The sequence below is a fragment of the Actinoplanes nipponensis genome (genome assembly GCF_016862275.1).
GTDB lineage: Bacteria > Actinomycetota > Actinomycetes > Mycobacteriales > Micromonosporaceae > Actinoplanes > Actinoplanes nipponensis.
Genome location: NZ_BOMQ01000015.1, coordinates 1 through 57,211, shown reverse-complemented (window position 1 = coordinate 57,211; position 57,211 = coordinate 1). Strand labels below are relative to the sequence as shown.

General features: G+C 73.3%; 49 protein-coding genes and 1 pseudogene (1 of these 50 cut by a window edge). 24 read left to right on the top strand and 26 right to left on the bottom strand.

Going from position 1 to position 57,211, the window contains the following annotated elements:
- Positions 1-671, top strand: the 3' portion of a protein-coding gene (locus tag Ani05nite_RS05815; RefSeq protein WP_203765802.1) for a CDP-alcohol phosphatidyltransferase family protein. Its footprint begins 208 nt before the window's first position; only the last 671 of its 879 coding nucleotides appear in the window; its start codon lies beyond the left edge, outside the window; it ends in the stop codon at positions 669-671.
- 147 nt (positions 672-818) lie between these two features.
- On the opposite strand, the gene Ani05nite_RS05810 is transcribed toward Ani05nite_RS05815, so the two are convergent.
- Positions 819-1,463 carry a response regulator transcription factor gene (locus Ani05nite_RS05810; RefSeq protein ID WP_203765801.1) on the bottom strand — a complete coding sequence of 215 codons (645 nt, stop codon included), beginning with the start codon at positions 1,461-1,463 and terminating at the stop codon, positions 819-821.
- Positions 1,454-2,689, bottom strand: a complete 1,236-nt coding sequence (locus tag Ani05nite_RS05805) for a sensor histidine kinase (RefSeq protein ID WP_239129354.1) — start codon at positions 2,687-2,689, stop codon at positions 1,454-1,456. Before Ani05nite_RS05805 ends, Ani05nite_RS05810 begins: the two co-directional genes overlap by 10 nt.
- Positions 2,690-2,702: 13 nt before the next feature.
- Between Ani05nite_RS05805 and Ani05nite_RS05800 the strand changes: the two are divergent.
- The 4 genes and pseudogenes from Ani05nite_RS05800 to Ani05nite_RS05785 form a co-directional block, all read left to right on the top strand.
- Positions 2,703-3,326 (top strand): annotated as a pseudogene (locus Ani05nite_RS05800) (ABC transporter ATP-binding protein); the annotation flags it as partial.
- A 116-nt stretch (positions 3,327-3,442) separates the two neighbouring features.
- On the top strand, positions 3,443-4,195 hold the full coding sequence (locus tag Ani05nite_RS05795; RefSeq protein WP_203765798.1) for a hypothetical protein: 753 nt from the start codon (positions 3,443-3,445) through the stop codon (positions 4,193-4,195).
- A 77-nt stretch (positions 4,196-4,272) separates the two neighbouring features.
- Positions 4,273-5,778: an alpha/beta fold hydrolase gene (locus Ani05nite_RS05790; RefSeq protein ID WP_203765796.1), complete on the top strand. Its 1,506-nt coding sequence runs from the start codon at positions 4,273-4,275 to the stop codon at positions 5,776-5,778.
- A gap of 84 nt (positions 5,779-5,862) precedes the next feature.
- Positions 5,863-7,551 (top strand): AMP-binding protein, encoded by a 1,689-nt coding sequence (locus tag Ani05nite_RS05785; protein ID WP_203765794.1) that lies wholly within the window; start codon positions 5,863-5,865, stop codon positions 7,549-7,551.
- Positions 7,552-7,785: 234 nt separating this feature from the next.
- On the opposite strand, the gene Ani05nite_RS05780 is transcribed toward Ani05nite_RS05785, so the two are convergent.
- The gene (locus Ani05nite_RS05780; protein WP_203765793.1) at positions 7,786-9,402 is read right to left on the bottom strand and encodes an AMP-binding protein; all 1,617 of its coding nucleotides are present in this window, start codon (positions 9,400-9,402) and stop codon (positions 7,786-7,788) included.
- 84 nt (positions 9,403-9,486) lie between these two features.
- Between Ani05nite_RS05780 and Ani05nite_RS05775 the strand changes: the two genes are divergently transcribed.
- Both Ani05nite_RS05775 and Ani05nite_RS05770 read left to right on the top strand, forming a co-directional pair.
- Positions 9,487-10,320, top strand: a complete 834-nt coding sequence (locus Ani05nite_RS05775) for a LuxR C-terminal-related transcriptional regulator (RefSeq protein WP_239129353.1) — start codon at positions 9,487-9,489, stop codon at positions 10,318-10,320.
- A gap of 10 nt (positions 10,321-10,330) precedes the next feature.
- Positions 10,331-11,356 carry a LacI family DNA-binding transcriptional regulator gene (locus Ani05nite_RS05770; protein WP_203765791.1) on the top strand — a complete coding sequence of 342 codons (1,026 nt, stop codon included), beginning with the start codon at positions 10,331-10,333 and terminating at the stop codon, positions 11,354-11,356.
- 10 nt (positions 11,357-11,366) lie between these two features.
- Here the strand turns inward: Ani05nite_RS05770 and Ani05nite_RS05765 are convergent, their stop codons facing one another.
- Both Ani05nite_RS05765 and Ani05nite_RS05760 read right to left on the bottom strand, forming a co-directional pair.
- Positions 11,367-12,767 (bottom strand): glycosyl hydrolase, encoded by a 1,401-nt coding sequence (locus Ani05nite_RS05765; protein ID WP_203765790.1) that lies wholly within the window; start codon positions 12,765-12,767, stop codon positions 11,367-11,369.
- A 73-nt stretch (positions 12,768-12,840) separates the two neighbouring features.
- Positions 12,841-13,845 carry a LacI family DNA-binding transcriptional regulator gene (locus Ani05nite_RS05760; RefSeq protein WP_239129351.1) on the bottom strand — a complete coding sequence of 335 codons (1,005 nt, stop codon included), beginning with the start codon at positions 13,843-13,845 and terminating at the stop codon, positions 12,841-12,843.
- 16 nt (positions 13,846-13,861) lie between these two features.
- Here Ani05nite_RS05760 and Ani05nite_RS05755 point away from each other — a divergent pair, with 16 nt between their 5' ends.
- Entirely contained in the window at positions 13,862-14,887 is a 1,026-nt protein-coding gene (locus Ani05nite_RS05755) for a zinc-dependent alcohol dehydrogenase (protein WP_203765789.1), read from the top strand.
- A gap of 20 nt (positions 14,888-14,907) precedes the next feature.
- Positions 14,908-16,605, top strand: a complete 1,698-nt coding sequence (locus tag Ani05nite_RS05750) for an FAD-dependent oxidoreductase (protein ID WP_275410503.1) — start codon at positions 14,908-14,910, stop codon at positions 16,603-16,605.
- A gap of 36 nt (positions 16,606-16,641) precedes the next feature.
- Here the strand turns inward: Ani05nite_RS05750 and Ani05nite_RS05745 are convergent, their stop codons facing one another.
- Complete coding sequence (locus tag Ani05nite_RS05745; RefSeq protein WP_203765788.1) at positions 16,642-17,766, bottom strand: glycoside hydrolase family 12 protein; 1,125 nt, start codon at positions 17,764-17,766, stop codon at positions 16,642-16,644.
- A 309-nt stretch (positions 17,767-18,075) separates the two neighbouring features.
- Here Ani05nite_RS05745 and Ani05nite_RS05740 point away from each other — a divergent pair, with 309 nt between their 5' ends.
- Positions 18,076-18,426, top strand: a complete 351-nt coding sequence (locus Ani05nite_RS05740) for a histone-like nucleoid-structuring protein Lsr2 (protein WP_203765787.1) — start codon at positions 18,076-18,078, stop codon at positions 18,424-18,426.
- A 72-nt stretch (positions 18,427-18,498) separates the two neighbouring features.
- On the opposite strand, the gene Ani05nite_RS05735 is transcribed toward Ani05nite_RS05740, so the two are convergent.
- Genes Ani05nite_RS05735 through Ani05nite_RS05725 form a run of 3 tightly spaced genes read right to left on the bottom strand, consistent with a single transcriptional unit; the run spans position 18,499 to position 22,042 of the window.
- Entirely contained in the window at positions 18,499-20,568 is a 2,070-nt protein-coding gene (locus Ani05nite_RS05735; protein WP_203765785.1) for a xanthine dehydrogenase family protein molybdopterin-binding subunit, read from the bottom strand.
- Entirely contained in the window at positions 20,565-21,554 is a 990-nt protein-coding gene (locus tag Ani05nite_RS05730; RefSeq protein ID WP_203765783.1) for an FAD binding domain-containing protein, read from the bottom strand. Before Ani05nite_RS05730 ends, Ani05nite_RS05735 begins: the two co-directional genes overlap by 4 nt.
- Positions 21,551-22,042 carry a 2Fe-2S iron-sulfur cluster-binding protein gene (locus Ani05nite_RS05725; protein WP_203765781.1) on the bottom strand — a complete coding sequence of 164 codons (492 nt, stop codon included), beginning with the start codon at positions 22,040-22,042 and terminating at the stop codon, positions 21,551-21,553. Before Ani05nite_RS05725 ends, Ani05nite_RS05730 begins: the two co-directional genes overlap by 4 nt.
- A 59-nt stretch (positions 22,043-22,101) precedes the next feature.
- On the opposite strand from Ani05nite_RS05725, the gene Ani05nite_RS05720 reads away from it, so the two are divergent.
- Complete coding sequence (locus tag Ani05nite_RS05720; protein WP_203765779.1) at positions 22,102-23,178, top strand: NAD-dependent epimerase/dehydratase family protein; 1,077 nt, start codon at positions 22,102-22,104, stop codon at positions 23,176-23,178.
- Between the two features lie 67 nt (positions 23,179-23,245).
- On the opposite strand, the gene Ani05nite_RS05715 is transcribed toward Ani05nite_RS05720, so the two are convergent.
- Entirely contained in the window at positions 23,246-23,554 is a 309-nt protein-coding gene (locus Ani05nite_RS05715; RefSeq protein ID WP_203765778.1) for a hypothetical protein, read from the bottom strand.
- Positions 23,555-23,671: 117 nt separating this feature from the next.
- Entirely contained in the window at positions 23,672-26,749 is a 3,078-nt protein-coding gene (locus Ani05nite_RS05710; protein WP_203765777.1) for a putative bifunctional diguanylate cyclase/phosphodiesterase, read from the bottom strand.
- Positions 26,750-26,824: 75 nt separating this feature from the next.
- On the opposite strand from Ani05nite_RS05710, the gene Ani05nite_RS05705 reads away from it, so the two are divergent.
- The 4 genes from Ani05nite_RS05705 to Ani05nite_RS05690 are packed head-to-tail and all read left to right on the top strand — an operon-like array spanning position 26,825 to position 29,743.
- Positions 26,825-27,469 carry a class I SAM-dependent methyltransferase gene (locus tag Ani05nite_RS05705; RefSeq protein WP_203765776.1) on the top strand — a complete coding sequence of 215 codons (645 nt, stop codon included), beginning with the start codon at positions 26,825-26,827 and terminating at the stop codon, positions 27,467-27,469.
- Between the two features lie 20 nt (positions 27,470-27,489).
- The gene (locus Ani05nite_RS05700) at positions 27,490-28,251 is read left to right on the top strand and encodes a LamB/YcsF family protein (RefSeq protein WP_203765775.1); all 762 of its coding nucleotides are present in this window, start codon (positions 27,490-27,492) and stop codon (positions 28,249-28,251) included.
- A complete protein-coding gene (locus Ani05nite_RS05695) occupies positions 28,248-28,874 on the top strand; it encodes a 5-oxoprolinase subunit B family protein (RefSeq protein WP_203765774.1) in 627 nt (208 codons plus the stop codon). Before Ani05nite_RS05700 ends, Ani05nite_RS05695 begins: the two co-directional genes overlap by 4 nt.
- A complete protein-coding gene (locus Ani05nite_RS05690) occupies positions 28,871-29,743 on the top strand; it encodes a 5-oxoprolinase subunit C family protein (protein ID WP_203765773.1) in 873 nt (290 codons plus the stop codon). The genes Ani05nite_RS05695 and Ani05nite_RS05690 overlap by 4 nt, the downstream gene beginning before the upstream one ends.
- Here Ani05nite_RS05690 and Ani05nite_RS05685 read toward each other — a convergent pair.
- The 13 genes from Ani05nite_RS05685 to Ani05nite_RS05625 form a co-directional block, all read right to left on the bottom strand.
- Positions 29,726-30,460, bottom strand: coding sequence for an HAD family hydrolase (locus Ani05nite_RS05685; protein WP_203765772.1), 735 nt, complete (start codon positions 30,458-30,460; stop codon positions 29,726-29,728). The two genes, Ani05nite_RS05690 and Ani05nite_RS05685, sit on opposite strands and share 18 nt — an antisense overlap.
- Before the next feature lie 24 nt (positions 30,461-30,484).
- Complete coding sequence (locus tag Ani05nite_RS05680; RefSeq protein ID WP_203765770.1) at positions 30,485-31,246, bottom strand: ROK family protein; 762 nt, start codon at positions 31,244-31,246, stop codon at positions 30,485-30,487.
- 35 nt (positions 31,247-31,281) lie between these two features.
- Entirely contained in the window at positions 31,282-32,184 is a 903-nt protein-coding gene (locus tag Ani05nite_RS05675) for a DNA-3-methyladenine glycosylase family protein (protein WP_203765769.1), read from the bottom strand.
- Positions 32,185-32,521: 337 nt separating this feature from the next.
- The gene (locus tag Ani05nite_RS05670; RefSeq protein ID WP_239129349.1) at positions 32,522-33,766 is read right to left on the bottom strand and encodes a Pecanex-like protein 1; all 1,245 of its coding nucleotides are present in this window, start codon (positions 33,764-33,766) and stop codon (positions 32,522-32,524) included.
- A 102-nt stretch (positions 33,767-33,868) separates the two neighbouring features.
- Entirely contained in the window at positions 33,869-34,657 is a 789-nt protein-coding gene (locus Ani05nite_RS05665; protein WP_203765768.1) for a DUF4142 domain-containing protein, read from the bottom strand.
- Between the two features lie 120 nt (positions 34,658-34,777).
- Entirely contained in the window at positions 34,778-35,464 is a 687-nt protein-coding gene (locus Ani05nite_RS05660) for a COG4315 family predicted lipoprotein (protein ID WP_239129346.1), read from the bottom strand.
- Between the two features lie 308 nt (positions 35,465-35,772).
- Entirely contained in the window at positions 35,773-36,549 is a 777-nt protein-coding gene (locus Ani05nite_RS05655) for an anti-sigma factor family protein (RefSeq protein WP_203765766.1), read from the bottom strand.
- Entirely contained in the window at positions 36,546-37,223 is a 678-nt protein-coding gene (locus Ani05nite_RS05650) for a sigma-70 family RNA polymerase sigma factor (protein ID WP_203765765.1), read from the bottom strand. The genes Ani05nite_RS05655 and Ani05nite_RS05650 overlap by 4 nt, the downstream gene beginning before the upstream one ends.
- Positions 37,224-38,758: 1,535 nt before the next feature.
- Positions 38,759-39,727 (bottom strand): hypothetical protein, encoded by a 969-nt coding sequence (locus Ani05nite_RS05645; protein ID WP_203765764.1) that lies wholly within the window; start codon positions 39,725-39,727, stop codon positions 38,759-38,761.
- Complete coding sequence (locus tag Ani05nite_RS05640) at positions 39,724-42,213, bottom strand: AAA family ATPase (RefSeq protein WP_203765762.1); 2,490 nt, start codon at positions 42,211-42,213, stop codon at positions 39,724-39,726. Before Ani05nite_RS05640 ends, Ani05nite_RS05645 begins: the two co-directional genes overlap by 4 nt.
- Positions 42,210-43,361, bottom strand: a complete 1,152-nt coding sequence (locus tag Ani05nite_RS05635) for an exonuclease SbcCD subunit D (RefSeq protein WP_203765760.1) — start codon at positions 43,359-43,361, stop codon at positions 42,210-42,212. The genes Ani05nite_RS05640 and Ani05nite_RS05635 overlap by 4 nt, the downstream gene beginning before the upstream one ends.
- A 53-nt stretch (positions 43,362-43,414) precedes the next feature.
- Positions 43,415-45,175 (bottom strand): ATP-binding protein, encoded by a 1,761-nt coding sequence (locus Ani05nite_RS05630; protein ID WP_377881965.1) that lies wholly within the window; start codon positions 45,173-45,175, stop codon positions 43,415-43,417.
- Between the two features lie 92 nt (positions 45,176-45,267).
- The gene (locus Ani05nite_RS05625) at positions 45,268-45,978 is read right to left on the bottom strand and encodes a pyrimidine reductase family protein (RefSeq protein ID WP_239129343.1); all 711 of its coding nucleotides are present in this window, start codon (positions 45,976-45,978) and stop codon (positions 45,268-45,270) included.
- Positions 45,979-46,191: 213 nt separating this feature from the next.
- Between Ani05nite_RS05625 and Ani05nite_RS05620 the strand changes: the two genes are divergently transcribed.
- From Ani05nite_RS05620 to Ani05nite_RS05610, 3 genes are all read left to right on the top strand, one after another.
- Positions 46,192-47,208, top strand: a complete 1,017-nt coding sequence (locus Ani05nite_RS05620) for a LacI family DNA-binding transcriptional regulator (protein ID WP_203765754.1) — start codon at positions 46,192-46,194, stop codon at positions 47,206-47,208.
- 146 nt (positions 47,209-47,354) lie between these two features.
- Positions 47,355-48,116 carry an ACT domain-containing protein gene (locus Ani05nite_RS05615; protein ID WP_203765752.1) on the top strand — a complete coding sequence of 254 codons (762 nt, stop codon included), beginning with the start codon at positions 47,355-47,357 and terminating at the stop codon, positions 48,114-48,116.
- 91 nt (positions 48,117-48,207) lie between these two features.
- Positions 48,208-49,275 (top strand): GNAT family N-acetyltransferase, encoded by a 1,068-nt coding sequence (locus Ani05nite_RS05610; protein WP_203765751.1) that lies wholly within the window; start codon positions 48,208-48,210, stop codon positions 49,273-49,275.
- 61 nt (positions 49,276-49,336) lie between these two features.
- Here Ani05nite_RS05610 and bsaP read toward each other — a convergent pair whose 3' ends face one another.
- Both bsaP and bioB read right to left on the bottom strand, forming a co-directional pair.
- Positions 49,337-49,513 carry a biotin synthase auxiliary protein BsaP gene (gene bsaP, locus Ani05nite_RS05605; RefSeq protein ID WP_438845193.1) on the bottom strand — a complete coding sequence of 59 codons (177 nt, stop codon included), beginning with the start codon at positions 49,511-49,513 and terminating at the stop codon, positions 49,337-49,339.
- Positions 49,514-49,521: 8 nt separating this feature from the next.
- Positions 49,522-50,517: a biotin synthase BioB gene (gene bioB / locus Ani05nite_RS05600; RefSeq protein WP_203765750.1), complete on the bottom strand. Its 996-nt coding sequence runs from the start codon at positions 50,515-50,517 to the stop codon at positions 49,522-49,524.
- Positions 50,518-50,616: 99 nt separating this feature from the next.
- Between bioB and Ani05nite_RS05595 the strand changes: the two genes are divergently transcribed.
- The 6 genes from Ani05nite_RS05595 to Ani05nite_RS05570 all read left to right on the top strand — a co-directional run bounded on the left by Ani05nite_RS05595 (position 50,617) and on the right by Ani05nite_RS05570 (position 56,234).
- The gene (locus Ani05nite_RS05595) at positions 50,617-51,753 is read left to right on the top strand and encodes an 8-amino-7-oxononanoate synthase (RefSeq protein WP_203765749.1); all 1,137 of its coding nucleotides are present in this window, start codon (positions 50,617-50,619) and stop codon (positions 51,751-51,753) included.
- 296 nt (positions 51,754-52,049) lie between these two features.
- A complete protein-coding gene (gene bioD / locus Ani05nite_RS05590) occupies positions 52,050-52,757 on the top strand; it encodes a dethiobiotin synthase (protein ID WP_239129358.1) in 708 nt (235 codons plus the stop codon).
- Positions 52,758-52,889: 132 nt separating this feature from the next.
- Positions 52,890-54,179, top strand: coding sequence for a hemolysin family protein (locus tag Ani05nite_RS05585; RefSeq protein ID WP_203765748.1), 1,290 nt, complete (start codon positions 52,890-52,892; stop codon positions 54,177-54,179).
- 139 nt (positions 54,180-54,318) lie between these two features.
- Positions 54,319-54,897 (top strand): GAF domain-containing protein, encoded by a 579-nt coding sequence (locus tag Ani05nite_RS05580; RefSeq protein WP_203765747.1) that lies wholly within the window; start codon positions 54,319-54,321, stop codon positions 54,895-54,897.
- A 48-nt stretch (positions 54,898-54,945) separates the two neighbouring features.
- On the top strand, positions 54,946-55,854 hold the full coding sequence (locus Ani05nite_RS05575) for a diacylglycerol/lipid kinase family protein (RefSeq protein ID WP_203765746.1): 909 nt from the start codon (positions 54,946-54,948) through the stop codon (positions 55,852-55,854).
- A gap of 167 nt (positions 55,855-56,021) precedes the next feature.
- Positions 56,022-56,234: a hypothetical protein gene (locus tag Ani05nite_RS05570; protein ID WP_203765745.1), complete on the top strand. Its 213-nt coding sequence runs from the start codon at positions 56,022-56,024 to the stop codon at positions 56,232-56,234.
- The last annotated feature ends 977 nt before the right edge of the window (positions 56,235-57,211 follow it).

Below are 57,211 nucleotides of genomic sequence, written 5' to 3'. Positions count from 1 at the left end.
GGTGGCTGATCGCGGGGGCGGCGCTGTTCCACCTGAGCTTCGTCGTGGACTGCATGGACGGCAAGGTGGCCCGGCTGAACGGGACCGGCTCCATGTTCGGGGCCTGGTTCGACTTCATGTTCGACCGGCTCCGCGTGTTCATGTGCGCGGCCGCCCTGTTCGGCGGCCAGTGGGCGCGCACCGGACACGTGGCATTCCTCTGGACGCTGGTCGTGGTGACGTTCCTGGATCTGTTCCGCTACCTGAACTCCCAGCAGATGGCGAAGACCCGGCAGAGCATGCGCGAGCTGCTGGAGGAGGCGCGCGGCACGGCATCGGAAGAACCGCTGACCGACATGCCGATGCCTCCGCACGGACTGCGCGCCCGCTTCCGCGCCGCGCTGCTGCAGCGCCGCATCCGGACGCATCTGTTCAGCGGCATCGAGTTCGAGATGACCGTCTTCATCATCGGCCCGCTGACCGGACAGGTCATCGCCACCTCGGTGGTCGCGGGCACGCTGCTCGTGGGCTTCGAGGCGCTGCTGATCGTCAAGCTGTGGCGGGCGACCCGCGGCTTCCCGGTGGCGCTGGCCAAGGCCGAGGCGACGGCGGCGTTGCGCAGGCAGCCGCCGGTGCGGCCGGAGAGCCGTGACGAGGAGTTCGAGCTCAGCGAGACCAGCCCGATCCGATAGCTCGGGCGGGGCTCGGCGCGGCGCGCGGCGAGCCCCCTGGCAGCGCCCGGGCACGCGATCCCGCTCGGCCGATCCGTGGTGGCGGCCCCGCCGGACGGCCTCACCGGCCCGTGGGGTCCTGCGTTGCTTGCTGGTCATCGGCTGCCCCTACCTGTCTCCGAGATACTTGAGGACCGCCAGGACGCGGCGGTGATCGGTGTCGGTCGGCGGCAGGTCCAGCTTCGCGAAGATGTTGCTCACGTACTTCTCCACCGCGCTGTGGCTGACGCCGAGCGTGTCGACTATCCCGTTGTTGGAGCGTCCCTCGGCCATCAGTCGCAGCACCTCCAGCTCGCGGGGGGTCAACCGGGCGCGGAAGTCGGGCCGCCGGCGCACCATGAGCTGACCGACCACCTCCGGGTCGAGCGCCGTGCCACCGTCAGCCACCCGGCGCAACGCATCGAGAAAGTCCCGAACCCGGGCCACCCGGTCCTTGAGCAGATAGCCGACCGAGCTCGTGGCCGCCGACAGCAGGTCGTGGGCGTACCGCTCCTCGACGTACTGCGACAGCACCAGGATCGCGATCTTGGGATAACGGCCGCGGATCGCCAGCGCGGCGCGGATGCCCTCGTCGGTGTGGGTCGGCGGCATCCGGACGTCGACGACGACCACGTCGGGCTCGTGCTCCGCGACCGAGCGCAGCAGCTCCTCGCCGTCGCCCACGGCGGCCAGCACATCGAAGCCGCCATCGGTGAGCAGCTTGGTCAGCCCCGCGCGCAGCAGCACCGAATCCTCCGCCAGGATCAGCCGCACGGCAGCACCACCTTGATGACCGTCGGGCCGCCGACCGGGCTGCTCAGCGTCAGTGTGCCGTCCACCGAGGCGGTCCGCTGGATCAGTCCGGCAATTCCGCCCCCGGGCTTGGCGGTGGCGCCACCGCGGCCCTCGTCGGCGACCTCGATATGCAATTTGCTCCCTCGGCGAGTAATGGTGACGGAGGCGATCAGCGCTCGCGAGTGCTTGGCCACGTTGGTCAGCGCCTCGGAAACGACGAAGTAGGCCACTGCTTCGATCGACGGCGGGCAGCGTGGCTGCACCGTGACGGAAACGTGGATCGGGATCTTCGCCCGCGCGGCGAGACCGGAGATGGCGGCGTCCAGACCGCGGTCGTTGAGCACCGCCGGATGCAGTCCCCTCACGAACTGACGGAGCTCGCTCAGCGCCGACAGCGCCTCGTCGTGCGCCGCCACGATCGCATCGGCCTCGGGCGACGGCTCGGTGATCGCCTCCCGGGCCATGCCGAGATTGAGAGCCAGGGACAACAGCCGCTGCTGCGCGCCGTCGTGCAGGTCACGTTCGATGCGCCGACGCTCCTCGTCGGTGGCCAGGACGATCTCGGCGCGGCTGCGCCGCAGCCAGTCCACCCGCTCTTTGAGGATCTCGACGTTGGTGGGCCCGAGCAGGCGTCTGGCCGTGTCCCGATCGTGGCGCACGAAGCGCCGGGCCGCCGGCGGCGCCAGGATCAGCGCCGTCGCGGGCACGGCGATCAACAACGCCCAGGTGTGGTAGGCGAGCTGGCGTCCGGTGCTGCGCAGGGTCCAGGCCGGCTCGGGGATGGTGACGTCGAGCAGGCGTTGGAACCGCAACCGGTGCAGCACGGCAACCTCGTGCACGAACCAGGCGAGGACGAGCGGCAGGGTCAGCCCGGCGAGGACGTAGAGGACGACCAGCAGCGCGCCGCCGGACGGGCCGCTCACCAGGCTGACGAGCGCCGCGCCCCACAGGATCACCAGCAAGGTGAACATGGCGGCGGCGAGCATCGACAGCGCGGCGCCGATCAGGAGGTGGCATATCGACCGCCCGGTCGTCATGCGGTCCATCGGGAAGAAGCAGATGTCCACGTCGTCGACCGTAAGCAGCCGGGGCGGGCGGGGCCATCCGGAAAACCGCGGGCGGAGGGTAGGGAAATCCCCACCCTCGGCAGCGCGCACACCCCACTGACGGCGGACCGCCGGGCCGGAAACCTGGGAGGCGGCCACGGAGGAGGGCGTCATGATCGAGGCAACAAACCTGACCAAGCGGTACGGCGACAGGTACGCGGTGGAGGACTTGACCTTCACCGTCCGGCCGGGCATGGTCACCGGCTTCCTGGGGCCCAACGGCGCCGGCAAGTCGACGACGATGCGGCTGATCCTGGGGCTGGACCGGCCGACCCGCGGCTCGGTGACGGTGAACGGCAGGGCGTACGCGGCTCATCGCACGCCGCTGCGGGAAGTCGGCGCGCTGCTGGAAGCTCGAGCCGTGCATCCGGGTCGCAGCCCGTACCACCATCTGCTGGCTCTCGCCCGGTCCAACGGCCTGCCCCGGTCCCGGGTCCTGGACGTCATCGACGCCGTCGGCCTGACCGAGCTGGCCAGGCGTCGCGCCGGCCGTTTCTCGCTCGGCATGCAGCAGCGGCTCGGCATCGCGACCGCACTGCTGGGCGACCCGCACACCCTGATCCTCGACGAGCCGCTCAACGGCCTCGACACGGAGGGCATCCGCTGGGTCCGGGGTCTCCTGCGGGATCTCGCCGGCCAGGGCCGCACGGTCTTCGTCTCCTCCCACCTCATGACCGAGATGGCGCTGACCGCGGAGCACGTGGTGGTGATCGGCAAGGGCCGCCTGGTCGCCGACACCGGCCTGGCGAGCCTGATCGCCGAATCCGGCCACAGCTCGCTGGAGGACGCGTTCGTCGACCTCACCGGCGCGGCCACCGAGTTCCGCTCCCCGGCCCGAGACGGGGCCGACCGATGAGCGTGCTGCGCGCCGAGCTGATCAAATTCCGCTCGGTCTACTCCACCGCCTGGTCGCTGCTCAGCGCCGTCACCCTGATCGTCGGCTTCGGCATCCTCTACGCGATGGTGCGGGTCTCCCGCCCACCGGCCGATCCGGCGGGCTTCGACGCGGTGGGCGTCAGTCTCGCCGGCGTCCAGGTCGCGCAGTTCGCCGTCGGGGTGCTCGGGGTCCTGGTGATCACGAACGAGTACGCCCACGGCCTGATCCGGACGACGTTCGCAGCCGTTCCCCAGCGTGTCCCGGTCCTCGCAGGCAAGGCCGCGGCGCTCGCCGGCGTGGTCTTCGCGGTGAGCCTGCCGGCGGTGGTCGGCGCCTTCATCGCCGGCCAGTCCGTGCTGGCGGCGGAGCACCTCGACGTCTCGTTCTCGGAGCCCGGGGCAGCGCGGGCGATCGTCGGCGCCGCGCTGTATCTGGCCGTGGTCGCGGTGATCGGGCTGGGCGTGGGCGCGACCCTGCGCCATACCGCCGGTGGCGTCACGGCGGTGTTCGGGGTCCTGGTCGGGCCACAACTGCTGACCGGCTTCCTTCCCACGGGCCTGGCCGAGGACGTGTACCGCTGGTCGCCCGCCCCCGCCGGCCTCGCGATCACCACGGTCCACCACGACTCGACGTCGCTCGCCGCGGGGCCGGGCTTCGCCGTCCTCCTGCTCTACGCCGCCGGGTTGCTGGCGTTGGGGGCATGGCGGCTGCACCACAGCGACGCCTGACGCCGTCCGGGTCTGCCGACAGTACCTGCCGCGCCGGCTCACTTCTGCCGATCATCCGCTCACACGAGGAGTGCAATGTGTTGACCGTCACCGCCAGCCTCGGCGTCATCGCCGCCATGACCCTGACCGCCGGGACGTTGGTCGCCGCTCCGCCCGGCGCGGCTCCACATCAGACAATATCCGCGATCTCCTGGCACCCGTGCGCCCTGGGGCCGGATGACGCCGAAGGTCGCGCCCTCGACGAGGCCGGCGTCGAGTGCGCCGACGTGACCGTGCCGCTCGACTACGCCAAGCCGGACGGCCGGACCATCGCCGTGGCCATCGCCCGCAGCCGAGGCGCCGACGGCGCGCACCACATCGGCTCCCTGATCATCAACCTCGGTGGTCCCGCGTCCCCGGTGCTCGACCGGGTTCCGCTCGCCCGGGCCGCGATGGGCGCGACGGGCGAACGCTTCGACCTGATCGGCATGGACCCCCGCTTTGCCGGGCGCAGCACACCGGTCGACTGCCGGTGGCCCGCGTACTGGCTGCCGCGGTCGGCGGGCGCCGACCGGGCCGGCTTCGACGCGATGGTGTCCCTTGACCGCAGCCTCGCCCGCGGCTGCTCACGGGCCGACCACGAGTTGCTGCGCCACGCGTCGACGGCAGCCATGGCCCGCGACATGGACCGGATCCGGGAGGCGCTGGGCGAGCCGAAGATCTCCTACCTGGGCTACTCGCAGGGCACCTACCTCGGCGCTGTCTACACCCAGCTGTTCCCCCGGCGGGCCGACCGGATGGTGCTGGACAGCGCGATCGATCCCGCCCTGTCCGGCACCCGCGTGCTGCGTAACACGGCGGCGGGACGCGAGGCTGGGCTGCGGGAGTGGGCGGTGTGGGCCGCCGAGCGCGACGCCGACTACCACCTGGGTACAACGGCCGGGGCCGTGCTCGACACCGTCCGGCGCGTCTATGCGGCTTCCGCCCGGCGCCCGCTCGCGGTGGGCCCGTACGCGGTGGACGACACGCTGGTGCCGGCTCTGCTGACCGCGCCGCTGACCGACGACACGGAGAACGAGGAGCTGGCCGAGGTCGTCGGCGTGCTGACCCGGGCCGCCGGCGGAGTGCCCGTGCAGCCCACCGAGGAGATGTCGGCGACGCTGGCCAGCCTCCTGCGGGGCGCGGGTTCGGCGACGCACACCGCCCAGACGGCGATTCTCTGCGGTGACGCCGCCGTCCCCCGCGACCCGGAGGTCTACTGGCGTGACATCCAGCGGCACCGGGCCGCCTCGCCGCTGTTCGAGCCGCTCGCTCGCACGATCACGCCCTGCGCCTTCTGGCCCCGACCGCCCGCCGTGCGGCCTGTGGCGGTGCACAACGGCGTACCCGCTCTGATCGTGCAGGCCGAGAAGGACGTCAATTCCCAGCTGCCCGGCGCGCAGGCGTTGCACCGGACGCTGACCGGCTCACGGATGATCGTCCTGGAGGGGGCGCGGACCCATGGTGTGTACCTCTTCCGGCAGGCGGGCTGTGTCGATGACGCCGTCAACGCGTACCTGGGAAGTGGCCGGTTGCCGGCGACCGACCTGACGTGTGCCGAGTGACGGCGAAGCCGCCACCCCCGCCCGGGGGTGGCGGCCGACCCCCACGGCGAGGCAGGCTGACGCGGACCGGCCCGAGGAGGAGACATGGCGGCGAATGACGGTACGGCGGCGTTCCGCGAGGCCCGGGACTTCCTGCTGGAGCATCGGGAGAACTACGCCGAGGCCTACGCGCGGTTCGGCTGGCCGCAGCTCGGCGAGTTCAACTGGGCGCTCGACTGGTTCGACGTGATCGCGGAGGGCAACGACGATCCGGCCCTGTGGATCGTCGAGGAGGACGGCTCGGAGCAGCGGTTCTCGTTCGCCGAGATGGCGCACCGGTCGAACCGGGTCGCCTCCTGGCTGCGGGAGCGCGGGGTCCGGCGCGGCGACCGGATCGTGATGATGCTCGGCAACCAGGTGGAGCTCTGGGACACGATCCTCGCGGCGATGAAGCTGGGTGCGGTCATCATCCCGGCGACGCCGCTGCTCGGGGCGGCCGACGCCAAGGACAGGGTGACCCGCGGCGGCGCGCAGCACGTCATCGCGCTCTCCTCCGCCACCGACCGGTTCGCCGAGGCCGGTACGGAGGTCACCCGCATCGCGGTCGGCGCACCCGTCGACGGCTGGCACGCCTTCGCCGACGCCTACACCGGCTCGGCCGCCTTCACGCCGGACGGCGTCACCCGGGCGACCGACACCATCCTGCTCTACTTCACGTCCGGGACGACCGCGCGTCCGAAGCTGGTCGAGCACACCCACGCGTCCTATCCCGTCGGGCACCTGTCCACCATGTACTGGATCGGCCTTGAGCCGGGCGACATCCACCTCAACATCTCGTCGCCGGGCTGGGCCAAGCACGCGTGGAGCAACGTCTTCGCCCCGTGGAACGCGCAGGCCTGCGTGTTCATCCACAACTACACCCGGTTCGATCCGCCCCGGCTGCTGCACGAGATGCAACGCTGCGGGGTGACCAGCTTCTGCGCGCCGCCGACCGTGTGGCGGATGCTCATCCAGTCCGACCTCTCCGTGCTGCGGAACCCGCCACGCCTGGTGGTCGGCGCCGGCGAACCGCTGAACCCCGAGGTCATCGAGCAGGTGCAGAAGGCCTGGGGTGTCACGATCCGCGACGGCTTCGGCCAGACCGAGACGACGGTCCAGATCGCGAACACCCCCGGGCAGCCGGTACGGCCGGGCTCGATGGGCCGACCCGTACCGGGTTACCGGGTGGCGCTCATCGATCCGATGACCGGCGAGCACCGGGACGAGGGCGAGATCTGCCTCGAGCTGGATCCCCGCCCGCTGGGGCTGATGGTCGGCTATCACGGCGACGCCGAGTTGACGGCCAAGACCATGGCGAACGGCTACTACCACACCGGCGACATCGGCTCCCGGGACGCGGACGGCTACATCACCTACGTCGGCCGTACCGATGACGTCTTCAAGGCCTCGGACTACCGCATCTCGCCGTTCGAGCTGGAGAGCGTGCTGATCGAGCACGAGGCCGTGGTCGAGGCCGCCATCGTGCCGTCACCGGACGCGCTGCGGCTCAACGTGCCGAAGGCCTACGTGGTGCTGGCGGAGGGCTGGCCGGCCAACGACGAGACCGCGCAGTCGATCTTCGCGCACTGCCGCGCGCACCTGTCCCCCTTCCAGCGGGTGCGGCGGATCGAGTTCGCCGACCTGCCGAAGACGATCTCCGGCAAGATCCGTCGGGTGCAGCTCCGCGAGGCGGAACAGACCAAGCGCCAGTCCACGGACGCGACGCCGCCCGGCGAATACCTCGACCGGGGATAGCCGGGATCGAGGACACCAGCGGCTGAGGACAACTGGGAGGAGCGTCAACCACGGTCACGACAACCGACACAAGAAACAACCGCGGTCGCGGACAAACCAGAACGAGCCCGGCGGCAGGGCCCGGGGCGGACGGCCAAGCGGCCGAGCGGCCGAGCCACCGAACCACCGAACCAACAGCCGCCGACCCGCCAAGCGGAGGCCGGCGACATCGAGCCGCCCACCTCCAAGGCGCCCCTAAGCGTTACGAACCCCCGCAGCATCATGCAGATCCAAGATCTCCACCGCCCGCTCCCGCATCTCCACCTTGCGCACCTTGCCCGTCACCGTCATCGGGAAGCCCTCCACCACATGCACATACCGCGGCACCTTGAAGTGGGCCAACTTCCCCCGGCAGAATTCCCGCACCGCCTCGGCCGTCAACGGCTCCGCGCCCGGGCGCATCACCACCCACGCCATCAGCTCCTCGCCGTACCGCTGGTCCGGGACGCCGATCACCTGGACGTCCGACACGTCCGGGTGGGAGTACAGGAACTCCTCCACTTCCCTCGGGTACACGTTCTCGCCACCACGGATGACCAGGTCCTTGATGCGGCCGACGATGTTCAGGTAGCCGTCGGCGTCCATCGTGGCCAGGTCGCCCGTGTGCATCCAGCGGGCCTCGTCGATCGCCTCCGCGGTTGCCTCCGGCTGGTCCCAGTAGCCGAGCATCACCGAGTACCCGCGGGTGCACAGTTCTCCCGCCTGTCCGCGGGGCACCGGCCGGCCGGTTGCCGCGTCGACCACCTTGGACTCCAGGTGCGGCATCACCCGGCCCACCGTCTCGGTGCGGCGGTCCAGGCCGTCGTCGCGACGGGTCATCGTCGAGACCGGGGACGTTTCGGTCATGCCGTAGCAGATCGCCACCTCGGTCATGTGCATCTCCGCGACCACCCGTTTCATCACCTCCACCGGGCACGGCGAGCCCGCCATGATCCCGGTGCGCAGGGACGACAGGTCGTACTCGGCGAAGTCGGGCAGGCCCAGCTCGGCGATGAACATCGTCGGGACGCCGTACAGGGACGTGCATTTCTCCTGGGCGACCGCCCGCAGCGAGGCCGCCGGGTCGAAGCCCTGGGCCGGCAGCACCATGCACGCGCCGTGGGAGGTGGCCGCCAGGTTGCCCATCACCATGCCGAAGCAGTGGTAGAGCGGCACCGGGATGCAGATCCGGTCCCGTTCGGTGTAGCCGACCAGTTCGCCGACGAAGAAGCCGTTGTTGAGGATGTTGTGGTGCGACAGGGTCGCGCCCTTGGGGAAGCCCGTCGTGCCCGAGGTGTACTGGATGTTGATCGGGTCGTCGAAGGCCAGCGTCGCGGCCCGTTCGTCCAGCGTCGCGCCCCGGCCCGCGGTGATCAGGTCGTCCCAGTCGGTGGTGCCGATGAAGACCGTCGCGGTGAAGCCGGTTTCGGCGATCATGCCGCGGTAGTCGCTCGTCTTGAACGCGACCGCGCTGACCAGCAGGCGCAGGCCCGACTGGCGGAGCACGTAGGCCAGCTCGTGGGTCCGGTAGGCCGGGTTGACGTTCACCAGGATCGCGCCGATCTTGGCCGTCGCGTACTGGGTGATGACCCATTCCGCGCAGTTCGGCGCCCAGATGCCGACCCGGTCGCCCTTCTCGATGCCCCGGGCCAGCAGGCCGCGGGCGACCTCGTTGACCGCCTCGTCGAGCTGCGCGTACGTCCAGCGGCGGCCGGTGGGCACGTCCACCAGCGCCTCGCGGTCGCCGTGCGTGGCGACCGTGCGTTCGAAGTTCGCGCCGATGGTCTCGCCGAGCAGCGGCACGTCGGAGGTTCCGGAGGCATAGGACAGCATTTCTGCAGCATGGGCCGGTCCGGCGGGCGGCGCCACCCCCGATCAGGGGTGGACCTCGCACCCGGTGCGCGACATGCTGGTGACGTGCTCGAAACAGCCGACCTGTCCGCCGCGCTCGGTCGCGTCCGGCGGGTCACCGGGCTGCCGGTCGCGTTCGGCGGCGCCGTGGCCGCGGATGCCCGGGCCATGCGGCTGACCGCGTTCGCCGGCACGATGACCGCCGCCCTGCACGGGCTGGTGGTCAGCGCCGGGCACGGTCTCGGCGGGCAGGTCGTCAGCACGGCGCGGCCGGCCCGGGTCGAGGACTACGCCGCCGACCCGCGGATCAGCCACGAGTACGACAAGCCGGTCACCGCCGAGGGGCTGCGGGCCATCGCCGCCGTGCCGGTCGTGGTGGGCGGTTCGGTCCTGGCGGTGCTCTACGCCGGCACGCGCGAGCCGCTCGCGGTGGACACCCGCGCCCTCGACGCGATGAGCCAGGTGGCGGCCCGGGTCGGCACCGAGCTGACCGTCCGCCGGGAGGTGCAGCGCCGGATCGCCGAGCTGGAGACGACGGCGGCCCTGACCCGCCCCCGCCCGGCCGCCCCCGAGTGGGAGGACGTCCGGCAGGCGCACGCCGACCTGCGCACCATCGCCCAGGAGGTGGCCGACCCCGCCCTGCGGTCCCGCCTGCAGGAGGTGTGCGCGCTGCTCGCCCAGTCCGGCGCGCCGGCCCGGTCGCCCAACCCGTTGTCGCCGCGGGAGCTGGACGTGCTGGCCATGGTCGCGGTGGGCTGCGGCAACGCCGAGGCCGCCCGCCGGCTCGGCCTGCTGCCGGAGACGGTCAAGAGCTATCTGCGCAACGCCATGCGCAAGCTGGGCACCCACGGCCGCGTCGAGACGGTCGTCACGGCTCGGCGGCTCGGCTATCTGCCCTAGGGTCACGGGGGTGAAGAGACCGACGATCGCCGATATCGCCCGTGAGGCCGGGGTCTCCAAGGGGGCCGTGTCGTACGCGCTGAACGACCGGCCCGGCGTCTCCGAGCAGACCCGCGCGCGGATCCTGGCGATCGCCGACCGGCTCGGCTTCCGGGCCAGTGCCGCCGCCCGGGCGCTGGCCGGCGCGCCCGCCAAGGTCGTCGGGCTGGCGTTGCGGCGGCCCGCCAGCACGCTCGGCGTGGAGCCGTTCTTCATGGAGCTGGTCAGCGGGCTGGAGGCCGAGCTGTCCACCCGCTCGTACGCGCTGCTGTTGCAGATGGTGCCCGACGACGACCCGGCGGCCGAGATCGAGGTGTACCGGCAGTGGTGGATCGAGGGCCGGGTCGACGGTGTGCTGCTGTGCGACGTCCGCGCGGAGGACCCGCGGGTGCCGGCCGTCGCACGGATCGGGCTGCCGGCCGTCGTGGTCGGCCCGCCGACCGAGGGCGAGCTGCTGCCCAGCCTCTGGTCCGACGACGCGGTGTCGGTCACCGAGGCGGTCGAGCACCTGGCCGGGCTGGGTCACCGCCGGATCGCCCGGGTGGCCGGCATCCCCGAGCTGGCGCACACCGGCGCCCGCAGCCGGGCCTTCGCCGCGAGCTGCGAGCGGCTGGGGATCACCGGGGCGACGACGGTCTGGACGGACTACACCGGGGAGGCCGGCGCGCGGGCGACCCGGGAGCTGGTGGCGGCCCGCCCCCGGCCCACCGCGATCGTGTACGACAACGACATCATGGCGATCGCCGGGCTGGCCACCGCGCAGGAGCTGGGTCTCGCCGTGCCGGCGGACCTGTCCATCGTGGCCTGGGACGACTCGCCGATCTGCGGGCTCGTGCATCCGCCGCTGACCGCGCTCACCCGCGACATCGTCGCGTACGGCGCGAACGCCGCCCGGCTGCTGCTGGCGGCCATCGCGGGCGAGCAGGTGCACAGCCGGCTCGACGAGCCCGCCCACCTGGTCGCCCGCGCCAGCACCGCGCCGCCACCGGCCGACTGAGCGGACGAGCTCAGGCCGGCACCGTCCACCGCTGGTTGCCCTTGCCGTTGCAGGTCCAGATCTGCAGCCGGGTCCCGTTGCCCGTGCCCTCGGCGACCGCGTCCAGGCATCGCCCGCTGGCCGGATTGACCAGGCTCTGCGCCTGCGCGTCGAACACCCAGCGCTGATTCGGGTTGCCGGCGACGCAGTCCCAGATCTGCACCCGGGTGCCGTCCGCCCGCCCTCCGCCGGTCACGTCGAGGCACTTGCCGAGCGCCCGGACCGTACCGTCGGTCCCCGCCGTCCAGGCCTGCGCGGTGCCGCCGGCGTCGCAGTCGTAGAGCTGCACCGGCGTGCCGTTGGCGGGGTCGGCGGCCTGGACGTCCACGCACCGGCCGCTCGCGACGCCGCGGATCTTGCCGGCCGCCGTCCCGCCCTGGCCGCCGATGGTGATCCCGCCGCGGTTGAGCACCCGCGGGCTCAGGTAGCTCGCCCGCACGCCGGCGTCGGTGTTGTACGCCGGGTCGGTGAGCCATTCGGCCCAGACCATCCACCAGGCCCAGCGCGGCTGCGCGTCCATCAGCGCCGGGCTCGGCACGCGGCCCACCTCGGCCAGCGCGATCGGCTTGCCGCCCGCGACGGCCAGCAGCGCCTGGTAGTCGGCCGCGCTCGGCTCCAGCTTGACCCAGACGTCGAGGCTGGCCACGTCGACGTAGGACGCGCCGGGCCAGTAGTCGGCGATCGCGCCCATCGACAGGTCCTTGACGTTCCAGACCCAGACCAGGTTGGTCAGGCCCTGCGCGGTCAGGTAGTCGTGCTCGATCTGGTAGAGCCGGCGGCTGCCGCCGGCCCCGGGGCGGCCGCCCCACCAGGACCAGCCGTCGTTCATCTCGTGGATCGGGCGCCACAGCACCGGTACGCCCGCATCCCGCAGCTGCCGCAGGTACGGCACCACCTCGTCGAGCCGCCGCCGGAAGGCGGTGTTCAGCGCGGACCCGTCGGTGAGCAGCTGGCTCCACTGGCTGTCGGACAGGTGGCTGAGCACCCCGCCGGCGTCCCAGTTGCACGTCGGGCCGGTCGTCGGCGGGCACAGGTGCCAGGTCAGCGCCACCACCGAGCCGTCCCGCCACTGCCGGATCGCCTCGCTCACCATGGTCTGGCGGGCGTTGACGTCCTCGGGCAGGAACAGGAAGTCGCCGCCCCACAGGCCCGGGGTCCGGCCGGTGATGGCCTGGGCGGTCCGGGTGTACTTCGTGGGGTCGGTGTTGGGTTCACGGTTGTGCTGGCCGGAGATGGTGTGGCGCCCGGAGATGCCGGACAGGTAGCTGATCAGCTGGTCCCGGCCGGTGGCCGGGAACGCCTCGGCGCGGTGCACCCCGAGAACGGTCGCGATCAGGACGGCGACGGCGACGAGCGCGGTTGCCTTGCGCATGCCTACCTCCTCTTAACCGAGTAAGTAAGCCGGAACGGTAAAGGAACCTTTCGATATCTGTCAATGCCGGAAGTCAGGCCGGCCCGGTGCTGCGGCGCACCTCGAGCCGCCCGCTCTCGGCCCGTACCGGCGGCCGCACGTCCCCGTCGAGCGCCGCGAACAGCTGCGCCGCAGCCAGCCCCCCGTACGCGGCGATGTCCCGGCGGATCACCGTCAACGGCGGCCCCACGACCTGACACAGCGGCGAGTCCTCACACGCCACGATGGACAGATCCGCCGGCACGGCCAGCCCCAGCTCCCCCGCGACCCCGAGCCCGGCGACGGCCATGACGTCGTTGTCGTACACGATCGCGGTCGGCCGGTCCGGCGCCCGCAGCAGCTCGCGGGTGCGCTCGGCGCCGGCGCCGCCGGTGTAGTCGGCCCGCACGATGGTCAGCGCCATCCCCCGCTCGGCGCAGGACCGGGCCATCGTCTCGTCCCGGATCGTGGTGTGCACCATCCCGGCCGGGCCGCTGACCCGGGCCACCCGGACGTGTCCCAGGCCGGCCAGGTACGCCACCAACTCCCGGGTCCAGCCGGTGTCGTCGCACCAGGCGCCGGGCAGGCCGTCGTCGGGCGTGCTGGCGATCAGGGCGGCCGGCAGCCCCAGCCGGCGCACCTCGGCCAGCCGCGGGTCGTCCTCCCGGGGGTCGCAGATCAGCACCCCGTCGACCCGGCGTTCGGCGCTCCACCGGCGGTGCACCTGTGCCTCCTCCTCGAGATCGGCGACGAGCTGGAGCGCCAGGCCGAACCCGCGCCCGGCCAGCTCGGCCTGGATGCCGGCGATGAGCTGACGCCGGAAGACCTCGACGGTCAGCGCGGCCGACGAGCGCAGCAGCACCAGACCGATCGCGTGGGCCGCGGCGCCGTGCAGGGCCAGCGCGGGCCCGTTGGCGCGGTAGCCGAGCTCGCGCGCGATGAGCAGGATGCGCTGGCGCAGGTCGGCGGAGACGCCGGGACGGTTGTTGAGGGCGTACGAGACGGCGATCCGGGACACGCCGGCACGCCGGGCGATGTCGGCCATCGTCGCTGCGCGCACGGCTTAGCGTAAACCCATGATGCTCAGGGTCGTCGTACAGCCGGACGGGGTACGGGTCATCGAGGCGGAGACGCCGCAGCCGGGGCCGGGCGAGGCGCAACTGCGGATGGTGGTGGCCGGCGTCTGCGGCTCGGACACCCACGCGCTGCGGGGCCGGCATCCGAACGTGCACCCGCCGTACGCGCCCGGGCACGAGGTCGTCGGGGTGGTCACCGCGGTGGGACCGGGCGTGACCACGGTCCGGGCCGGGCAGCGGGCCACCGTCGAGCCGGACCTGCCCTGCTGGGAGTGCAAGCAGTGCCGGGCCGGCCGGCAGAACCTGTGCGAGCGGCTCGGCTTCTTCGGCTGCGGCTCGGCGCAGGGCGCCATGGCCGAGACGTTCACCATCGACGCGCGCCGCCTGCACCTGGTGCCGGACGAGCTCGACGACGTGACCGCGGCGCTGATCGAGCCGCTGTCGACGCCGGTGCACGCGATCCGGCTGGCCGGCGGCGTCCGGGACCGGGCGGTGGCGATCCTCGGCGTGGGGACGATCGGGCTGTTGACGCTGAAGGTGGCGCGGGCGCAGGGCGCCCGGCGCATCGTCGCGACGGCCCGCTCGGCGCGGAGCCGGGAGCGGGCGCTGGCGTTCGGGGCGGACGCGGCGGTGGATGCCACGGCGGCGGACGCGGCGGATCGGGTACGCGCGGAGCTGGGCGAGAGCGCCGACGTGGTGTTCGACTGCGTGGCCGAGCAGTCCACGACGACGCAGGCGCTGGCCATCGCGGACAAGGGCGGGACCGTCGTCGTGGTGGGCGTGCCGGCCGGCGAGGTCACCGTGCCGCTGGCGCTGCTGCAGGACAGCCAGTTGCGGATCCAGGGCAGCGCGACGTACCTGCCGGAGGACTTCGCGGACGCGATGGCGCTGCTGCGTGACGGCGTGGTCACGGCCGCCGACTTCGTGACCGGGATCCGGCCGCTGCGCGAGGCGGCCGCGGCCTTCGCGGACGCCGAGAGCGGGGCCCACATCAAGGTGCTCGTCAAGTCTGGTTCCCCGGACTGAGACGTGGTGAGCTGTGCGGCATGACGGAACACGACATCGTCACTGACTACGACATAGTCGTCGTGGGCAGCGGGTTCGGCGGGAGTGTCACCGCGTTGCGGCTGACCGAGAAGGGTTACCGGGTCGGCGTGCTCGAGGCCGGCCGGCGCTTCACCCCCGAGACGCTGCCCAGGACGTCCTGGGATCTGCGGGCGTTCCTCTGGGCGCCCGCGCTCGGCCTGCGCGGCATGCAGCGGATCACCCTGCTGAAGGACATCGTCGTGCTCTCCGCGGCCGGGGTCGGCGGCGGCTCGCTGGTCTACGCGAACACGCTCTACCAGCCGCCGCCGGCGTTCTTCGCCGATCCGCGCTGGGCCGGGATCACCGACTGGGCCCGCGAGCTGGAGCCGCACTATGCGCAGGCCACGAAGATGCTCGGCGTCGCCGTGCAGCCCTCGATGACGCCGTCGGACGAGGTCATCCAGGCCGTCGCGCAGGACATGGGGGTCGGCGGCACGTTCCGGCGTACCCCGGTCGGGGTGTTCTTCGGCGAGCCCGGCAAGACCGTGCCGGATCCCTACTTCGGCGGGGCCGGGCCCGCGCGGACCGGGTGCATCGAGTGCGGCGACTGCATGATCGGTTGCCGGTACGGGGCGAAGAACCGGCTCGACCTCAACTACCTGTACCTAGCCGAGCGCGCCGGCGCCGTGGTGCACCCGGACACGACGGTCTCCGCCCTGCGCCCGGTCGACGGCGGCTGGGCGCTGACCACGTCGCAGGGCACGTTCACCGCCCGGGAGGTCGTACTGTCGGCCGGCGCCCTGGGCACGCAGCGGCTGCTGCACGCGATGAAGGACACCGGGGTGCTGCCGCGGCTCTCCGACCGGCTCGGCGCGCTGACCCGGACCAACTCCGAGGCGCTGCTCGGCGCGCAGACGGTGTCCGTACCGGAGAAGCCGTTCTCCCGGGGCGTGGCGATCACCTCGAGCTTCCACCCGGACGCCGAGACGCACATCGAGCCGGTCCGCTACGGGCCCGGCAGCAACGCGATGGGCCTGCTGACCACGCTGCTGGTGGACGGCGGGGGCCGGGTGCCGCGGCCGCTGCGCTTCCTCGGCCAGGCGCTGCGCCACCCGGTCATCCTGCTGCGGTCGATGTCGAAGCGGCGCTGGAGCGACCGGACGATCATCGCGCTGGTCATGCAGACCGTGGACAACTCGCTGACGGTACGGCGCACCAGGCGCGGCCGGCTCACCACCGGCCCCGGCCACGGCCCGGTCAACCCGACCTGGATCCCGGTCGGCCACGAGGCGGTACGCCGGATGGCCGCCAAGATCGGTGGTCATCCCGGCGGCTCGGTGGGCGACGTGTTCGACATCCCGATGACCGCGCACATCCTGGGCGGCGTGACCATCGGCGACTCCCCCGCCACCGGCGTGGTCGATCCCTACCAGCGGGTGTACGGCTACCCCGGCCTGCACGTGGTGGACGGCTCGGTGATCCCGGCGAACCTGGGCGTGAACCCCTCGCTGACCATCACCGCGCTGGCCGAGCGGGCCCTGTCGCTCTGGCCGAACAAGGGCGACGCCGACCCGCGGCCGGCGCTCGGCGCGCCCTACGAGAACGTCGGGCCCGTCGCGCCCCGGTCGCCCGCCGTGCCCGCCCACGCCCCGGCCGCCCTGCGGATCACCCCGGCGCCGGCGCGGGACCGGACGCCGGCCGCCCCGCCGCCGGGTTGATCGGCGACGGGGCGGGGCTGCTGGGGGACGGACGGGTCAGGCCCGGGTGCAGGCCGAACCGTTGAGAGTGAACGAGGACGGGGTGGCGAAGCTGCCGCTGTAGCTGCCCTGGAAGCCGAACGACGTGCTGCCGCCGGCCGGGATGCTGCCGTTGTGCGAGACGTTGCGGGCGGTCAGCGCGCCGCTGCTGCCCGACAGCGTGGCGTTCCACGAGCCGGTGATGCTCTGCCCGCTGGGGAGCGTGAAGCCGAGCGTCCAGCCGTTGAGCGCGCTGCTGCCGGTGTTGGCCACGGTCACGTTGGCCACGAAGCCGTTGCCCCACGAGTCCGCCGCGTAGGTCACCCGGCAGGCCGTGGTGCCGCCCGGCGGGGGCGTCGTGGTGGGCGGGGGCTGGGTGGACCCGCCGCCGTTGACCGCCGCCGAGAAGTTGGTGACGGCCAGGCCCGCGCCGCCGATCCACGGTTCGAAGCCGGCCTGGATGCTGGTCAGGTACCAGGAGCTGGTGATCGCGCCGCGGTTCTTCACGTCGTTGATGAAGTCCAGGACGCTGAAGCTCCAGCTGGCGATCGGGGACGGCGCGACGTACGAGATGACGTTGTTCGAGCCGTTGCTGCCCTGCCACACCTGCCAGGTGCGCCCGCCGATGGTGGTGTTGCCCACGACCGAGCCGATCGGCTGGATCGAGCCCTGCCGGTTGAACCAGATCATGATTTCCATGGCGTTGTTGCCGTCCCGGCGGGGGGACGGGTCCAGCCAGATGTCGTACGCGGCGTCGTAGGTGGCGCCGGAGACGTAGTTGTAGCTGATGCTGCTCGTCGCGCTGCTGATCTGGCTCACCTGCATCGGCAGGTTGGTGCCGGGCGAGCAGTTCGTGTAGTGACAGCCGACGAAGATGGCCGGGTAGGACACCGGCGCGCCACTGGTGCTGCCGACGCCCTGCTGACTGGTGATGGCGAATCCGGTGCCGGTGACATTGATGCACTGCTGGGCGGAGGTGCCCCAGCGGTTGTTCATCACCACGTAGCGGCCGCCGATGGTGGTGGAACCGTACTGATCGCAGATCTGGGTGTCCGCATTCGCGGGGCCGGCGGCGACGAACGCCGCGATCGTGCCGGCCGCCAGCAGGGTGGCCGCCGCGACGGCACGGATGACACGTCTCATGACTGCTCCTGGTGGTGGGGATGCCCCGGGGAAGGGGCGGCGTGGGAGCGCTCCCACGCAACGTACAACACATTGACGGGCGTGAGAAGTGTTGCGGCGAAGTTTCGGGAAGTTGTCCACGCCGGCCCGGCCACGCCGGCGCCCGGCCGGAGCCTTTCCCCCGGGCGGGCGCCGGCCGGCTACCCCGGAATGCGGAGATGATCTGCGCGACAGACAGCGCGGACAATTTGCACCCGTCGGCACGGACGGACAGAATGAATGCGCAGGAATTCTCAATGACAATGGCACCGTCCCGGGAGCAACCACATCATGGCCAAGCAGGTAATTACCCTTCTGACCGATGACCTCGACGGCGGCGAGGCCGACCGCACCGTCGAGTTCGGACTCGACGGTGTGAACTACACGATCGACCTGTCGGAGAAGAACGCCGGCAAGCTGCGCAAGGCGCTGGACCCCTATCTGTCCGTGGCCACGCGGGTCGGCCGGGCCGGCGCGGAGACCCGGTCCCCGCGCCGCGGCGCCGCCCCGGCGAGCACCGGCCGGGCCAGCCGCGACCAGAATCAGGCCATTCGCGAGTGGGCCGGCAAGAACGGCTACGAGGTTTCCGAGCGGGGCCGCATCCCGAGCTCCATCGTCGAGGCGTACCACAGCAAGCGATAGTGCCCCGATGACGGAAATCGGCGCCGCCCGATGGGCGGCGCCGATTTGTGCTTAAGGATGGTTAAGGCGTTCTCAGCCCAGGTGGGGCAGCAGCTTGTCGAGCCGCACCGGCAGGTCCCGCACGCGCACGCCGGTCGCGTGCCACACCGCGTTCACGATGGCCGCCGGCGAGCCGACGATGCCGATCTCGCCGATGCCCTTGCTGCCCATCGGGTTGACCGCCCGGTCCCGCTCGTCCAGCCAGTCCGCCTCGATGCTCTCGACGTCGGCGTGCGCCGGCACGTGGTACTCGGCCAGGTCGTGGTTCACCCAGTCGCCGGTGGCCGGGTCCAGCACGCCCTCCTCGTGCAGCGCCATGCCCAGGCCCATCGTCATGCCGCTGATGAACTGGCTGCGGGCGGTCCGGGGGTTCAGGACCCGGCCGACGGCGTACATGCCGAACAGCCGGGACACCCGCACCTCGCCGGTGTCGGCGTCCACCCGTACCTCCGCGAAGTGCGCGCCGTAGGCGTGCTTGCCCTCCTTCTCCTGCCGCTGCACCTCCTCGGTGCTGTCGTAGACCGCCTCCTCGGACCCGGACTCGCGCAGCGCCCGGCAGGCGCCGGTGACCGCCCAGCCCCACGACGCGCTGCCCGAGGAGCCGCCCGCCACCGAGGCCATCGGCAGCGTGCTGTCGCCGATCCGGACGTGCACCCGGCCGACGCCCACGCCGAGCTCGTCCGCGGCGATCTGGGTGAGGATGGTCCGGGCGCCGGTGCCGATGTCGGTGGCCGCCACCGCCACCTCGTAGCGGCCGTCCGGCAGCGCGCGCACCCGGGCGGTCGACGGCTGGGCCATCGTCGGATAGGTGGCCCCGGCCACGCCCGTGCCGACCCACCAGGCGCCCTCGCGCCGGCGGCGGGGCTGCGGGTCGCGGTCGGCCCAGCCGAACCGCTCCGCGCCCTCGCGCAGGCAGTCCAGGTAGTGCCGGCTGCTGAACGGGACGCCGGACTCCGGCTCGACCCGCGGCTCGTTGCGCACGCGCAGCTCGATCGGGTCCAGGCCGAGCCGCTCGGCCAGCTCGTCCATCGCGCACTCCAGGCCGAGCATGCCCGGGGCCTCGCCCGGCGCGCGCATCCAGCGCGGGGTCGGCACGTCCAGCCGCACCAGGCGATGGCCGGTACGCCGGTGCGGCGCGGCGTACATGTGCCGGGTGGCCACGGTGGTCTGCTCGGCGAACTCGTACAGCCGCGAGGTCTGCTCGACCGCCTCGTGGTCGATGGCGGTCAGCGTGCCGTCGCGCTCGGCGGCCAGCCGGATCCGCTGGATCGTCGGGGTGCGGTAGCCCACCATGCTGAACAGGGCCTGGCGGGGCAGGACGAGCTTCACCGGCCGGCCCACCACCCGGGCGCCCAGCGCGGCCAGCACGGCGTTGGGCCGCGCGGTGCCCTTCGAGCCGAAGCCGCCGCCGACGTGCTCGGTGATCACGTGCACCCGCTCGGCGGGCAGGCCGAGGACGGCCCCGACCGCCGCGGCCACGCCGGGCGGGTGCTGGTTGGAGTCGTACAGGACCAGGTCGTCGCCCGACCACACCGCGATGGTGGCGTGCGGCTCCATCGGGTTGTTGTGCAGCGCCGGGGTCCGGTAGGTCACGTCCACCGTGACCGGCGCGGCCGCGAAGGCCCCGGCGACGTCGCCGGACTCGGTGACGGCCGGGAACGCCGGGTTGACCTGCTCCGGGGTGTAGAGCCCGGGATGGTCGGCGGTCAGCAGCGCGTCGTGCGGCTCCTCGGTGATCTCCAACCGGATGACCTGGGCGGCGCGCCGGGCCGCCTCCGGCGTGCGGGCCACGACCAGCGCGAGCGCCTGCCCGCGGTAGCTGATCCGGGCCGACTGCAGGACGGCCAGCTCCGGGTCGTCGGACTCCTCGAGCCGCGGCGCGTTGCCGTGCCAGAGCACGGCCAGCAGGTCTTTGTCCTCGGTGGTCGGATCGACCACGACCCCGTCGAGGGTGCCGCGCGCCACCGGCGACTGGATCACCCAGGCGTGGGCGAGGTTCTCGACCGGGTACTCGGCGGCGTACCGGGCGGCGCCGGTGACCTTGGCGGGTCCCTCGATGCGGCCCAGCGGCGCGCCGACGGCGCGTTCGGTGACGGCGGTCATCGGCCCGCTCCGGTCAGCCGGGCCAGCGTCGCCGCCACCAGGTTGCGGATCAGCGTGACCTTGAAGGCGTTGTCCCGCAACGGTTCCGCGGCGGCCAGCTCGGCGTCCGCGGCGGCCAGGAAGGAGTCCCGGGTGGCGGGCCGGCCGAGCAGGGCCTGCTCGGCGGCGTAGGCCCGCCAGGGCCGGTGCGCGACCGCGCCGAAGGCGAGCCGGACGTCGTGCACCACGCCGTCCTCGGCGTGCACGGCCGCGGCCACCGAGCCCACGGCGAAGGCGTAGGACGCCCGGTCCCGCGCCTTGCGGTACGCCGACACCCGGGCCACCTCCAGCTCCGGCAGGTCGACCGAGGTGATCAGCTCCCCGTGCCGCAGCACGGTGTCCACCTGCGGCGTGTCGCCGGGCAGCCGGTGCAGCTCGGTCACCGGGATGTCACGCTCCCCGTCCGGTCCGGCCACCCGCACGGTCGCGCCCAGCGCGGCCAGCGCGACGGCCATGTCCGACGGATGGGTCGCCACGCAGTGCTCGGAGGCGCCCAGGACGGCCAGGTTGCGGTGGTCCCCGGTACGGGCCGGGCAGCCGCTGCCGGGCGCCCGCTTGTTGCACGGCTTGGTGGCGTCCATGAAGTACCGGCAGCGGGTGCGCTGCAACAGGTTGCCGCCGGTGGTGGCCATGTTGCGCAGCTGCCCGGAGGCGCCGGCCAGCAGCGCCTGGCTCAGCACCGGGTACGACCGGCGCACCTCCGGATGGGCGGCCAGTTCGCTGTTGCGTACCCCCGCGCCGATCCGCAGCCCGCCCCCGGGCAGCCGGGTCACCTCGTGCAGGGGCAGCCGGTTGATGTCCACCAGCACGTCCGGGGTGGCGACGCCGAGCTTCATCAGGTCGACGAGGTTGGTGCCGCCGGCCAGGTACGTGCCGCCGGGCGCGGTGGCCAGCAGCGACACGGCCGAGGCGACGTCGTCGGCCGGCGCGTAGCCGAAGGTCCTCATCGGCCGGCCGCCTGGGCGATGGCCGGGACGATGTTCGCGTACGCGCCGCAGCGGCACAGGTTGCCGCTCATCCGCTCCCGGATCTCCGCGTCGTCGAGGGGGCCGTCGTCGCCGTCCCGGGTCACCGCGCTGGGCCAGCCGCGCGCCACCTCGTCCAGCATGCCCACCGCCGAGCAGATCTGGCCGGGCGTGCAGTAGCCGCACTGGAAGCCGTCGTGGTCCAGGAAGCCCTGCTGCACCGGGTGCGGCTCCCGCTCGGTGCCCAGGCCCTCCACGGTGGTGACCGGGACGCCCTGCTGGCTGATCGCCAGGATCAGGCAGCTGTTCACCCGGCGGCCGTCCAGCAGGACGGTGCAGGCGCCGCACTGGCCGTGGTCACAGCCCTTCTTGGCCCCGGTCAGGTGCAGGTGTTCCCGCAGCGCGTCCAGCAGGGTGGTGCGGGGGTCGAGGTCGAGAGCGTGCTCGACGCCGTTCACGACGAGATCCATGGACGGCTCCTACCCGCGCCCCCGGGGTTCAACCGCGGTCCGGCGGGTACCAGCACACGATGCGAGTGGTGATTGTCGGAGCGACCGGAAACGCCGGCACGGCCCTGGTGCGCCGGCTGCGCAACGAGCCCGGCATGGAGCTCACCGGGGTGGTCCGCCGGTTGCCCCCGCCGGTGGAGCCGTACGACGCGGTCGAATGGCACTCCTGCGACATCGGCGCGCCGGAGGCCGGCCGGCAGCTCACCGAGATCTTCCGGGGCGCCGACGCGGTCGTCCACCTGGCCTGGCAGATCCAGCCCAGCCACGACCAGCGGCTGCTGTTCCGCACCAATGTGCTCGGCAGCCGGACCGTGGTGCAGGCGGTGCTGCGCGCCGGGGTGCCGGCGCTGGCCTTCGCGTCGTCGGTGGGGGTCTACGCGCCCGGCCCGAAGCAGGCGTACGTGACCGAGGCGTGGCCGCGCACCGGCGTGCCGGGCTCCTCCTACAGCCGGCACAAGGCGCTGGTCGAGGGCCTGCTGGACCGGGTCGAGGCGGACCATCCGACGCTGCGCGTGGTCCGGCTGCGGCCGGGCCTGATCTTCCAGCGGGAGGTGGGCACCGAGATCGGCCGGTACTTCGCCGGCCCACTGCTGCCGGCGCGGTTGCTGCGCTTCGGGCGGATCCCGGTCATCCCGTCGCACCCGGCGCTGCGGGTCCAGGCGGTGCACGCCGACGACGTCGCGGACGCGTACGCCCGGGCCGTGCTCGGCGACGTGCGCGGCGCCTTCAACGTCGCCGCGGGACCGGTGCTGGATCCCGGCGTGGCCGCGGCGGCCTTCCGGGGACGCGAGGTGCCGGTGCCCGGCTTCGTCCTGCGCGGGGCGGCCGAGCTGACCTGGCGGCTGCGGCTGCAGCCGGTCGACGTGGGCTGGGTCGAGTTGGGACTCAAGGCGCCGCTGATGTCCTGCGACCGGATCAAGGCGGAGCTGGGCTGGCGTCCGCTGGTGGACGCGGTGCACTCGCTCAAGGAGCTGGTGGCCGGGATGGCCGAGCGGGCGCACACGGACAGCCCGCCGTTGTCCGGTGATCCCGGGCTGCCCGGTCGTCTCGGCGGGGTGGTGCGGGGACGGCTGCCCGGTTCCGGCAACCCGTACTGAGATCCCGGCGCGGCAGCAGGCCCGGGTCGCCGAAGCGCCCGGGCCCGCGGGACCGCTGTGTCGCGGATCAGCGCCGGTGACCGCCGCCGATGATGACGATGCCGCCGCCGTGGTGGCGGTGCCGGTAGCAGTGCCGGCGGTGGGTGTCGCTACCCGCCGTGCGCGCGCTCCAGTGGTGCCCGTCGCCGCCGTTCCAGTCGTCGTTCCAGTTGTCGTACCAGTCGTTGTGCCACGGGTACCAGTTGCCGTTCGAGGAGTACCAGCAGTGCCGCCGGTGGTCGGGCGCCGAATCGGTGGCCGAGGCGGGAGCCGCGAGAGCGAGGCTGGAGCCGGTCGCCAGGAGGACACCGGCGAGGATAAGGCCCGGACGTCGCATGGTTTTTCCTTTCAGGTGGAGTGGTGAACACCTGAAGCCTTTCGCTTTTGCGCCGGCATTTCCCTGCTTTTCCGGCGAAAATAGAATGCAGTGTAAAACTCGGACCGTGCCGCGTGGTCAGGCCACGGCCAGTGGCTGCGGATCGCGCAGCCAGGCCAGCGCCTCGGTCGCGTCCAGCGGCGCCGAGTAGTAGTAGCCCTGGCCCAGCGGGCAACCGAGCTGGGCCAGGATGAGGCGATGGGTGGCGTCCTCGATGCCCTCGGCCACCACGACCAGGTTCAGCGTCCGGGCCAGGCTCACGATCCCGGCCACCAGCGCCAGCTGCTGCTCGCTACCCACCATGTCGTCGATGAAGGTCTTGTCGATCTTCAAAACGTCGATCGGCCGCTGGCGCAGGTAGCCCAGCGACGAGTACCCCGTGCCGAAGTCGTCGATGGCGATCCGCACCCCGAGCTCCTGCAGCACGGCCAGATCGGCCCAGATCTGCTCGTCGTCGCCCATCAGCAGGGTCTCGGTGATCTCCAGCATCAGCGCCCGGGCCGGCACCCCGGCGTACTCGAGCGAGGTCCTGACCTGCTCGACGAAGCCGGACTGGCGGAACTGCCGGACCGAGACGTTGACCGACACGTACGGCTGGCGGGCGCGCGGCAGGATGCGCCGCCACTGCGCGACGGTGTGCAGCGCCTGGTCGAGGACCCAGCGGCCCATCGGCACGATCAGCCCGCTCTCCTCCGCCACCTCGATGAACTCGTCCGGCGCGATCACCCCGCGCTGCGGGTGGTGCCAGCGGACCAGCGCCTCGAAGCCCACGGCCTCGTCGGTGGCCAGGTCGACGATCGGCTGGTACTGCAACAGGAAGTGGCCCTCGTTGACGGCGTGGTCCAGCGCCGAGCGCAGCTCCAGGCGGTCCACCATCGCGCTGTGCAGGTGCGCCTGGTAGCGCCGCCACTGGTTCTTGCCGGCGCCCTTCGCGACGTACAGGGCCAGGTCGGCCTGGCGCAGCAGCGCGTCCGCGGTGTCCGCCTCGGGCGTGGTGGTGATGCCGATGCTGGCCACCGCCTGCAACGTCCCGCCCTCGATGACGATCGGCTCGGCCAGGGCGGCCAGGATCCGGCCGGCCGTCTCCTCCACCGCGCCGGGATCCTGCACGTTCTCCACCAGCGCCGCGAACTCGTCACCGCCGAGGCGGGCGGCCGTGTCGTCGGCCCGCAGCGCGCCGGCGATCCGGGCGGCCACGGCGATCAGCAGCTGGTCGCCGGTCGCGTGACCCAGGGTGTCGTTGACGATCTTGAAGTCGTCCAGGTCGATGAAGAGCACGCCGACCACCGAGCCGTCCCGGGCGCCGCGGGCCAGCGCGTGCCGCAGCCGGTCGGTGAAGAGCACCCGGTTGGCCAGGCCGGTCAGCGAGTCGTGGAACGCCTGGTGGGTGAGCTCGCGCTCGAGCTGGCGGCGCTCGGTCACGTCGCGCAGGGTCACCACCAGCCCGGCGACGGTGCGGTCGGCGCGCAGGTCCCGGCAGTGCATCTCGAGCATCACCTCGGTCCGGCGCCGCCCGACGGCCCGGAAGTCCAGACCCTCCTGCGTGCCCTGGCCGCCCCGGACGGTGGCGAGCACGTCGGCCAGCCGGGGCCGGTCGCCGGGGTGGATCAGGTCGGGCAGGGCCGTACCCACCGGGTCGCCGCCCAGCACGTGCCCGGCCGACGGGCTCGCGTACCGGACCCGGTCCTCCTCGTCCACGATCAGGATGACGTCCGAGGTGTTCTGCACCAGGGTGCGGAAGTAGGCCTCGCTGTTGCGCCGGGTCACCTCGCGGCTCAGCGCGATCCGCTCCAGCGCGAGGGCGACCTGGGTGGCCAGCACCTCGCACGCGCGCTGCAAGCCCAGCAGCGCCCAGGTCGGCCCGCCCACGTGCAGCACGCCCACCAGCGGGTCGCCGGTCGGACGGTCCTGCAGCACCAGCGGGCAGCGCAACACCATGTTGAACTGGGTGAGCCGGACCGCCACCGCCCAGTCGACGTCGCGGGTGGCGACCAGGCGGGCGGCCGTACCGGTGGCGCGGTCGACGTCGGACTGCGCCGCGGCCGCGGGCGAGACGGGCTCCTCCGGCTCGGTGATGGCCATGGCCAGGACCACCCGGTGCGGCACGTCGGCCGGCAGGAGCTGGGCCACGGCGGTCCGGACCGCCTCGCCGACCTCGTCGGCGTCGGCCGCCGAGACCAGCGCGGCCGCGGCCTCGCGGAGGCCGCGCTCGCGGGCCAGGGCCTGCCGGTGGCTCGCCATGACGCCCGCCATCCGGGCCAGGACCAGCAGGAACGTGCACGCGCTGAGCGCGGCGACGACGTTCAGGTCGGGCACCTCGCCGTCCGCGCCGACGCGCAGGACCAGCACGGCCGGGGCGACCAGGGAGGCCAGCGCGAGCAAGGCCAGCCGGACCCGGCCGAGCTCGGCCGGCGGCGTGGCGACCGGCCGGGTCAGCGCGGCCATCGACGGGCTCAGCGCGGCCAGGCCGACGGCGGCGTACAGCGGCACCCGGCCGAAGGACGCCAGGAAGCCGACGTCGCCCCGCAGCGAGACCAGGTTGCTGCCCACGTCGGCCAGCAGCAGGGCGAGCACGCCCGCGGCCAGCCAGCCGGCAGCCGGCAGCCGGCGCCCGGACGCGGTGAACAGCCGGGTCAGCAGGGCCAGACAGAGCAGGTCACCGACCGGGAAGGCGACCGCGACCCACTGCTCGACGGCCGGCAGGGCGGCGTTGCGCAGGTGCGGGCCGACCACGAAGGTCCAGGCCAGCAGGGCCCCGCCCGTCGTCAGGGTGAGGGCGTCGAGCAGCCCGCCGCGGTCCCGGCGGCCCCCCGTGCGCAGCCGGACGAACCAGTACAGCGCCAGGGCGAACAGCGGGTAGCCGATGAGCAGGACGCCGCTGCCGAGCAGTCGCAGGTCGCCGACCACCCGTTCCGCGGCCGGCCCGGCGTGGTAGGCCGCGCTGCCCAGCACGGAGAGCGCGACCGCGGCGGCGAGCAGCTGCCACGGCCCGGACCGGATCGGGTCGTGCCGGCGGATGCCGACGACCACGGCCAGCACGGCGGAGATCCCGGCGAGCGCGAGCACGGCCTGCTGCCCGACCGGCGCGACGGCGACCACGACGCCGAGCACGGCCATCCAGGCCCCGAAGAGGGCCGCCGAGAGCCTGGTCGGCATGCTGCTCCTCTCCGGTGGAAGGGTGGACGCTGCCCTGATCGGTCCCGCACCGGAGCAACTGAGCAGAATCGGTACGTGTCCACCGACTTCGTCCGCGCCCACACACGGCTCGCGCCCGTGCCCTTCGTCCCCGAACTGGTGCTGTACCAGGCGGACGAGCCGATCGAGCTCTGGGAACGCACCGAGGCGGCCGGCGGCGAGCAGCCGCCCCCGTTCTGGGCGTTCGCCTGGGCCGGCGGGCAGGCGCTGGCCCGGCACCTGCTGGACGAGCCGGAGCTCGTCAGCGGGCGGGCGGTGCTCGACCTGGCGACCGGATCGGGCCTGGTCGCGGTGGCGGCGGCCCGGGCCGGCGCCGGTACGGTCACGGCCAACGACATCGACCCGCTCTCGCTGGCCGCCGCCGAGGCCAACGCCGAGGCCAACCGGGTCGCGCTCCGGTACGTCGAGGGCGACCTGCTGGCCGGCGGCTTCCCGGAGGCCGACGTGATCCTGGCCGGGGACGTCTTCTACAGCCGGGAGATGGCCGGCCGGGTGCTGCCGTTCCTGCGCCGCGCGGCCGGACGCGGCGCGCTGGTGCTGGTCGGCGACCCGGGGCGGGCGTACCTGCCGGTGGCCGGGATGATCCACCGGGCCCGCTACGAGGTGCCGGTGCCGGAGTCGCTGGAGAGCGTCCCGATCCGGCGGACCAGCGTGTGGCAGGTCGACGGCACGTCCCGGTGACCGGCGGAAGGAGTGACGGCATGGACCTCAACAGCGACCTGGGCGAGGGCTTCGGCGCCTGGCGGCTCGGCGACGACGACGCGATGCTCGACGTGGTCAGCAGCGCCAACGTGGCCTGCGGCTTCCACGCCGGCGACCCGCGGAGCCTGCTGGCCACCTGCGCCCGCGCGGTCACCCGGGGCGTGGCCATCGGGGCCCAGGTCGGTTACCGGGACCTGGCCGGCTTCGGCCGGCGCTTCATCGACTACGACCGCGCCGACCTGGTGGCCGACCTGATCTACCAGCTCGGCGCCCTGGACGGGCTGGCCCGCGCGGCCGGCGGCCGGGTGCGCTACGTCAAGCCGCACGGCGCGCTCTACAACACGATCGTGCACCACGAGCAGCAGGCCGCCGCCGTGGTCGAGGCCGTCCGCCGCTACGATCCCGCCCTGCCCGTCCTCGGCCTGCCCGGCTCGGTCTTCCTGGAACGGGCCGCGGCGGCCGGGCTGGGCACCGTCCGCGAGGCCTTCGCCGACCGGGGATACCGCCCGGACGGCAGCCTGGTGCCCCGGGGCGAACCGGGCGCGCTGCTGCACGACCCGGACGAGGTCGCGGCCCGGATGCTGCGGCTGGTCACCCGGGGCACCCTGGTCGCCGCCGACGGCACGGTCCTGACCATGGCGGCCGACTCGATCTGCGTGCACGGCGACACCCCGGACGCGGTCACCTTGGCGCGGGCCGTCCACGGCGCCCTGACCGGCGCCGGTGTGCCGATCACCGCGTTCGCCGGGGCCGGCTCGTGAGCGCCACGACGAGGTTTCTGCGCTGCGGCCGCGAGGCGGTGCTGGTCGAGGTGGACGACCTCGACACGACCCTGACGCTCTACGCCGCGCTGCGGGCGGCCGCGCTGCCCGGGGTGATCGACCTGGTGCCCGCGGCCCGGACCGTGCTGGTCCGCATCGACCCGGCGGTCACCACCCTCGCGGCGGTCCGCGAGGCCACCGCCGCGCTGCGCCTCGACCCGGGCGGCGGCGCCGCCGGCGGCACGGTGGAGATCCCGGTGCGCTACGACGGCCCGGACCTCGCCGAGGTGGCCCGGCGCACCGGCCTGAGCCCGGACGAGGTGATCGCCCGGCACACCGGCACGCGGTGGACGATGGCGTTCGCGGGTTTCGCCCCCGGCTTCGGCTACCTGACCGGGGGCGATCCCCGCCTCGAGGTGCCGCGGCGGGACTCGCCGCGCACCCGCATCCCGGCCGGCTCGGTGGGCCTGGCCGGCCGCTTCTCCGGCGTCTACCCCCGCGACAGCCCGGGCGGCTGGCAACTGATCGGCCGCACCACGGTCCGGATGTGGGACCCCGACCGGCCCGAGCCGGCGCTGCTGGCCCCCGGCGACCGGGTGCTCTTCAGGGCGGTGCCCGCATGACCATGACCGTGCTGCGGGCCGGGCCGCTGACGGTCTTCAAGGACGAGGGCCGGCCGGGCCACGCCGGGCAGGGGGTCGCGCCGTCCGGGGCGGTCGACCGGGCCGCGTACGCCCGGGCGAACACGCTGGCCGGCAACCCGCGCGGGGCCGCCGCCCTGGAGTGCACGCTGGGCGGCCTGCGGGTGCGCTTCGAAGAGCCCGCCACGGTGGTGCTGACCGGCACCGACGCGGTACTCACGGTGGACGGCGCCCGTACCGGGGTGGAGGAGGTCGTGGCCGTCCCGGCCGGCGCCGTGGTCGCGGTGACCATGCCGCGCCGGGGCCTGCGCAGCTATCTCGCGGTGCGCGGCGGCTTCGCCGTGCCGCTGGTCCTCGGCTCGCGGTCCACCGATCTGTTCGCCGGGATCGGCCCGGCCCGGCCGGCCCCGGGCGACAGCGTGCCGATCGGCCCGGCGCCCGCCGAGTCGGCCCGCGGTCTCCCGCCGGCCGGCGAGCCCGCCACGGACGCCCCGCTCGAGGTCGATCTCGGCCCGCGCGCCGACTGGTTCACCGCGGCGGCGATCGAGACGTTCCTGAGCGCGGAGTTCACCGTCTCCCCGGCCGGCGACTCGGTGGGGCTGCGGCTGGACGGGCCGGTGCTGGCCCGCGCCCGCACCGACGAGCTGCTCAGCGAGGGCATGGTCCGGGGCTCGGTGCAGGTGCCGCCGGACGGCCACCCGATCATCTTCCAGGCCGACCACCCGGTGACCGGGGGCTACCCGGTGATCGCCGTGCTGACCCCGGCCGCGGCCGACCGGGCCGGCCAGGCCCGCCCGGGCGCCCGGATCCGGTTCGCCCGCGCGGCCGACCCGCTACCGGGCCAGGAGTAGGTCCCGCAGGCCGTAGCCGTCCGCCACCGTCGCGTCGGGCTCCGGGAACGCGCCGGCCGGCTCCCGGTCGGTGCGCGGCGAGCGCATCAGGATGACGGCCGCGGCGTCGGCCCGGCGGGCGCAGACCACGTCCCGCTGCCGGCTGTCACCCACGAACCAGCACTTCTCGGCGGGCACCCCCAGCGCCCGGGCGGCCCGCCAGATCATCTCCGGGTTCGGTTTGCGGACGCCGGCCTCGTCGCTGTAGACCTGCGCGGCGAAAAGGTCACCCACACCGGCCCCGGCGAGGAAGTCGCGGTGCGCGGCGCCGCACAGCGTGTTGCTGACGACGGCCATCGGCAGCCGGGCGGCCCCGGCCGCCCGCAACGCCTCCGGGATGCCCGGGCGCAGGGACCACGACGAACACCAGGCCCAGTCGTAGGCGAGCTTCGAGGCGTGCAGGCGTACGGCGTCCTGCGCTCGCGGCGGCCAGCCCCCGGTGACGAAACGCCGCCAGACCTGGGCGTGGGTGAGCTCGTCGGGGTGGTCCTCGTCGCGCCAGGCCGCGTACGCGTCCCACCCCGCGGTCAGCGACCGGTTGATCTCGCCCGGCGTCAGCACCCCGCCGGTCACGTTGTAGAGCCGCAGCACCAGCTCGGGCGGCGCGGGCTCCCGCGGCGGCGCGTCGGCGAGCACGCCGCCGAAGTCCAGGAGCAGGGCGGCCGGAACGCTCAGCATGCCTGCCAACCTATCGAGCCGGCCCTATCGTTCGCCGCCGGCCCGCAGGGTCCAGGCGCGGACCCCGCCGACGATGCCGGCCGTGTTGGGCACCACCACGACGTCGTCGCCCATCCGGGCCAGCTGGGTGGGGGTGATCAGGCGCGAGTTGCCGCCGCCGAGGTAGAGGCGGTCCCAGAGGAAGACCGGCCGCAGCCCCTCCACCACGTTGCGCACCCGCCGGGACCAGAGCGCGTCACCGAGCCGGCGCCGCTCGTGCTCGCCGATGTAGGTGTCGTAGCTCATCCCCCACCGCACCGGCGCCTGGGACATCTCCAGGTGCGGGGCGAGCTGGCCGCCGTCGAACAGCGCGCACCCCAGGCCGGTGCCCAGGGTCAGGATCAGCTCGCAGCCGGTGCCCGCGACCACCCCGGCGCCGTGCACCTCGGCGTCGTTGAGGACCAGCGTCGGCAGCCCGAACGCCTCGGCCAGCGCGGTCCGCGCGTCGTAGCCCTGCCAGGCGTCGACCAGCTCGGGATCCACCCTGGTCCGCGGGCCGCTGCGCGTCACGTAGTGCGGCGTGGCCACCACCACCCCGTGCCGCAGCATGCCGGGCATCCCGACGGTCACCCGGTCCGCGCTGGGCAGCCGTTCGCCCAGCTCGACCAGCGTCTTGACGAACAGGTCGGGCGGCAGCGGGTACGGCGTCGGCACGCGCAGCGGGTGGGCGCGCATCGTGCCGGCCTCGTCGAGCACCGACCCCTTGATCCCGCCGCCGCCGCAGTCGATCGTCAGAGTGAAGGCCACGCCCCAGTCTGCAACGTGCGTCCGGCGGGCAACAGTCAGAACCTGGCGAAGGACCGGATCGGCATCCGCGGGCCGAACTTGGGCGCGCTGATCCCCCCGGCCGCGAGCAGGTCGCACACCCGGCCGCGGTGTCCGGCGTACGGCTCCAGCAGCTCGAGCATCCGGGCGTCGGTGCCGCGCGCCTCCCCGGCCAGCGCCCACGCCACCGTGTTGGGGATGTGGAAGTCGCCCACGCTGACCGCGTCCGCGTCGCCGTAGGCGGTCCGGACCACCTCGGCCGCCGTCCACGGCCCGATGCCGGCGATCGCGGTGAGCCGGCGGGTGGCCTCGGCGCTGTCCGCGCACTGCTCCAGCCGGGCGGCGACCACGGCCGCCCGCAGCAGGGCCTGGGTGCGGCGCTGCTCGACCCCGAACGGATGGAAGACCCAGTACGGCGTCGCCGCGACGGCGGCCGGATCGGGGGGCAGCAGCAGGCCGGCCGGCCCGGGGGCCGGCTCGCCGAAGTGCCGCACGATCGCCCGGTACGCCCGGTGCGCCTCGATCCCGGTGACCTTCTGTTCCAGGACGGCCCGCAGCAGCCGGTGGAAGATCTGGCCGGTGGCGGGCAAGCGTATCCCCGAGAAGGTCCGGGCCAGCCGGGCGACCAGCGGATGCGCTGCCGCGAGGGCCGGGAAGTCGCCCAGGTCGTCGCGCAGGCCGGCGATCGCGTCCGCGCGATCGACCAGCCAGGCCGCGCCCGGCCCGTGGCCGGTGGCGACCAGTTCCCCGCCGGCGCAAGCCAGGTGCAGCGAGCCCGGCCCCTCGGGGGTACGCGCGGCGAGCCAGAAGTCGCGGTCACCGACCCTGCCGCACGGGTCGTGGCGCACGACGAGCAGGGAGCGCAGGGTACGGGTGAAGTGATAGCCGTCCGGCGGCTGCAGCCGGCGCGTCGTCGTCACCGGGCCACTGTGCCACTTCTGGCTGCCCCGGCCAACCTCCGCGGGGCCCGGACATGCCGATGGCCCTGACCGCGCTCCTGGTCAGGGCCATCGGTGCGGGTTGGCGGACACCCGAGTCGGTCCGCGTCACCCGGTAGCGGAGCTGCGTAGCTCGGCTCGAGCGGTCCCGCGCCTCCTTTCGTCAGCCGATTCCTTACTCGAACCGCCTGCCGCAGGTCTTGCCGTCCTCAGGGGGGTGGACGGCGGCCGGTCCCGACGGGGGGTCCCTCGCGGGGCGGCGTCACCTCAGGCGACGCGCCCCGCGGGGTTCGGTTCCGGTTGCGGCAGGGCTCCGTACTCAGTTGTTCTGGTTCTGGTCGTTCTGGTTCTGGTTCTGGTCGTTGTTGCCGCCCTGGTTCTGGCCGGCCTGGTTCTGGCCGGCCTGGTCCTGGCCGCCCTGGTCCTGGCCACCCTGGTTCTGGCCGCCCTGGTCCTGGTTGCCGCCACCGCCGCCGACCTCGATGCGGACCGCGTCGAAGGCCGGGGTCTGGTTGGCCCGCTGCATCATCGGGATACGGTGCGAGCCGTCACCGGCCCAGGACGCGCACTGCGCGGTGCCCTCGGTCGGCAGCCCGGCGACCTGGATGGTCACGGTGTCGGGAGCCCGGCCGCCCTGCTTGTCCTCGGTCGCCACGAAGAACGCGGGGACCGGGGCCGGGTCGGGAGCCTCGTTGGTGCTCGCCAGCATGCGGCAGGCGGTGTGGAAGTGGCCTCGGACGATGCCGCCCTGCAGGACCGAGCTCTCCACGTAGTACCCGCCCTGGCCGGCCGCGAGGAAGCGGTCACGGATCAGGTTGCGGGTGCTCACCTTGAGGGTGAACGGCGTGTTCGGGGCCACCTGGGTGGGCGCCTCGGTGATCAGCAGGGAGGGGTTGTTCTCCTGCGCGCCGACCTCACCGAACTCGGTGGACACGCAACGGTTGCCGTTCTGGAAGCCGTCGTGCGCGGTCAGCTGGCTGGTGTCGCAGCTGTTGGTCAGGATGCCCAGACCGGCGCCCGGAGGCGGGGTCGCGGCGCCGCCGCCGTTGTTGCCACCGTTGTTGTTGCCACCGGTGTTGCCGCCGTTGTTGTTCCCGCCCGTGTTGCCACCGGTGTTGCCACCCTCGCCGGCGGCGGTGCTGGCGCTGCTGGTCGGTGCCGCGGTGGCGCCGCCGTTGTTGTTGCCGCCGGTGTTGTTACCACCGGTGTTGCCGCCGTTGTTGCCGGCGTTCTGCATGACCCACTGCCGGCAGCGGCTGCGCATCTGCGCGGTGGTCGGGATGTCCCCGGCGCCGTCGTCCGCGTGCTGGGTCACCCGGCCACCGTTGGTGGTGTAGGTGCCCCGCTTGGTCTTGGTCGACAGCTTGCTCGACTTCGGGGCCTGGATGTTGTTGCAGGCGGCCAGAGCACGCTGGGTGGAACGCTTGGTGCTCGCGTCCGACACCTGCGTCACGGTGACGATGCCGCCGAAGGCAACCAGGGTGGCTACCGCGGCGATGATCCGGCGCCGACCGGTGAACCACTTTGACTTCGAGGATTCGCGCCGGTACTGCGACCTTCGCATGGTGACACCTTTCTCTGTCGCACACGTGGCGGGCGGTGGAGCAGCCGCCTGGGGGTGATGCCGTACGGCCTGGTCGGCTGGCCAGGTCGGACCGTTCGCGGGCTATCGCGTCCGGAAGATGCGCATGGTGGTGATCACACCGGCCACGAGGGCGCCGGCGAGGACGAGGAGGATGACCGAGGTGTTCACGCCGGGCACGCCGCCGGCGCCCGCGGCGGCGAGCATCTGGTTGTCGACCGGCACCGGGCCACCACCGGCCGCGGCCGGGGCGGGCGCCGTCGGCAGCGAGCCGTAGTCGACGATGCCGCTGCTCTCCAGCAGGGTCATGTGGGTCATCACGAACTGGTTCGCCTGCTGCGCGAGCTTGCGGACCGAGTCGTTGCGGGTGCTGGCCCGGATCGTGGCGATGGCCGGGAAGATCTTGCCGTGCGCGGCCCGCAGCCGGTCGATGTAGATCTGGTCGAAGGCCGCGGCGGTGGGCGCGTTCTTCATCTCGTTCAGCCAGCCCTGCTGGTCGCTGTTCGGCTGGTTCGGCAGTGCGACGCCCAGCTTCTTGGCGACCGAGATGTCGATCTTGTCGAGCACCACGTGCTGCTGGGAGATGGACCGGCCGATGTTCACAACCCGGGGATCCTCCGACCGCTCCACGGCCATGTTGCCGGCCGGGATCTCCCAGAGGCCGGCGAGCCGGACCTTGACGACGAAGTCACGATCCGCGGCGCTGACCGCGCCGGTGCCCTTGTCGGTGAGGCCGGTGTTCGGGGGCACCGGGACCGGGCCGATGTCCGCGGCGCGGGCGATCCCGGCCGGCGCCAGCAGGAACGTCACGACCATTGCCAGGACGCTCACCAGCCAGCGGTGCAGCCGGCGCTTCGAGCGGGCGGCAATCATCTTTCACACCTCCGACAAACGATTCGGGATTGAGCGGAACGCTAGGAGAAGCTTTTACTGCGGGGCCCTTGAAATGCGGATTACTTAGGCCCGGCTTAACGAAGACTTATAGTCGGTCCGTCAGTAGCTGTAGTCGGAGCCCGAGTCGGCGGCGCCGGCGTCGCCGGAGGAATCGGCCGCACCCTCTTCCGCGTCGTCCTTGGGCGGGGCCACGGCCTTGGACGGGGCCGGCAGGCAGGTCAGGTTCTTGGTGCCTTCGGGGGTGATGACGAACCACTTCTTCCCGACGTTCTGGCCCTTCCACTGCCCGGCCTTCTTGTCGCCGATGTAGGTGTAGACCGGCCACTTGTCGATGGTCAGCTGCAGGGTGCCGTCCTCGCGCTCGACGGTGCCGACCTTGTCCGCGTCGACGCCCTTGAGCTTCGGCTTCTCGCCCTTGTTGATCACCGCGGGCGGCCAGACCTTGGCGCAGTCGCCCTTGCAGTTGGAGACGACCTCCGGCTTGACCTTGTCGTCGTCGAAGCGGTAGAGCACGGCGCCGTCCTGGTTCTGGACCGTCTCGCCCATCCGCTTCACCTTGGTGGCCGCGAGCTCGGAGGTGACCTCGTCCGCGCTCAGCTCGGGGGCCTCGTCGCCCTCGGCGGCGGCGTCGTCGCCCGCCGGCTCGGCGCCGGGTGTCGGGGTGGCGGTCGCGTCGACAGCGTTGGCGGCCGGCTCGGCGCCGTAGTCACTGGCGTTGTCCAGTCCCGCCGGAGCGCAACCGGTCAGCACGAACGCCGCCGCGATAGAGGCGCCGACGACCTTCAACTTTCGCTTCTCCGGTACCACTGGTGCCCTCCAACTGGGATCGTCGATCTCCGTGTCCGGGCTGTAGTACGCGCCGGCGCTCCCAGCGGTTGAAGAATCGGGCCAATCAATTTCCCGGAAATTTGATTGAACCGCGGGGCCACGCGATCCGTGATTGACAGGCCCCCGTGCGCCTTTGTCGCGCAGGGTGCATTAACGATAAGCAATCAGTAATTGCAGGCTCCCCGGCGCGGGCACCGGTGCCCGGGAACGGCGAAGCCCGGCCGCGCTGGCGCGGCCGGGCTCGTGGTGCGGGTGTCGCCGTCGGGTCAGGGCACGCGGACCAGCGTCTCGCTGCCGCCCCGCTCGTCGACCGACTGGATCTGCAGGAACGCGATGTCCGCCCGCGGCAGGGCCGTGACGGCCTGCAGCAGCAACGGGTCGGGCTGCGCCGCGGTGCCCCAGCCCTTGTCACCGACCTTCCAGGAGGACAGGACCTCGGCCGCGCCGTCCCGGCGGACCACCACCAGCCGGCAGGTCAGCGGCCCCTTGATGTTGGAGACCGCGAACGAGACCTGCGTACCCCAGTCCTTGGCCTCCAGGCCCACGTCGGCGGTGACGCCGCTGCGCGGGTCGGTGTTGGTCAGGCGCTCGCCCACCAGGTCCGGCCCGCCGATGCCGGTGCCGCCCTCGGCGGCGGGCAGCGGATCGAGCTGCTTGCTGGAGCGGGTCTGCTGGTTCGGCGACTGCGGATCGGAGTTGCCGAGCCACTGACCGCCGGCGAACAGCGCGCCGATGGAGAGCATCGCGAAGACCACGACCGCCGCGGCCAGCGAGTAGAGCCGCCGGCTGTTGGCCCGCCGGCGCTCGCGCTTCACCTCGCCGATCATCGAATTGAGCATGAGGCCGTCGCGGCGCGACTGCTCGGTCGCCACCAGGGCGTCCGCGTCCACATCGGACAGGATGTCCACGACCGGCAGCAGCGACTCGAGCTCGATGGCACAGGTCGGGCAGTCGATCAGATGGTCCTCGAAGCGGGCGGCGTCTCGCTCGTCGAGCACGCCCAGCGCGTACGACGCGACGTCGAAGTGCTGTTCCTGTGTCATTCCGTCACCCCCCGCTGCTGCAAGGCCGTCCGCAGGGCCCGCAGGGCGTAGTACACACGAGACTTGGCAGTGCCCAGCGGCAGACCGAGAACCTCGGCCGCCTCCGGGACGGTCTTGCCGCGAAAATACGTCTCGACCAGGATCTCACGGTGGGACTGGCTGAGCGTACGCAGCGCGTCGGTCACGGTCATGAGCTGCAACACGCGATCGGTGTCGTCCGCCGTGCTGGGGAAGCTCTCCAGCTCGCGGTCGTAGGTCTCCGGGGGCCGGGCGCTGACGCTGCGGTGGTCGTCGATGGCGATGCGCCGGGCGACGGTGACCAGCCACGGGCGCAGCGACTGCTGGCCCTGGGCGCCGAGCCGGTGCGCGTTGCGCCAGGCCCGCAGCAGCGTCTCCTGCACGATGTCCTCAGCCCGCTGCCGGTCGCCGCCGGTGAGCCGCAGCACGAACATCAGCAGAGGCCCGGCATGCTCCTCGTAGAGCATGCGCACCAGCGTGTCCTCGTGGCTAGCCGTCTCGGACGCGGCGCCGTGCCGGGCCTGTCGTGGGATCACGGCATCATCATTGTCCGCACCACGGCCTCCGTCGAGAGCCTGCCACCGGCCACCGGACCGCTGCTGCGTCATCGCACACACCGTGTCCGGCGTGAGCCGTTCCATGACCAACGCATGCATCGAATCCTCCAGCCGGTGCTTTCCCCGTCGCCTGTCATACGGCTGGGGGCACCGGCCGGGATCAAAGCGAACGGGAAAATTTCCGGAAGCCCGGGCCGGGCGGCATGGACGAGCAGTTGCAAGAGGTTCCTCCGGGTCCGAGCCGCGAGGGAGCGCGACTTTCATGCATAGACACCGATATGTACTCGGGGGCACGCGAATAATACTCAGCAAGGCGGCCGGGCCGACAGACGCGGAGTGCGGCATGACGGCGGAAACGGGAGCCGCCGGTCGCAGCAGGTACGGCCGCCCTCACGGGCTGTTGGCAAACGGCCAGCACGGCGGGTCGGCGCCGGTCTTCGGTGGGGCCGGGCGGGGCCGGCTGGCCAGGGGAAACGAGCTGACCCGGCAGGCGGGCGGCGGCGAACGGCCAGAAGCCGGTCCGTTTCCAGAAAAGTGATAAAGGGTTTGAATCGCCCGAAGGCCGGGGCGAGGATCGCGCGGGAGGCCCGGCTCGGCTGGCCGTAAGGTTTCCGCGCGGCCTGTTCGGGCGTCCGGACGGTCGCGGCGGGCCGCACCATGCAGGGCTGGCTTTTGGGGGCGCCGAGCCGCCGGCAGCGGGTCGCACCGCTCCGGTGCCTTGAGATGCTCCCTTTCTCGCTCAGCCCAGCCGACCGCCGGCGGGTCTCCACCCTTTCTGGCACGACCCAGTCGACCGCGGGCGGTCTTCCACTGCGGATATCAAGCTGGCCGCCGCGACCCGCCTGCCCGCTCAGGCCAGGCCACCCGGCCGGATGCATCGTTCGCCCCCGGCCGTCGCGGCCCCTCCACTTCCGCCCAGCCCCGCCCAGCCCCGCCCAGCCCCGCCCAGCTCCACCCAGCCCCGCCCCGCCCCGCCCCGCCCAGCCCGGCTGGATGTCCATTCGCCGCTGCAGGATGCATCGTGGTCGACCGTCGGGTAGGACATGCGCCTGGCCGTCGAGATCCATGGCTCCTGCCCAAGCCGCAGGACACCCACTCACCGGCGGCAGGGCGCGTCCTTTCGCGCGGCCTTTTGGGATGCCCGGACGCGGTCGGCCCTTGAAGAGGGCGGCCGCCGGCGGGGTGCGAGCGGCGACCCGGCCAGCACGCTCAGCACGCGAGACCGGCGGCGCGCTGGCTGCTCGCGCTGGCCGCCCGGCAAGCACGACCGGCATGAACAGATGGGCGTGCTGCGTGGGGAGCACGGGCCAGGGCAGCGCCGATCAGCCCGGGCAGCACGCGCCAGGGCAGCGCGCGCCACCGCAGCACGGACCACCGCAGCGCAGACCACCGCAGCACGGACCACCGCAGCACGAACCACCGCAGCGCAGACCACCGCAGCACGGACCACCGCAACGCGAGCCACCGCAGCGCAGACCACCGCAGCACAGACCACCGCAACGCGAGCCACCGCGGCACGGACCACCCCGGCACGGACCGCCGCAACGCGAGCCACCGTAGGGCGGTCGCCGGTTCAGGGAGGCACGAACGCGGAGTCAGCGAGCACGAGCACGAATCAGCGAGCGCTCAAGCGCTCAACGCGTTTTCGCGGTAGCCAGCGTCAGCGCCCGATGCAGCACCCGCGCATCCCCCAACATGCCGCGCAGACGCCGCTCCAGCCCCGCGATCGGCACCAGGTTCTGCGGCGCACGCGGGTCCTTGTACGACGACGACGCGAACCGGGGCAGGGTTGCCGACGACAGGTCGGCCAGTTCGATCGCCTCGGCCGGGGTCAGGTCCGGTGAGCACTCGATCCGGACGATGCCGGACCACGGCGCGCCCGAGGCCCCCGGCAGGCGCAGGTACCAAGACCAGCCGCCCCAGACCGTACCCAGGGCGAAGACCGGTGTGCGCTGGGTGGGGCGCAGGGACGTCACCACCGTGGTCAGCGCGGCGGACAGGTACTGCTTCTGCTGGGTCTTCACGTAGCCGATCGTGCGGGGCAGCTGGCGCCGGTTGCGCAGCGGGCCGTCCACCACCAGCAGGTCGGCGCCGTCCGAGCCGCCGTCGCGGGCCGCGCCCGAGATGTCGATCTCCAGGGCGGTCAGCGGGGCCTGGACCGCGGCCGGCAGCTTGCTCGCCTCGCCGGTGCCGCTGACCCGGTGCACCTCGTACCGCACCGAGCCGGCCTGCAGGTCTTCCGCGCTCGGCGAGGCGGTGAACAGGCCCCGGGCCACCCGCGCCCCGGCCAGCTCGGCCACCCCGTTGCGCAGGTCGCAGCGCACCACGCCGGCGGCGTACGAGGCGGCCAGGCCCGCGTACGACATGCCGTCCTCCTCGGCCGTCCACAGGCCGGCGTCGTTGCGGCGGACGCCGTCGACCAGGAAGACCACGTCGGGACAGCGGACCCGGGACGAGACGTCGATCGGCGCCCACTGGTCGGCCGGCACCTCGACGTCCGTGTCGACCTGGGCGCTGCTGGGCGAGGCCGGACCGTCCGAGCCGTCGCCCTCGAACGACGCCCCGTACGACGGGTCCCAGGAGTCGACGAACATCCGCGTCACAGACCAACCCTCTCCACATGAGCCGTACGGGCGTCCTTGCGCACCTCGAAGCGCACCGGCACCCGTTCGGCCAGCGCGTTGACGTGGGTGACCACCCCGACCATCCGGTCGCCGCGGGCGGCCAGGTTCTCCAGGGTCGCCGCCACCACCTCCAGCGTCGCCGCGTCGAGGGTGCCGAAGCCCTCGTCGAGCACGATCGACTCCAGGCTCGCCGCCGTCGTCGACATGCCGGCCAGCTGTTCGGAGAGCGCCAGGGCCAGCGCCAGCGACGCCTGGAACGTCTCGCCGCCGGACAGCGTGCGGACCCCGCGCCGCAGGCCCGCGTCGTGGTGGTCGATGACGAAGAACTCACCCTTGTCGTGCATCAGGTCGTACTGTCCCCCGGTCAGCTCGCGCAGGATCCGCGACGCGCCGTCGACCAGCAGATCGAGTGCCTCCTCGAGCAGCCAGCGCTCGAAGTTGTTGGCCCTCAGGTGCCCGGCCAGGGCCTTGGCCACCCGGCCCTCGCGCAGCACCGCGGCCCGCTGCTCGGTGAGCTCCCGGGCCTGCTCGCGGCGGTCGACCAGGCGCTGCCAGGCGGCCCCGGCGCGTTCGGCGGCCACCACGGCCGCGCGGACCAGGTCGGCGTCGGCGCCGCCCGCGGGCGGGGTGATCCCGGCCTCGGTGAACAGGGTCAGCACGGCCGCGCGGGCCCGCTGGGTCTCCTCGTGCGCGGCCTCGACGGCCGCCGCGGCCTCGGCGCGGGCCAGCTCGCGTTGTCGGGACGATGCCCGGGCCCAGTCGACCAGCGTGGACCAGGCCGCCGCGAGGTCGTCGCGGTCGGCCGGCGGGGGCGAGAACCGGGCCACCGCGTCGCGGACCGTGTCGAACGACCGCCAGGCCGCACGCTGCTGTTCGTCGGCGGCGACGACCGCCGCGTGGGCGCGTCGCTGCGTCTCGCGGGCCTCGCGGACCGCCGCGCCCGCGTGGTCCAGCTTGCGTTGCAGCTTGGTCAGCTCGTCCAGGCGCCGGCGCAGGGCCTCGGCGCCGGGCGAGTCGGCCAGCGCGGCCCGCACCTCGGCGAGCCGGGACCGGTGCTGCTCGAGCTGGGCACGCTTGCGGTCGAGGCCGCGTTCCAGCTCACGGGCCACGGCGTCGCGCTGCTTGAACGCCGTCGACGCCACGTCCGCGGCCGCCCGGGCCGCCTTGCCGGTGCGCTCGGCGGTCTGCACGGCCGAGCCCTCCGGCATCGGCGGCACCTCGGTGACCGGCCGGGCGCACACCGGGCAGTCGTGGCCGACGGTCAGGTGGGCCCGCAGCGCGGCGGCCCGGTCCAGGGTCTGCGCCTCGGCGTATTCCAGCCGGGCCTGCTCCAGCAGCTGCTCGGCGCCGGTGTGGGCGGCCCGGGCCAGCTCGGCCGCCGCCACGGCGTCCCGGTGCTCCACCTCGGCGACGGAGACCTCGCCGGCGAACCACTCGGCCTGGCCGGTCAGCCTGTCCAGTTCGAGGTGACGGTCCAGCAGCAGCCCCAGCGAACCCGCGTCACCGGCCGCGGCGAGCTCCCCGCGTACCTTCTCCTCGTGCTCCTCGGCCGCGTGCACGCCGGCCGCCGCCTCCTCGGCGCCGGTGCGGGCCGCGGCCGCGGCCTCGGCGACCCGCGCGCTGCCCGCGGGCGTCCGGACCCGGGCCAGCACGGACAGCTCGGCCGCGATCGCGTCGCGGGCCGCGGCCAGCTCGGCCTCGCGGGCCCGGACCGCGCTGAGCTGCGGCACCGCCTGCTCGACGGCGTGGGTGAGCTCCCGCATCGCGGTCAGCCGGGTCTCGGCGGCCTCGACCGCCTCGTCGTCGGCGTCGGCCAGCCCGGCGAGCAGCTGGTCGAGGGTGGCCAGCTGGGCCTCCGCCTTGGTCGCGCGGGTCGACGCCTTGGCCTGCACCTCCTCGTAGACGTGCAGGCCGAGCAGGTTGACCAGGATCTGCTGGCGGGTGGCCGGCTTGGCGTGCAGGAAGTCGGCGAACTGACCCTGCGGCAGCACCACGCAGCTGGTGAACTGCTCGTACGGCAGCCCGACGGCCTCGACGATCGCGCTGTCCATCTCGGCCGGGGTGCCGGCGAGCACGTCGCCCAGGTCCTCCAGGCTCATCCCGGTGTCGAGCCGGGTCACGTCGAAGCCCGGCGGCATGAGCTGCAGCCCGGCGCCGGCCGTCTTGACGTTGCCCCGGCCGTCCCGGCGCACCACCCGGGTGGCCACGTACCGCGAGCCGGCCGACTCGAAGACGAGCCGCACCCGGGCCTCGGTGGCCGAGGGCGCGAGCGCGTTGGCGATGCCGCGGCTGCCGCCCCAGCGGGGCACCGTGCCGTAGAGGGCGAAGCAGATGCCGTCGAGCACCGTGGACTTGCCGGAACCGGTCGGGCCGACCAGCGCGAAATAGTCCGCGTCGGTGAAGTCGACGGTGGTCTCGTCGCGGAAGACCGTGAAACCGGCCATGTCGAGCCGTAGCGGCCTCATGAGTGGGTGCTCACCTCGTCGTAGAGCTCGTCGAAGAGTTCCCGGACCCCGTCCTCGGCGGTGCCGCGGCTGTCGAGATAGTCGCCGAAGAGCTGGCGGGGGCTGCGGCCGGCGCGCTGGGCCATCCGCTCGCCGGCCCGGTCGGGCACCATGTCCGGATCGATGCGCACCTCGAGCGCGTTGGGCAGCAGCTCCTGGACGTCCTCGCGCAGCCCGACCCGTGGTGTCTCACGGACGAAGACACGCAGCCAGGCGTCCGGAAGGTTCACCGTGGCGAGCTGCTCCAGCGAGCCGCGGACCGTGCGCAGCGTCTTGGCCGAGGTCACCGGCACGTCGCGGACCTTGGCCGCCTTCTCGGCGGAGACGTCCACGACCGCGACGGAGCTGATGTTCTCCTCCTCCCCGAAGTCGACGGCCAGCGGGCTGCCGCTGTACCGCACCGGGCAGGGGCCGATGACCGACTGGGAGCGGTGCAGGTGGCCGAGGGCGACGTAGTGGGTGCCGGGCGGGAAGACGGTGGCCGGGACGGCGTAGCCCATCACGGTGTGCGCCTCGCGCTCGCCGCCGCCGGTGCTGGCGCCGATGACGGTGAGGTGGGCGGTGACCAGGTTGACCACGCCGGGCTCGGCGAAGTCCTCGGCCAGGCGGGCGATCAGCCGGGCGATGTGGTCGGCGTACGTCTGGCTGGCCTCGGCGGCGGTCAGCTCGTACATCTCCACGGCGCGGATCGCGTACCGCTGGGAGAGGAACGGCAGGGCGGCCAGCCGCCAGCGCTCGCCGCCGGCCGTCGTCCCGGTCAGGATCAGGTCGTCGGGCTTGTCGCGGACGGAGCCGCGCAGCTGGATCCCGGCCGCCTCGGCCCAGGGCCGCAGCGCGTCGAGGGCCTGGCCGTTGTCGTGGTTGCCGCCGATCGCGATGACCGTGGCGCCGGTCTGGCGCAGCGCCGACAGCGCCCGGGTCACCACCCGCACGGCGTCGGGCGAGGGCGCGGCCGTGTCGTAGAGGTCACCGGCGATGATCACGAGGTCGGGCTGCTCGGCCCGGGCGATCTCCACCACCTGGCCGAGCACCTTGATGTGTTCCTCGTGCCGGGTCCGGCCTTTCAGGACCTTCCCGACATGCCAGTCGGACGTGTGCAGGATGCGCATCGCTCTATCTTTCGCCGTTTGGTGTTGATCTGCGCCAAAGGCGCCCTGGAAGGCTAGAACGGGATGTCGTCGTCGAACGAACCGCCGCGGCCGCCGACCACCGCGAACGGATCGACGCCCTGCACGATCGAGCGCATCGTGGCGGCCGGGGGCGGTCCCGACTCGGACTTGCGGGTGGCCCAGGCCGGGAACGGGAACTCGACACAGAGCGGGACGGGGATGTCCGGCTGGTTGACGAACATCGTGCCGGGCCGGGCCAGCAGCGCGCGCTGGCGCATCGCCGGGGGCAGGAAGCCGTACTCGGGGCGGGACGCCTCGGCCGGGTCGAGGCGGCCGACCACGCGGATCGCCGAGTTCGTCACGATCCGGCGCTCGACCTCGCTGGCCGTCTGCTGCGCGCCGATCAGGATCACGCCCAGCGAGCGGCCGCGCTCGGCGATGTCGAGCAGCACCTCCTTGATCGGCGACGAGCCCTCGCGGGGCGCGTACTTGTTGAGCTCGTCGAGCACGACGAACAGCAGCGGGCGGCCGGTGCCCGACTTCTCCTTGTCGTCGAACTCCGTCTTGAGCGTCACGCCGACCACGAAGCGCTGCGCGCGGTCCGGCAGGTTGTGCAGGTCGACGACGGTGACCTGGGCGCTCTCGGCGGTCTTGATCTGGTGCGGGCGGCGGGCGGCGAGGTCGCCGCGGATGAGCCGGGCCAGGTCGCGCTTGCTGCCGATCAGCCGGCGGGCGAACGCGTTGACCGTGCCCATGTTGACCGCGCTGCCGGCCCAGGTGGACCGGGTCTCGTCGTCGGTGAGCTGGTCGACGACGTGGTCGACCAGGTCGCCGTACGACGACAGCCGCCGCCCGTCGATGCTGATGCCGCCCTCGGCGGGCACCGCGTGCCGGGCCAGGTGCGCGGTGACCGAGTGCACGACCATCGTGTACTGCTGGCGTTCGTCGTCGGCGTCGGCGAAGACGTACGGCAGCAGCCGCTTGGAGCAGAACTCCTCGAGCGTCCAGTAGAAGCTGTCCACCCCGGTGAGCCGGCTCTGCACGTCGGGCGCGCCGGAGGAGTCGCCGGCCCGCGGCGGGGCGTAGACCCGCACGTCGGGGAACGGCGTGGCGGGCAGGCCGAGCCGCGCGTACGCCGCCTCGGTGGCCTCGTCGAGCTTGGTGTTGGGGTGGTCGAGGAAGAGCAGGTCCTCGCCCTTGACGTTGAAGATCAGCGCGCGGGCGTTGACCGCGTCGCCGCCGAGCTGGCCGGAGCGGAACACCGAGTAGAGCAGGAACGTGGCGAAGCTGGTCTTGGTGGCCACGCCCGAGATGCCGGAGATCGACACGTGCGCGCCGCGGGTGCCGTCGAGGAAGTCGGCGTTGAGGAAGACCGGCACGCCGTCGCGGCCGGTGCCCATCGGGACCCGGCGCTCCATCCGGTCGAAGTGCAGGGCCGCGTCCCGGGCGTCGCCGGAGGCGCGGTGCACGACCGCGCCGGGGGCCGGCGGCACGTAGAACTCCGGGTCGACCCGGGTGGTGGTGATCTCGGCCGCCTCCTGCACCAGGGCGGGCAGCGTGCCCTCGGCGATGGCGAACACGTCGGAGTCGAACTGCGCGCCCTCGTGCCGGGCGCGGACCTGCGTCACCACGCCGGCGATGGTCACCGGCTCGCGCCCGGGCAGCTCCCGGCGGGTCACCACGACGTCGTCGAGCTGCAGATAGCTGCCCGGCGTGACCGCCGTCCAGAACTGCAGCGGGGTGGCGTCGGCGGTGCCGAGGACACGCCCGACCGGCTCGCTTGCTTCGACCGCTTCGTCAGACACGCCGATCATGTTGCACCAGCCGTATGACATCGAACGGACCGGCTGTCGGTTGGCACGTGTCGTCCACAACTTCTAGGGGTCATCCACAGGTTTGTCCACAACTACTGGGCGCTGCGGGCGTACCGGAGGAAAAGCATGTCCCGGTCGGCCAGGATCCCGGCCAGGGACATCTCCCGCGGCGGGCCGTCCGGTCCGGCCGCGATGCGGCCGGCGGCGCCGCCGACCAGCCGGGGGGAGACGGTCAGGCACACCTCGTCCACCAGGTCGGCGGCGATCAGCGCGCCGAACAGGTGCGGGCCGCCCTCGCAGAGCAACTGGGTGGCGCCGCGCCCGTGCAGCACGCGGACCGCCGCGGCCAGATCGACCGACGTCTCACCCACGGTGACGATCTCGGCGACCGGGGCCAGCGCGGCGCGGCGGTCGGCCGGCGCGGCGGCGTGCGTGAGGATCAGCGGCCGGACCGGCGCGTCCGAGAAGATCAGCTGCTCCGGGTCCAGGTCGAGGGAGCCCGAGACGACGGCCATGAGCGGGAACTCGGGCAGCCCGTGGGCCCGCCGCCAGGCCCGGGCGGGCCCGGTCAGCCGTAACGCGTCGTAGTTCTCCGAGCGGACCGTGCCCGCCGCGACCACCAGCGCGTCGCAGCTGGTCCGCAACCAGTCGAAGATCAGCTTGTCGCCGGGGCCGCCCAGGCCGGCCGACTTGCCGTTCACCGTGACCGCGCCGTCGATGCTGGCCACGAAATTGATCCGCAGCACCGGCCGCGGGTGACGCGGATACCGCTCGGCCAGGTCGGCGTCGTGAAGGTCGGTCACGGCGCGGCGGGGCCGGTCACGGGCGGGGTGGGCTCGACGGGACGGTGCTGGCAGTCGCACCACGAACCGCCCCGGCAGTCGGAATGACGGCGTTCCCGGCAGGCACGACAGATCATCCCTGCACCCTAACCGCCGGCCGCTCTGAACCGGTCAAGGTCACATCCATCGGCGCACGGGCGAGACATCGGCGGGTCTTCCGGCGATAATGCCCGGATGACCAGGCAACCCGTCCGTGCACCGGGGCGACCGACACTGGACGCCGTCGCGGCGCGCGCGGGCGTCGGCCGCGGCACCGCCTCGCGCGTCCTGAACGGGTCGTCACAGGTCAGCCCGCAGGCCAAGGCCGCCGTCGAGGCCGCCATCCAGGAGCTCGGCTACGTGCCCAACCGGGCCGCACGCTCCCTGGTCACCCAGCGCACCGACTCGGTGGCGCTGGTCGTCTCCGAGTCGCAGGAGCGGGTTTTCGGCGAGCCGTTCTTCGCCGGCGTGCTGCGCGGCATCAACGCCGCCCTGCTGGAGACGCCGTTCCAGCTCTGGCTGGCCATGGCCGCCTCGCCCGAGCAGCGCGAGCGGGTCGAGCACCACCTGACCGGCCAGCACGTCGACGGCGTCCTGCTGCTCTCGCTGCACGACGACGACCCGCTGCCGGCCGTGCTGCGCGAGCGCGGCATGCCGTTCGTCTTCGGCGGCCGCTCGGCGCGGGCCGCCGAGACCGACTTCCTGGTCGACGTGGACAACTCCGCGGGCGCCCGGAAGGCGGTCGAGTTCCTGCTCGGCAACGGCGCCCGGCGGGTCGCCACGATCGCCGGGCCGCAGGACATGGAGGTCGGCCGGGCCCGGCTGGCCGGCTACCGCGCGGCCGTGCCCGGGCCGGAGCTGGTCGCGTACGGCGACTTCAGCGAGGCCGGCGGGGCCAAGGCGATGCGCACCCTGCTGGAGTTCGAGCCCGACCTCGACGCCGTCTTCGTCGCCTCCGACCTCATGGCCAGCGGGGCGTTGCGCGCATTGCGCGACGCCGGCCTGCGGGTGCCGCAGGACGTGGCCGTCATCGGCTTCGAGGACGCGCCCGTGGCCCGCCAGTGCGAGCCCCCGCTGACCACGGTCCACCAGCCCGTCGAGGAGATGGGCCGGCGGATGGCCGAGCTGCTGGTGTGCCGGATCCGCCGCGAGCCGGTGGCGAATTGCCACGTTCTGCTGGACACCCACCTGGTCCGTCGCACGTCCGCCTGACCCGTCCTACCCTGAGGGTGATTCCCGGCATATCTCTGCGCCCTTGACCACCGGGACACGGCGCCGCAACGGGTGCGAAACGCCGCTTCGGCATTCTTGGCGCCGGGACGGCACCGCCGTGCCGTTCTCCAGACGGGAGGAGTTGCATGTTGCTGCGGGTACGGGTCACCCTGCCGGACCGCCCTGGAGCCCTCGGTCAGGTCGCGCGCACGCTCGGCGTCGCCGGGGCCGACATCGTCCAGGTCGTCGTGCTGGAACGGCTCGGCGGGCGGGCCGTGGACGACTTCACCGTCGTGTGGCCGGGCGCCTCCCGCGTCGAACGGCTGCTGGCCGGCCTGGCCGCCATCCCGGGGGTGCAGGTCGACGGGGTCTGGCGGGCGATCGGCGCGCCGGTCTCCGGTGGTCACGACGCCGAGCTGCTGGCGCAGGTCGCCGCGAACCCGGCGGACGGGCTGGCCACGCTGGTCGACGCCGTGCCCGGGCTGCTGGCCGCCGACTGGGCCGCGGCCGCGGTCGTACCGGCCGACTGGGCCGCGCGCACGGCCGCGCCCCGCCCGGCGCCCGTCGACGAGCCCTCCCTGCGCCTGCCGACCGGCAGCGAGCCCACCGTGACGTACGCGAGCTGGCGCGCCCCGTCCCCGCTGCACCTGCCCGAGGTGACCCCGCTGCGCGCCCGCCCGATGACCGGCGCCGACGGCACCCGGTACGCGGTGGCCCCGTTCGGCCGCGCCGGCCTGGTGCTGGTGATCGCCCGCGGCGACGACGACGAGCTGCCGGCCGCCGCGTTCCACATCACCGAGGTGGACCGGATCGCGCAGCTGGTCCGCGCCGCCGCGGTGATCCTGGGCGACCGCCTCGACCTGATCGGTGTGCCGTCCGTCGCCACGGCTGTGATCGACCCCTCATAGTCCGCCCCAGCTCAGGCAATGTGCGGGTAACACCGGCGAGGCACGCTTAGGTTCGGTTCCGGGAGTCGGATCGGGAGAGGGAGTGCCGGGCATGGCGCTGTGGCGCATCAGGGCAACCGTCGAGGACAAACCCGGCTACCTCTCGGTGCTGACCGCCAGCCTCGCGCTGCGGTCGGTCAACATCCTCGCCGTCCAGGTGCACACCACCGAGGGCGGCGCGGTCGACGACTTCCTGGTCGACGCGCCCGACACGATGTCGGAGGCCGAGCTGCACGCCGCGATCACCCGCGGCCGCGGCCGGGACGCCTTCGTCACGCGCGCCGAGGCCCAGGGCCTGGCGGACCAGCCGACCCGGGCCCTGGCGCTGGCCGGCCGGCTGGTGCACGACCCCGATTCCCTGGGCGAGGCGCTGGTCACCCTGCTCGACGCGGCCGAGGTGCGCTGGCGGCCGGCCGGCACGGTGGTCCTGCACGGCTTCGACGAGGAGCGGATGACGCTCATCGACCCGGCCGGCGGCACGTACGAGGTGCGCCGGCCGGCGCCGGCCTTCACCCCGGCCGAGTACGCCCGGGCGCAGGCCCTGGTCGAGGTCGGCGGCGCCCTGGTGCGCCGCGCGGCCGACCGCACCACCCTGCTGCTGCCGGACGGCGCCGAGCTGCTGATCCGCGCGGCCACGGCCGACGACGTCGAGGGCGTCCGGCGGCTGCACGCGCACAGTTCGCTGCTGTCGCGCCGGCGCCGCTACCTCGGCGGCATGCAGGTGCCCTCGGAGGCCCGGCTGCGCCGCATGCTGGAGCCCGCGCACGGCCTGACCCTGCTGGCCGTGCACACCGACCCGGCCGGGGCCGAGCGTGTCGTCGCGATGGCCACCCTGCTCGCCGAGGGCGACCTGGGCGAGGTGGCCCTGCTGGTGCAGGACGCCTGGCAGCGGCGCGGCGTCGGCACGGTGCTGCTGCGCCGGCTGACCGCCTGGGCGGCCCGGACGCACCTCTCGGCCCTGGTGGCCCACACCGGCGCCGACAACGTGGCGATGCTGCGCACGCTGCGCCGCTTCGGCGTGACCGACTGCGGCGACCGCGACGGCGCCGTACTGAGCCTGACGCTGCCGGTGCCGGGTCACCGGTCGGCCAGCGACGAGACTCCGGCCACCTCCGGGTGACGGGTGAGAACGGCGACGGCGGGTCCCGCACGGGGCCCGCCGTCGCCGTTGGGTAGCTCGCTCAGGAGCGCCGCACGCCGTGCTCGACGCAGGTCGCCGTCCAGCCGGCCGGCACGACCTGCACCTTCATCCGGCGGCGGCAGTCGGGGCAGAAGCGGGGCGGTTCCAGCTCCCGGGCCGCCGCGCACGCCGAGTGGTCGCCCTCCGCGGCGGACCGGCCGCACCGGTCGCAGAACATCAGCACCGTCACAGCGTCGCGGACAGCGCCTTGACCGGCATCTTCAGCTCCTGGAGCAGCTCCAGGTCCGCGGTGGCCGGACGGCCGAGCGTGGTGAGGTAGTTGCCGACGATGACGGCGTTGATGCCGCCGAGCAGGCCGTCGCGCGTACCCAGGTCGCCCAGGGTGATCTCGCGGCCGCCCGCGTACCGCAGGATGGTCCGGGGCATGGCCAGCCGGAAGGCGGCGATCGCGCGCAGCGCGTCTTTGCCCTCCACCACCGGGCGGTCGCCGAGCGGGGTGCCCGGGCGCGGGTTGAGGAAGTTCAGCGGGACCTCGTGCGGGTCGAGCTCGGCCAGCTGGGCGGCGAACTCGGCGCGCTGCTCGACGCTCTCGCCCAGGCCCAGGATGCCGCCGCAGCAGACCTCCATGCCCGACTCGCGCACCATGGTCAGCGTGCCCCAGCGCTCCTCCCACGAATGGGTGGTCACCACGTTGGGGAAGAAGGACCGGCAGGTCTCCAGGTTGTGGTTGTAGCGGTGCACGCCCATCGCGACCAGCTCGTCCACCTGCTCCTGGGTGAGCATGCCGAGGCTGGCCGCGACCTGGATGTCCACGGCCTCCCGGATCGCCTTGACGCCCTCGCGCATCTGGGCCATCAGCCGGGCGTCGGGGCCGCGCACGGCGGCGACGATGCAGAACTCGCTGGCCCCGGTGGCCGCGGTCTGCCGGGCCGCCTCGACCAGCGACGGGATGTCCAGCCAGACCGAGCGCACCGGCGAAGTGAACAGGCCCGACTGGGAGCAGAAGTGGCAGTCCTCGGGGCAGCCGCCGGTCTTGAGCGAGACGATGCCCTCGACCTCGACCTCCGGGCCGCACCACTTCATCCGGACGTCGTGCGCCAGCTGGAGCAGCTCCGGCAGATCCTCGTCGGCCAGGCGCAGCACCGCGAGGATTCCCGCCTCGTCGAGCCCGGCACCGTCAGCTAGAACCTGGGCCCTGGCCCGGTCGAGGATCTCTGGCATGGCCGTACCCTACAAGGCGTTCCGCCGGGCCGGGATGTCGGAGCCGGGTGATAGTTTGCCCGGCGGACGGGGTTCTCCGGCGATGAGGGCGAGGGTGCTGTGGCGGGCTGGCAGGAGGCGCTGGAGCGCCAGGCCCGCACCCGGGCCAAGGCCGGGCTCACCAGGACCCTGCGGCCGCGCCCGGCCGGCGACGGGGTCGTCGACCTGGCCGGCAACGACTACCTCGGCCTGGCCGTGCACCCCGAGGTGATCGCGGCGTCGGTCCGGGCGTTGCAGGCGTACGGGCTGGGCGCCACCGGTTCGCGCCTGGTCCGCGGCTCGACCGAGGCGCACGCCGGGCTGGAGGCGGAGCTGGCCGAGTGGCTGGGCGCCGAGCGGGCCCTGGTCTACTCCTCGGGTTATCTGGCCAACCTGGGCGCCGTCCGCGCGCTCGCCGGCCCGGGCGCCCTGATCGTCTCGGACAGCTACAACCACGCCTCGCTGATCGACGGCTGCCGCGGCTCGGGCGCCGAGGTCGTCGTGGCCCCGCACGCCGACCCGGCCGCGCTCGCCGCCGTCCTCGCCGCGCACCCGGGGCGGCCCGCCGTGTTCGTCACCGAGTCGGTGTTCTCCGTCGACGGCGACCTCGCGCCGCTGGCCGAGCTGCACGCCGTGACCGCCGCCCACGACGCGCTGCTGCTGGTCGACGACGCCCACGCGGTGGGTGTGCTCGGCGCGCAGGGCGCTGGCGGGGTCGCCGCGGCGGGGCTGGCCGGACGGCCGGATGTCGTCGTGACCGCCACGCTGTCGAAGGCCCTGGGCGGCGCCGGCGGCGTGGTGGCCGGGCCGGCGGCGCTGATCCGGCACCTGGTCGACACCGGCCGCACGTTCATCTACGACACCGCGCCGCCGCCGGCCGTGGTGGCCGGTGTGCACGCGGCGCTGCGGGTGGCCCGGTCCGCCGACGACCGGCGGGCGGTGCTGGCGTCGCGCGGTGAGCTGACGGTGCGCCGGCTGGGCGCCGCCGGGTTCGCCGTGTCGCGGCCGGCCGCCGGGGTGCTGTCCGTGCCGGCCCCGGGCCCGGAGGCGGCGGTGAGCTGGGCGGAGGACTGCCGCGACCGGGGCGTCGCGGTGGGTTGCTTCCGGCCGCCGTCGACCCCGGACGGCTCGTCCCGGCTGCGCCTGACCCTGAACGCGGGCATCCCGGCGGCGGACTTCGCCCGGGCCCTGGACGTGATCGTGGAGTGCGCGCCGTGACGTGGGACCAGACCGCCGCCCCGGCCAGCCCGCCGCGCGAGGAGCCGGCCCCGGTGTCCCCGGCCGTTCCGGGCCCGGCCCCGCTCGAGCCGGCCCCGGTGTCCCCCGCTGTTCCGGGCCCGGCCCCGCTCGAGCCGGAGCTGCCGGTGCCGGTCTCGCCCGGCGTGGGCCCCGCGTCGCCCGCGGACGCCGACCTCTCCCCCGAGACCATCCGCGCCGCCGTGGCGGCCGAGCCGGAGCCCGACGCGGCCGCCCGCCCGGCCGCGCGCCCCGCCGAAGCCGGCGAGTGGCGCGGCATCGTGCTGGTCACCGGCACCGACACCGACGTCGGCAAGACCGTCGTCACCTCGGCGATCGCCGCCGCGGCGCAGGCCGCCGGCCTGCGCGTCGCGGTGGTCAAGCCCGGCCAGACCGGCATCGCCGACGGCGGCCCGACCGACATCGACCTGGTCAACCGCCTGGCGCACCCGCACACCACCCGCACCCTGGCGTCGTATCCCGAGCCGCTGGCCCCGCTCGCGGCGGCCCGGGTGGCCGGGATGGCGCCGCTGGAGCTCTACGAGGTCGTGGACGCGGTCCGGGCCGAGGCGGACAAGCACGACCTGGTGCTCGTCGAGGGGGCGGGCGGCCTGCTGGTGCCGATGGGCGTACGCCCCTCGGGGGAAGCGTGGACCGTCGCCGACCTCGCCACCACCCTGGGGTGTCAGACGATCGTGGTGGCCCGGGCCGGCCTGGGCACGCTCAACCACACCGCCCTGACGCTGGAGGCGCTGGACCGGCGCGGCGTGGCGGCGAAGGTCGTGCTGGGCGCGTGGCCCGCCGAGCCGGAGCTGGTGCACTGGGCCAACCTCACCGAGCTGGTGCCGCACCTGGTCGGCGCGTTGCCGGACGGCGCCGGCGGGATGGAGCCGGGCGTCTTCCAGCGGTCCGCGCCGGGCTGGCTGACCCCGGCCCTGTACGGCGTGCTCGACGACTGGCGGGTCTGGGCCGACGAGGTGAGCTGACGGGGCGACGGCGGACCGCCGTACCCGAAATGCGGGTTTGAAAGGGTTTTCCGCCTGCCGCCGCGCGGCCGTCACCGAGTGTCGATAGCCTGTGGGGCTCGTGATCCAACCGCCCGAGAGGCTGAAACTGTCGTGGATGGCATAGGCGGGCAGGTGTTGCTCGTGCTGGTGCTGGTGCTGGTCAACGCGGCCTTCTCCGGCAGTGAAATGGCTCTGGTCTCGTTGCGGGACAGCCAGCTGCACAAACTGGAACGCACCTCGCGGCGCGGCCGGGTGCTGGCCCGGCTCAGCCGCGACCCGAACAGGTTCCTGGCCACCATCCAGATCGGCATCACGCTGGCCGGCTTCCTGGCGTCGGCGGCCGCCGCCGTCTCGTTGTCCCGCCCGCTCGTCGAGCCGCTGGGTTTCCTCGGCTCGGCCGCCGAGCCGGCCGCCATCGTGCTCGTCACCATCGCGCTGACCTTCGTCACCCTGGTCATCGGCGAGCTGGCGCCCAAGCGGATCGCCATGCAGCGCACCGAGGGGTGGGCGCTGCTGGTGGCGCGCCCGCTGGACATCCTCTCGACCATCTCCCGGCCGGCGGTCTGGCTGCTCAGCGTCGCGACCAACCTGATCGTGCGGCTGGCCGGCGGGGACCCGTCGGCGCAGCGCGAGGAGGTCAGCACCGAGGAGATCCGGGACATGGTCGCGGCCCAGCAGGACTTCTCGATCGAGCAGCGCACCATCATCAGCGGCGCGTTCGAGATCGCCGACCGGATCCTGCGGGAGATCCTGGTGCCGCGGCGCGACGTGCTGACCCTGGCCACCGGGCTGGCCGCGCCCGAGGCGCTGAGCCAGCTCATCGACGGCGGGCACTCCCGCGCGCCGGTGGTCGGGCCGGCCGGGCTGGACGACGTCTTCGGCGTCGTGCACCTGCGCGACCTGGTCGGCGCGCGCGGGCCGGTCGACGCGGTGGCCCGGCCCGGGCTGTTCCTGCCGGAGACGCTGCGGGTCTCGGACGCGCTGCGCCAGATGCGCCTGGAGCGGCAGCAGATCGCGCTGGTGGTGGACGAGCGCGGCGCCATCGACGGCATCATCACCATGGAGGACCTGGTCGAGGAGATCGTCGGCGAGATCTACGACGAGACCGACCGGGACGTGCAGTCGGTGGTCAAGGAGGCCGACGGGGCGCTGCTGATGCCCGGCTCCTTCCCGATCCACGACCTGCCCGACATCGGCTTCGACGGCGCCGGCAACGACGAGGGCGACTACACGACCATCGCCGGCATGGTGCTCGCGGCGCTCGGGCACATCCCCACCGAGCCGGGTGAGGTGGTGACGCTGCCGCTGTTCACGGCCGAGGTGGTCGAGGTGACCGGGCGGGCGATCACCCGGGTGCGGCTGCGGGCGGTGCCGCGGTCCGACGAGGACGACGAGGACTGACGTCCGACAATTTGTGCGACATTCGCCCCGGAAGCGTTGATCGTGGCCAATTCGATCCGTGCGACCGTTGCGAATCACCGGGGCCCCCTCATTATCCTCACAGTGACCGCGAGCGATCATTGCGTGAGGTGATTCCCCCATGACGAACAGCAGCCCCACATCGGGCAGTGCCTATGAATACCTGGACAGCGCCGCCCCCGACGAGCAGCGCCGGCTGGAGGCCGTGCGCCGCTACCGGCTGGTCGACCAGCCGGTCGAGGACGCGTACGACCGCATCGCCTTCGTGGCCGGCGCCATCTTCGACACCCCCATCGCGACGGTGTCCCTGGTGGAGCAGGACCGCGTGTGGCTGGCCGCCTGCCAGGGCCTGGCCGGCGTGCGCGAGGTCGGCAAGGAGCCGGGCCTGTGCGCCTCGGTCATCGCCCAGGACGACGTCTACGTGATCAACAACGCCGCGGTCGACCCCCGTACGCTGGAGCACCCGCTGGTCCGCGGCGAGCTGGGCCTGCGCTTCTACGCCGCGGCGCCGATCCGCACCCACGACGGCTACCGGCTCGGCACGGTCAACGTGATCGACAACCGCCCGCGGGAGGTCACCCAGCGGCAGCTCACCGCGCTGGAGCACCTGGCGTCCATGGTCTCCGACGAGCTGGAGCTGCGGCTCATGGTGATCCGCAGCAAGGCCGCCGAGCAGCGCATGCGCGAGAGCGTGCACTGATCCCCGGCCACGCGTAGGAATGCGCGGCATCGGGTAAACGCCGGTGTCATGCGGAACCCCCGGAAAGTCGCCGTGGTCGCCCACCGGCGCAAGACCCTCGGCGGCGGGCTCGACGAGCTGCGCCGGCTGATCACCGACGAGGGCGTCGACGAGCTCGTCTGGCACGAGGTGCCCAAGAGCCGCAAGGCGCCGAAGCAGGTGCGCAAGGCGCTCGCCGCGGAACCGGACCTGCTGCTGGTGTGGGGCGGCGACGGCATGGTGCAGCGCTGCCTGGACACCGTGGCCCGCAGCAAGGGCGGCGCCAAGGTGCCGGTCGGCATCATCCCCGCCGGCACCGCGAACCTGCTGGCCACCAACCTCGGCGTGCCGCACGACCTGGGCGAGGCGGTGCGCATCGCGTTCCACGGCCGGCGGCACCAGCTCGACCTGGGCGTGCTCAACGGGGAACACTTCGCGGTGATGGCCGGCATCGGCTTCGACGGCGCGATGATCCAGGACGCGGACGGCAAGCTGAAGGACCGGCTGGGCAAGCTCTCGTACGTCTACACGGGCCTGCGCCACCTCAACGGCGAGGCCCCGAAGGCGACGATCAAGGTGGACGGCACCCCGTGGTTCGCCGACGACGCGAGCTGCGTGCTGGTCGGCAACGTCAGCACGGTGACCGGCGGCATCAAGGCCTTCGACGACGCGAAGCCGGACGACGGCTGGCTGGACGTCGGGGTGGCGACGGCCCGCGGGGTCACGCAGTGGGCGCGCACGATGGGCCGGATGGCGGTGGGCCGCTCCGAGGACTCGCCGTTCGTGCACATGACCCGGGCCCGGCGCATCGACGTGAAACTGAAGAAGCCCCTCATGTACGAGCTCGACGGCGGCGCCCGCGAGGCGGTCAAGAAGATCCGCGTAGAGATCGCCCCGGCCGCCGTCAAGGTCTGCGTGCCCGAGCCACCGATCGGATAACCGACAGAAGCCATACGTCGCCCTTAGGACACTTCAGCGCTTTTTCAGACGCTTAAGGCCGATGAATCCCCTGGTCCGTGGCGGTGCCGCGACCCCACACTGATGGGCGTCGAGCACCGCTACGCCTCTCCAGGGGGTCGGCAATGCCTTACCACCAGAGTTCCGCAGTGAGCGTCGCCACCGTCATGACCGCCGCCACCGTCATCGTCATCGGCTACCGCATCGGCCGGGCCCACGCGGCCTGGCGCGACGTCCGCTCCGCCAAGCGCGACCTGCCGGCCAAGCGGCGGATCGCTTGGCGGCACACGCGGCCGCTGTTCTACGGGGCGCTCTGCCTGCTCCTTTCGGCCGCTGCGGCCGCGTATGACGCCACACACTGATTTCTTTTTTGATGTCGTGCGTGGGTGCATGGTGCTGACCGTCGCTCCCGCCGAACGCGGGGTTCGTGCTTTGTTCCAGTCGGCTTGAGCTGGGTGCATGGTGGGCTTGGGGGCGGGGATGGCCCGGTCATCCCCGCCCCAAGCCCTGATGTGGTCCGGCCGGGTGCTCCGCTCACCGCTGGGCCGGTGCGGGCGGCGCCGCGTGCCGAGGTGGCTTTCACCTGCCCTCTCCGCCGCGGCCTCTCGTTTCCGTCCCGCCGAGCCTCTTTCTTCGGTCCCGAGCGGCCTTCCCGCGGCCTCTCCCTTCCGTTCCACCCCGCCGTCCCACATCTGCTCCGATTCCTCCCGCGCCGCCCTTCCCCCTCTCCTTCCTTCCGTTCCGCCCACACCGCCCCCTTCCGTTCCGCTCTGCCCTCCCATTTCCCCTCTCCGTCTCGTCCTGCCCTCCCATCTCCTCTCTCCGTCCCGCCCCGCCCCGCCCTCCCACATCTCCCTCTTCGTCCCGCCAGCTCCCCATCCCCCCTTCTGTCCCGCCCAGCCAGCCACAGTCCTTCTTGCGGTCCCGCCCCGCCTCCCCTTGCGCTCCGCCGCGCCGCCGACTTCCCGACCGGCCCTGCTCACCTTTCGCCGTGCTCCGCCTTCCCATCGCGTTCGAGGCTTTCGGCCCTGCTCGCGAGTCCGTCACGCCGTTGACGGCCCCTCCTCGCCGGATCTTGGAGCGCTCGGGCCAGAAATCCCGCCCGAACTCATCAAGATCCGCGCGGGCGGGGGCGGGCGACGAAGGCAACGAGGGCGGACAGGCAACGCAGGCCGACGCGGGCACGCGGCCAACCCGGGCGGACAGGCAACGCAGGCCGACGCGGGCGGGCCGACGCGGGCGGGCCGACGCGGGCGGGCCAGCGCGGGCGCGCCGACGCGGGCGGGCCAGCGCGGGCGGGCCAGCGCGGGCGCGCCGACGCGGGCGAGCCAGCGCGGGC

Coding starts and splice junctions, on each gene's coding strand:
- Ani05nite_RS05795 (WP_203765798.1), top strand. CDS start 3,443: ATGAGCGTGCTGCGCGCCGAGCTGATCAAATTCCGCTCGGTCTACTCC.
- Ani05nite_RS05785 (WP_203765794.1), top strand. CDS start 5,863: ATGGCGGCGAATGACGGTACGGCGGCGTTCCGCGAGGCCCGGGACTTC.
- Ani05nite_RS05780 (WP_203765793.1), bottom strand. CDS start 9,402: ATGCTGTCCTATGCCTCCGGAACCTCCGACGTGCCGCTGCTCGGCGAG.
- Ani05nite_RS05765 (WP_203765790.1), bottom strand. CDS start 12,767: ATGCGCAAGGCAACCGCGCTCGTCGCCGTCGCCGTCCTGATCGCGACC.
- Ani05nite_RS05755 (WP_203765789.1), top strand. CDS start 13,862: ATGATGCTCAGGGTCGTCGTACAGCCGGACGGGGTACGGGTCATCGAG.
- Ani05nite_RS05750 (WP_275410503.1), top strand. CDS start 14,908: ATGACGGAACACGACATCGTCACTGACTACGACATAGTCGTCGTGGGC.
- Ani05nite_RS05745 (WP_203765788.1), bottom strand. CDS start 17,766: ATGAGACGTGTCATCCGTGCCGTCGCGGCGGCCACCCTGCTGGCGGCC.
- Ani05nite_RS05740 (WP_203765787.1), top strand. CDS start 18,076: ATGGCCAAGCAGGTAATTACCCTTCTGACCGATGACCTCGACGGCGGC.
- Ani05nite_RS05735 (WP_203765785.1), bottom strand. CDS start 20,568: ATGACCGCCGTCACCGAACGCGCCGTCGGCGCGCCGCTGGGCCGCATC.
- Ani05nite_RS05730 (WP_203765783.1), bottom strand. CDS start 21,554: ATGAGGACCTTCGGCTACGCGCCGGCCGACGACGTCGCCTCGGCCGTG.
- Ani05nite_RS05725 (WP_203765781.1), bottom strand. CDS start 22,042: ATGGATCTCGTCGTGAACGGCGTCGAGCACGCTCTCGACCTCGACCCC.
- Ani05nite_RS05720 (WP_203765779.1), top strand. CDS start 22,102: ATGCGAGTGGTGATTGTCGGAGCGACCGGAAACGCCGGCACGGCCCTG.
- Ani05nite_RS05715 (WP_203765778.1), bottom strand. CDS start 23,554: ATGCGACGTCCGGGCCTTATCCTCGCCGGTGTCCTCCTGGCGACCGGC.
- Ani05nite_RS05710 (WP_203765777.1), bottom strand. CDS start 26,749: ATGCCGACCAGGCTCTCGGCGGCCCTCTTCGGGGCCTGGATGGCCGTG.
- Ani05nite_RS05700 (WP_203765775.1), top strand. CDS start 27,490: ATGGACCTCAACAGCGACCTGGGCGAGGGCTTCGGCGCCTGGCGGCTC.
- Ani05nite_RS05690 (WP_203765773.1), top strand. CDS start 28,871: ATGACCATGACCGTGCTGCGGGCCGGGCCGCTGACGGTCTTCAAGGAC.
- Ani05nite_RS05685 (WP_203765772.1), bottom strand. CDS start 30,460: ATGCTGAGCGTTCCGGCCGCCCTGCTCCTGGACTTCGGCGGCGTGCTC.
- Ani05nite_RS05670 (WP_239129349.1), bottom strand. CDS start 33,766: ATGCGAAGGTCGCAGTACCGGCGCGAATCCTCGAAGTCAAAGTGGTTC.
- Ani05nite_RS05665 (WP_203765768.1), bottom strand. CDS start 34,657: ATGATTGCCGCCCGCTCGAAGCGCCGGCTGCACCGCTGGCTGGTGAGC.
- Ani05nite_RS05655 (WP_203765766.1), bottom strand. CDS start 36,549: ATGACACAGGAACAGCACTTCGACGTCGCGTCGTACGCGCTGGGCGTG.
- Ani05nite_RS05650 (WP_203765765.1), bottom strand. CDS start 37,223: ATGCATGCGTTGGTCATGGAACGGCTCACGCCGGACACGGTGTGTGCG.
- Ani05nite_RS05640 (WP_203765762.1), bottom strand. CDS start 42,213: ATGAGGCCGCTACGGCTCGACATGGCCGGTTTCACGGTCTTCCGCGAC.
- Ani05nite_RS05635 (WP_203765760.1), bottom strand. CDS start 43,361: ATGCGCATCCTGCACACGTCCGACTGGCATGTCGGGAAGGTCCTGAAA.
- Ani05nite_RS05630 (WP_377881965.1), bottom strand. CDS start 45,175: ATGATCGGCGTGTCTGACGAAGCGGTCGAAGCAAGCGAGCCGGTCGGG.
- Ani05nite_RS05620 (WP_203765754.1), top strand. CDS start 46,192: ATGACCAGGCAACCCGTCCGTGCACCGGGGCGACCGACACTGGACGCC.
- Ani05nite_RS05615 (WP_203765752.1), top strand. CDS start 47,355: ATGTTGCTGCGGGTACGGGTCACCCTGCCGGACCGCCCTGGAGCCCTC.
- Ani05nite_RS05610 (WP_203765751.1), top strand. CDS start 48,208: ATGGCGCTGTGGCGCATCAGGGCAACCGTCGAGGACAAACCCGGCTAC.
- bsaP (WP_438845193.1), bottom strand. CDS start 49,513: ATGTTCTGCGACCGGTGCGGCCGGTCCGCCGCGGAGGGCGACCACTCG.
- bioB (WP_203765750.1), bottom strand. CDS start 50,517: ATGCCAGAGATCCTCGACCGGGCCAGGGCCCAGGTTCTAGCTGACGGT.
- Ani05nite_RS05580 (WP_203765747.1), top strand. CDS start 54,319: ATGACGAACAGCAGCCCCACATCGGGCAGTGCCTATGAATACCTGGAC.
- Ani05nite_RS05575 (WP_203765746.1), top strand. CDS start 54,946: ATGCGGAACCCCCGGAAAGTCGCCGTGGTCGCCCACCGGCGCAAGACC.